At 60.6% G+C, this 56,465-nt stretch carries 51 protein-coding genes and 1 pseudogene (1 of these 52 running past the window's edge); 25 read left to right on the top strand and 27 right to left on the bottom strand.

Annotated features, from left to right (window positions below; translation table 11 throughout):
• Positions 1-1,396, top strand: the 3' portion of a protein-coding gene (locus tag ACZZ0B_RS22885; protein WP_463546299.1) for a hypothetical protein. The gene continues 593 nt to the left of window position 1, outside the view; 1,396 of the gene's 1,989 nt are visible here — the last part of the coding sequence; its start codon lies beyond the left edge, outside the window; it ends in the stop codon at positions 1,394-1,396.
• Here the strand turns inward: ACZZ0B_RS22885 and ACZZ0B_RS22880 are convergent.
• Both ACZZ0B_RS22880 and ACZZ0B_RS22875 read right to left on the bottom strand, forming a co-directional pair.
• Entirely contained in the window at positions 1,393-4,128 is a 2,736-nt protein-coding gene (locus ACZZ0B_RS22880) for a PAS domain-containing sensor histidine kinase (protein WP_463546298.1), read from the bottom strand. The two genes, ACZZ0B_RS22885 and ACZZ0B_RS22880, sit on opposite strands and share 4 nt — an antisense overlap.
• Positions 4,125-4,565 carry a TadE/TadG family type IV pilus assembly protein gene (locus ACZZ0B_RS22875; protein ID WP_008078239.1) on the bottom strand — a complete coding sequence of 147 codons (441 nt, stop codon included), beginning with the start codon at positions 4,563-4,565 and terminating at the stop codon, positions 4,125-4,127. The genes ACZZ0B_RS22880 and ACZZ0B_RS22875 overlap by 4 nt, the downstream gene beginning before the upstream one ends.
• 75 nt (positions 4,566-4,640) lie before the next feature.
• On the opposite strand from ACZZ0B_RS22875, the gene ACZZ0B_RS22870 reads away from it, so the two are divergent.
• On the top strand, positions 4,641-5,111 hold the full coding sequence (locus ACZZ0B_RS22870; protein ID WP_440094984.1) for an A24 family peptidase: 471 nt from the start codon (positions 4,641-4,643) through the stop codon (positions 5,109-5,111).
• 125 nt (positions 5,112-5,236) lie between these two features.
• The gene (locus tag ACZZ0B_RS22865; protein ID WP_463546297.1) at positions 5,237-6,013 is read left to right on the top strand and encodes a response regulator transcription factor; all 777 of its coding nucleotides are present in this window, start codon (positions 5,237-5,239) and stop codon (positions 6,011-6,013) included.
• Between the two features lie 36 nt (positions 6,014-6,049).
• On the opposite strand, the gene ACZZ0B_RS22860 is transcribed toward ACZZ0B_RS22865, so the two are convergent.
• Complete coding sequence (locus ACZZ0B_RS22860) at positions 6,050-6,457, bottom strand: response regulator (protein ID WP_008078246.1); 408 nt, start codon at positions 6,455-6,457, stop codon at positions 6,050-6,052.
• Positions 6,458-6,528: 71 nt separating this feature from the next.
• Positions 6,529-6,729 (bottom strand): Flp family type IVb pilin, encoded by a 201-nt coding sequence (locus ACZZ0B_RS22855; protein ID WP_008078249.1) that lies wholly within the window; start codon positions 6,727-6,729, stop codon positions 6,529-6,531.
• Positions 6,730-7,067: 338 nt separating this feature from the next.
• Between ACZZ0B_RS22855 and cpaB the strand changes: the two genes are divergently transcribed.
• The 10 genes and pseudogenes from cpaB (at position 7,068) to ACZZ0B_RS22805 (ending at position 16,174) form a co-directional block, all read left to right on the top strand.
• On the top strand, positions 7,068-8,018 hold the full coding sequence (gene cpaB / locus ACZZ0B_RS22850) for a Flp pilus assembly protein CpaB (protein ID WP_463546296.1): 951 nt from the start codon (positions 7,068-7,070) through the stop codon (positions 8,016-8,018).
• A 21-nt stretch (positions 8,019-8,039) separates the two neighbouring features.
• On the top strand, positions 8,040-9,287 hold the full coding sequence (locus ACZZ0B_RS22845) for a type II and III secretion system protein family protein (RefSeq protein WP_008078253.1): 1,248 nt from the start codon (positions 8,040-8,042) through the stop codon (positions 9,285-9,287).
• Complete coding sequence (locus ACZZ0B_RS22840) at positions 9,284-10,474, top strand: AAA family ATPase (RefSeq protein WP_008078255.1); 1,191 nt, start codon at positions 9,284-9,286, stop codon at positions 10,472-10,474. The genes ACZZ0B_RS22845 and ACZZ0B_RS22840 overlap by 4 nt, the downstream gene beginning before the upstream one ends.
• Positions 10,471-11,742: a CpaF family protein gene (locus ACZZ0B_RS22835; RefSeq protein WP_008078257.1), complete on the top strand. Its 1,272-nt coding sequence runs from the start codon at positions 10,471-10,473 to the stop codon at positions 11,740-11,742. Before ACZZ0B_RS22840 ends, ACZZ0B_RS22835 begins: the two co-directional genes overlap by 4 nt.
• 10 nt (positions 11,743-11,752) lie before the next feature.
• Positions 11,753-12,637, top strand: coding sequence for a type II secretion system F family protein (locus tag ACZZ0B_RS22830; RefSeq protein ID WP_463546295.1), 885 nt, complete (start codon positions 11,753-11,755; stop codon positions 12,635-12,637).
• Positions 12,634-13,524, top strand: a complete 891-nt coding sequence (locus ACZZ0B_RS22825) for a type II secretion system F family protein (RefSeq protein WP_008078262.1) — start codon at positions 12,634-12,636, stop codon at positions 13,522-13,524. Before ACZZ0B_RS22830 ends, ACZZ0B_RS22825 begins: the two co-directional genes overlap by 4 nt.
• A gap of 10 nt (positions 13,525-13,534) precedes the next feature.
• Complete coding sequence (locus tag ACZZ0B_RS22820) at positions 13,535-14,224, top strand: tetratricopeptide repeat protein (RefSeq protein WP_158829585.1); 690 nt, start codon at positions 13,535-13,537, stop codon at positions 14,222-14,224.
• An 11-nt stretch (positions 14,225-14,235) separates the two neighbouring features.
• Entirely contained in the window at positions 14,236-14,514 is a 279-nt protein-coding gene (locus ACZZ0B_RS22815) for a DUF3613 domain-containing protein (RefSeq protein ID WP_463546294.1), read from the top strand.
• A gap of 848 nt (positions 14,515-15,362) precedes the next feature.
• A pseudogene (locus ACZZ0B_RS22810) lies at positions 15,363-15,458 on the top strand (DUF6124 family protein); the annotation flags it as partial.
• A gap of 350 nt (positions 15,459-15,808) precedes the next feature.
• On the top strand, positions 15,809-16,174 hold the full coding sequence (locus tag ACZZ0B_RS22805; RefSeq protein ID WP_463546293.1) for a DUF6124 family protein: 366 nt from the start codon (positions 15,809-15,811) through the stop codon (positions 16,172-16,174).
• A gap of 310 nt (positions 16,175-16,484) precedes the next feature.
• Here ACZZ0B_RS22805 and ACZZ0B_RS22800 read toward each other — a convergent pair whose 3' ends face one another.
• The 4 genes from ACZZ0B_RS22800 to ACZZ0B_RS22785 all read right to left on the bottom strand — a co-directional run bounded on the left by ACZZ0B_RS22800 (position 16,485) and on the right by ACZZ0B_RS22785 (position 22,431).
• Positions 16,485-18,155 carry a ShlB/FhaC/HecB family hemolysin secretion/activation protein gene (locus ACZZ0B_RS22800; protein WP_463546292.1) on the bottom strand — a complete coding sequence of 557 codons (1,671 nt, stop codon included), beginning with the start codon at positions 18,153-18,155 and terminating at the stop codon, positions 16,485-16,487.
• A 133-nt stretch (positions 18,156-18,288) separates the two neighbouring features.
• Entirely contained in the window at positions 18,289-19,851 is a 1,563-nt protein-coding gene (locus tag ACZZ0B_RS22795; protein WP_463546291.1) for a collagen-like triple helix repeat-containing protein, read from the bottom strand.
• Positions 19,852-20,221: 370 nt separating this feature from the next.
• Positions 20,222-21,076, bottom strand: coding sequence for a MaoC family dehydratase (locus ACZZ0B_RS22790; protein WP_463546290.1), 855 nt, complete (start codon positions 21,074-21,076; stop codon positions 20,222-20,224).
• A 2-nt stretch (positions 21,077-21,078) separates the two neighbouring features.
• Complete coding sequence (locus tag ACZZ0B_RS22785) at positions 21,079-22,431, bottom strand: 3-oxoacyl-ACP reductase (RefSeq protein ID WP_008082175.1); 1,353 nt, start codon at positions 22,429-22,431, stop codon at positions 21,079-21,081.
• A 232-nt stretch (positions 22,432-22,663) separates the two neighbouring features.
• Between ACZZ0B_RS22785 and ACZZ0B_RS22780 the strand changes: the two genes are divergently transcribed.
• The 3 genes from ACZZ0B_RS22780 to ACZZ0B_RS22770 all read left to right on the top strand — a co-directional run bounded on the left by ACZZ0B_RS22780 (position 22,664) and on the right by ACZZ0B_RS22770 (position 26,547).
• Entirely contained in the window at positions 22,664-23,941 is a 1,278-nt protein-coding gene (locus tag ACZZ0B_RS22780; RefSeq protein WP_463546289.1) for an acetyl-CoA C-acetyltransferase, read from the top strand.
• Between the two features lie 340 nt (positions 23,942-24,281).
• A complete protein-coding gene (locus tag ACZZ0B_RS22775) occupies positions 24,282-25,178 on the top strand; it encodes a PA4780 family RIO1-like protein kinase (protein WP_158832456.1) in 897 nt (298 codons plus the stop codon).
• Positions 25,179-25,338: 160 nt separating this feature from the next.
• Positions 25,339-26,547, top strand: coding sequence for an MFS transporter (locus ACZZ0B_RS22770; protein WP_463546288.1), 1,209 nt, complete (start codon positions 25,339-25,341; stop codon positions 26,545-26,547).
• Here ACZZ0B_RS22770 and cueR read toward each other — a convergent pair.
• From cueR to ACZZ0B_RS22755, 3 genes are all read right to left on the bottom strand, one after another.
• Positions 26,501-26,914, bottom strand: a complete 414-nt coding sequence (cueR, locus tag ACZZ0B_RS22765) for a Cu(I)-responsive transcriptional regulator (protein WP_095122009.1) — start codon at positions 26,912-26,914, stop codon at positions 26,501-26,503. The two genes, ACZZ0B_RS22770 and cueR, sit on opposite strands and share 47 nt — an antisense overlap.
• Complete coding sequence (cueA, locus tag ACZZ0B_RS22760) at positions 26,911-29,304, bottom strand: copper resistance metal-translocating P1-type ATPase CueA (RefSeq protein WP_463546287.1); 2,394 nt, start codon at positions 29,302-29,304, stop codon at positions 26,911-26,913. Before cueA ends, cueR begins: the two co-directional genes overlap by 4 nt.
• 244 nt (positions 29,305-29,548) lie before the next feature.
• The gene (locus ACZZ0B_RS22755) at positions 29,549-29,932 is read right to left on the bottom strand and encodes a hypothetical protein (protein WP_008082166.1); all 384 of its coding nucleotides are present in this window, start codon (positions 29,930-29,932) and stop codon (positions 29,549-29,551) included.
• Between the two features lie 148 nt (positions 29,933-30,080).
• Here ACZZ0B_RS22755 and ACZZ0B_RS22750 point away from each other — a divergent pair, with 148 nt between their 5' ends.
• Positions 30,081-30,278 (top strand): cation transporter, encoded by a 198-nt coding sequence (locus ACZZ0B_RS22750; RefSeq protein WP_463546286.1) that lies wholly within the window; start codon positions 30,081-30,083, stop codon positions 30,276-30,278.
• Positions 30,279-30,453: 175 nt separating this feature from the next.
• Positions 30,454-31,662: a multidrug effflux MFS transporter gene (locus tag ACZZ0B_RS22745; RefSeq protein WP_463546285.1), complete on the top strand. Its 1,209-nt coding sequence runs from the start codon at positions 30,454-30,456 to the stop codon at positions 31,660-31,662.
• A 6-nt stretch (positions 31,663-31,668) separates the two neighbouring features.
• Here the strand turns inward: ACZZ0B_RS22745 and ACZZ0B_RS22740 are convergent, their stop codons facing one another.
• The 3 genes from ACZZ0B_RS22740 to ACZZ0B_RS22730 form a co-directional block, all read right to left on the bottom strand.
• Positions 31,669-31,842, bottom strand: a complete 174-nt coding sequence (locus ACZZ0B_RS22740) for a hypothetical protein (RefSeq protein ID WP_007914687.1) — start codon at positions 31,840-31,842, stop codon at positions 31,669-31,671.
• A gap of 163 nt (positions 31,843-32,005) precedes the next feature.
• The gene (locus ACZZ0B_RS22735; protein WP_463546284.1) at positions 32,006-33,019 is read right to left on the bottom strand and encodes a zinc-binding alcohol dehydrogenase family protein; all 1,014 of its coding nucleotides are present in this window, start codon (positions 33,017-33,019) and stop codon (positions 32,006-32,008) included.
• Between the two features lie 32 nt (positions 33,020-33,051).
• Entirely contained in the window at positions 33,052-33,345 is a 294-nt protein-coding gene (locus ACZZ0B_RS22730) for a putative quinol monooxygenase (RefSeq protein ID WP_008082158.1), read from the bottom strand.
• Between the two features lie 119 nt (positions 33,346-33,464).
• On the opposite strand from ACZZ0B_RS22730, the gene ACZZ0B_RS22725 reads away from it, so the two are divergent.
• The 3 genes from ACZZ0B_RS22725 to ACZZ0B_RS22715 all read left to right on the top strand — a co-directional run bounded on the left by ACZZ0B_RS22725 (position 33,465) and on the right by ACZZ0B_RS22715 (position 36,927).
• Complete coding sequence (locus tag ACZZ0B_RS22725) at positions 33,465-34,394, top strand: LysR family transcriptional regulator (protein WP_008082157.1); 930 nt, start codon at positions 33,465-33,467, stop codon at positions 34,392-34,394.
• 316 nt (positions 34,395-34,710) lie between these two features.
• Positions 34,711-35,445, top strand: coding sequence for an ArsR/SmtB family transcription factor (locus ACZZ0B_RS22720; protein ID WP_008082156.1), 735 nt, complete (start codon positions 34,711-34,713; stop codon positions 35,443-35,445).
• Between the two features lie 108 nt (positions 35,446-35,553).
• A complete protein-coding gene (locus ACZZ0B_RS22715; protein WP_463546283.1) occupies positions 35,554-36,927 on the top strand; it encodes an MFS transporter in 1,374 nt (457 codons plus the stop codon).
• A 79-nt stretch (positions 36,928-37,006) separates the two neighbouring features.
• Here the strand turns inward: ACZZ0B_RS22715 and ACZZ0B_RS22710 are convergent, their stop codons facing one another.
• The 3 genes from ACZZ0B_RS22710 to ACZZ0B_RS22700 form a co-directional block, all read right to left on the bottom strand.
• Entirely contained in the window at positions 37,007-37,960 is a 954-nt protein-coding gene (locus tag ACZZ0B_RS22710; protein WP_008082147.1) for an adenosine deaminase, read from the bottom strand.
• Between the two features lie 80 nt (positions 37,961-38,040).
• Entirely contained in the window at positions 38,041-39,006 is a 966-nt protein-coding gene (locus ACZZ0B_RS22705) for a 2-oxoglutarate and iron-dependent oxygenase domain-containing protein (protein WP_463546282.1), read from the bottom strand.
• 148 nt (positions 39,007-39,154) lie between these two features.
• Positions 39,155-40,228 (bottom strand): BMP family ABC transporter substrate-binding protein, encoded by a 1,074-nt coding sequence (locus ACZZ0B_RS22700; RefSeq protein WP_463546281.1) that lies wholly within the window; start codon positions 40,226-40,228, stop codon positions 39,155-39,157.
• A 274-nt stretch (positions 40,229-40,502) separates the two neighbouring features.
• Here ACZZ0B_RS22700 and ACZZ0B_RS22695 point away from each other — a divergent pair, with 274 nt between their 5' ends.
• Positions 40,503-41,594 (top strand): calcium:cation antiporter, encoded by a 1,092-nt coding sequence (locus ACZZ0B_RS22695; protein ID WP_053116951.1) that lies wholly within the window; start codon positions 40,503-40,505, stop codon positions 41,592-41,594.
• An 81-nt stretch (positions 41,595-41,675) separates the two neighbouring features.
• Here the strand turns inward: ACZZ0B_RS22695 and ACZZ0B_RS22690 are convergent, their stop codons facing one another.
• From ACZZ0B_RS22690 to ACZZ0B_RS22680, 3 genes are all read right to left on the bottom strand, one after another.
• The gene (locus ACZZ0B_RS22690; RefSeq protein WP_463546280.1) at positions 41,676-43,034 is read right to left on the bottom strand and encodes an 8-oxoguanine deaminase; all 1,359 of its coding nucleotides are present in this window, start codon (positions 43,032-43,034) and stop codon (positions 41,676-41,678) included.
• 331 nt (positions 43,035-43,365) lie between these two features.
• Entirely contained in the window at positions 43,366-44,049 is a 684-nt protein-coding gene (locus ACZZ0B_RS22685; RefSeq protein ID WP_008088664.1) for an SDR family oxidoreductase, read from the bottom strand.
• A gap of 25 nt (positions 44,050-44,074) precedes the next feature.
• Positions 44,075-44,425, bottom strand: a complete 351-nt coding sequence (locus tag ACZZ0B_RS22680; RefSeq protein WP_008088665.1) for a MerR family transcriptional regulator — start codon at positions 44,423-44,425, stop codon at positions 44,075-44,077.
• An 83-nt stretch (positions 44,426-44,508) separates the two neighbouring features.
• On the opposite strand from ACZZ0B_RS22680, the gene ACZZ0B_RS22675 reads away from it, so the two are divergent.
• On the top strand, positions 44,509-44,943 hold the full coding sequence (locus ACZZ0B_RS22675) for a hypothetical protein (protein WP_463546279.1): 435 nt from the start codon (positions 44,509-44,511) through the stop codon (positions 44,941-44,943).
• A gap of 58 nt (positions 44,944-45,001) precedes the next feature.
• On the opposite strand, the gene ACZZ0B_RS22670 is transcribed toward ACZZ0B_RS22675, so the two are convergent.
• The 7 genes from ACZZ0B_RS22670 to ACZZ0B_RS22640 form a co-directional block, all read right to left on the bottom strand.
• The gene (locus tag ACZZ0B_RS22670) at positions 45,002-45,928 is read right to left on the bottom strand and encodes an ABC transporter permease (RefSeq protein WP_008088667.1); all 927 of its coding nucleotides are present in this window, start codon (positions 45,926-45,928) and stop codon (positions 45,002-45,004) included.
• Positions 45,928-47,034, bottom strand: coding sequence for an ABC transporter permease (locus ACZZ0B_RS22665; protein WP_401241485.1), 1,107 nt, complete (start codon positions 47,032-47,034; stop codon positions 45,928-45,930). The genes ACZZ0B_RS22670 and ACZZ0B_RS22665 overlap by 1 nt, the downstream gene beginning before the upstream one ends.
• Before the next feature lie 13 nt (positions 47,035-47,047).
• Entirely contained in the window at positions 47,048-48,595 is a 1,548-nt protein-coding gene (locus tag ACZZ0B_RS22660; protein WP_463546278.1) for an ABC transporter ATP-binding protein, read from the bottom strand.
• 575 nt (positions 48,596-49,170) lie between these two features.
• Positions 49,171-49,752 (bottom strand): IMPACT family protein, encoded by a 582-nt coding sequence (locus ACZZ0B_RS22655; protein ID WP_463546277.1) that lies wholly within the window; start codon positions 49,750-49,752, stop codon positions 49,171-49,173.
• 7 nt (positions 49,753-49,759) lie between these two features.
• The gene (locus ACZZ0B_RS22650; RefSeq protein ID WP_008088675.1) at positions 49,760-50,410 is read right to left on the bottom strand and encodes a TetR/AcrR family transcriptional regulator; all 651 of its coding nucleotides are present in this window, start codon (positions 50,408-50,410) and stop codon (positions 49,760-49,762) included.
• 88 nt (positions 50,411-50,498) lie between these two features.
• A complete protein-coding gene (locus ACZZ0B_RS22645; protein ID WP_463546276.1) occupies positions 50,499-51,887 on the bottom strand; it encodes a uracil-xanthine permease family protein in 1,389 nt (462 codons plus the stop codon).
• 143 nt (positions 51,888-52,030) lie between these two features.
• Positions 52,031-52,951, bottom strand: a complete 921-nt coding sequence (locus ACZZ0B_RS22640) for a LysR family transcriptional regulator (protein WP_053116962.1) — start codon at positions 52,949-52,951, stop codon at positions 52,031-52,033.
• A gap of 138 nt (positions 52,952-53,089) precedes the next feature.
• Here ACZZ0B_RS22640 and aptA point away from each other — a divergent pair, with 138 nt between their 5' ends.
• The gene (gene aptA / locus ACZZ0B_RS22635) at positions 53,090-54,439 is read left to right on the top strand and encodes an omega-aminotransferase AptA (RefSeq protein WP_008088681.1); all 1,350 of its coding nucleotides are present in this window, start codon (positions 53,090-53,092) and stop codon (positions 54,437-54,439) included.
• Positions 54,440-54,584: 145 nt separating this feature from the next.
• A complete protein-coding gene (locus tag ACZZ0B_RS22630) occupies positions 54,585-56,078 on the top strand; it encodes a CoA-acylating methylmalonate-semialdehyde dehydrogenase (protein ID WP_463546275.1) in 1,494 nt (497 codons plus the stop codon).
• The last annotated feature ends 387 nt before the right edge of the window (positions 56,079-56,465 follow it).

Below are 56,465 nucleotides of genomic sequence, written 5' to 3'. Positions count from 1 at the left end.
CCTCAGCGTCGCCGGTTGGCAAGGCCTGGTCGACACCAACATCAGCCTGCTCGGTTACCTCAACCAACTGGCCGTCGATCTGCACGTGGACGCCGGCAACTACACGCAGGTACTGAGTCAGAGCGTGCAGATCAAACAACTGATCGACACCGCCATCACCGTGCTGACCAAGGGCGGCACTACCACCAGCGTCGCGGTCAGTGGGCTAGTCGGATTGAAGGCCATCGTCGGCAACACCTCGGTGGTACTCGGGCAGTTGTTGCAATTGCAGACCGGCGCTACCTCGGCTGCTCTCAATGCCAATCTGCAAGTCTTCCAGTTGCTCGAAGCCGTGGTGCAACTGGCCAACAGTCAGAACGCCCTGACAGCCACTGTGCCGCTGAGCATTCCGGGGCTGGTCAACGGTTCGGTGAAAGTCAAAGTGATCCAGCCACCGCAGTTATCGGCGGTGGGCAATCCGGCGCTGGCCAAGGCCGACCCGATGGGCGCCAACCGTATCTATGTGAAAACCGCGCAGGTACGCACACTGATCTCGCTGAACCTGCCGGTGCTGTCCGGGGTGGCCGGCCTGGCCAATGCCATTGTCAGCACGCCGCTGGTGGGCGGGCTGACCGATACCCTCAACAACCTCTTGCACCTGAACATAGCCGGCACGCTGAACTCGCTGTTCTGCGCATTGGGCGGCACCTGTCAGCGCACTAATCTGCAGATCCTGCCCACCTCCAGCATCGACATCCTGCTGGAGGCCGCCGCTGCCGACAGCCATGTCACCGACTTCAACTGCGTCAGCGACGCCAGCAAAAGCCTGACCACCCAGACCAACTCCTCGCTGGTCAAACTCAAGGTCGGCAAGATCGACGCCACCAACGCCTTTTCCTCCTCGGCGGATGTCACCGTGCAGCCACTGGCGTTGATCGATGTTGGCGTCATCACCTGCACCATTCCGCTGCTCGGGCTGGGCTCGGCGACCTGCGATCAGAGCACGCGCAAACCGTTTTATGGCGGCGGCCTCGGGGTGATGGTCGACACCTCGGTGGCGAGCATGCAGAACGTCCATACCTACAATCAGCCACCGGAAATCAAGCAGCCGCCACTGAACTACAGCTTCGGTACACAAGGCGTGGTCAATAGCCTGAAAAGCACATTGAGCGGGGTTCAGGTGCAAGCGTACAAACCCACCGGTTCAAGTTTGCTGGGCGGTTTGCTCACCACCACGGCGGACGTACTGGCGAGCGTCAACAGCACGCTGGGCGTGGTCATCGACAATCTGCTCAGCCCGGTGCTCGACCCGATTCTCGATGGCTTGCTGGCCAACCTCGGCATTACCCTGAACAAGGTTGACGTCGGCGCCAACCTCAGTTGCAAGCCACCGGGGCAGCCGATGCTGGCGATCTAATCGGCCAGCGCAATTGGCAACTCGATACAGAACCGTGCACCCTCATCGCCGTTGCGCACGCTCAGGCGTCCGCCCATGTTTTCGACAATGCCGTAACTCACCGACAAGCCCAGGCCGGTGCCGACGCCGACCGGTTTGGTGGTGAAAAACGGCTCGAAAATCCGCTCCAGCAAACGCGGGTCAATGCCGCCACCGTTGTCCTCGACCCACAGCCGCACCACGTGCTCGTCGCACTCGGCGTGCAAGGCAATCCACGGCTGGAAGTCGCGGTTGGCTTCGCGCTTGCCGAGCAACGCGTCACGGGCGTTGACCATCAGGTTGATCAGCACTTGTTCCAGTTGATCGACGTAGCCGCGCACCTGAACCTGGAAACCGGCCTCTTTGATCCGCAGCTCAACGCCTTTGCCGCGCAAGCCTTCCGACAGCAGCGACAGCGTGCCTTCGATCGCGTCCAGCGGATTGAACGGATGTTGTTCGATTTCCGAGCGCCGCCCAAACACGCGCATGTGATCGACCACCCGCGCTGCGCGTTGCACTTGCGCGTCGATGCGATTGAGTTTGTCGGTCAGGTAGTCGATCTGCACATCGCCATTGCTCAGGCGCTTGAGCACATTGACGATGGCCATGCGCATCACATTCAGCGGCTGATTGATTTCGTGGGCAAGCCCCGTGGCCATTTCGCCGAGGGTGGCCATTTTTGCGCTCTGCGTCAGTTGCTGCTGCGAGCGCCGCACTTCGGTGTTGTCGCGGCCCACCGCTTGTACTTCGACCAGCGTGCCGTGCTCATCGAACACCCCGCGATCCGACCAGACCCACCACGCATGTTCACGGCCGGGCAGGCGCAGGTTGATTTCAGCCGTGCTCACGGGCAGTTCCGGGGTCAGTTGCGCCAGACGCTGGACGAAGGCTTCGCGCTGTTCATCCGACATCCAGCTGCCCAGGTTGACCCCGGGCAATTGCGCCGGCGTGCATTCCAGGTAGGTCGCCAATGGCCGGTTGCCGAAGGTCAGGGTCAAGTCCGGGCGATAACGACAAATCATCGCGGGTGAGTCTTCCACCAGAATCCGGTAACGCTCTTCGCTGGCCTTGACCTGTTCAGCGGCGAGGGTCGCGTCTGTCACGTCCAGCCACAGGCCGACGGCTTCCACCGGCAGGCCGAGGTCATCGCGCAGCAATTTGGCCTCGTCGAGCAGCCAGTGCACATTGCCCTGGCGATCGAGCACTCGATAGCGCGCACTCACCGAACCTTCGCGCAACAACTGCCGGGTGCGTTCGAAATAACGCGGACGGTCTTCGGGGTGCACATGTTCAACCAGTCGACCGTCTTCACAGTCGGCGAGACTCCAGCCTAAAAGCGCTTGCAGGCTGGCGCTGAAAAAGCTCGGTTGCAGCGCGCCTTCCGCATAGCGCTGTACATAAATCACAGCGGGGGAACTGGCGATCAGATTGTCCAGCCGCGCATGGGCGGCGGCCGCCTGTTGTTGCTGATTCTTGATGTCGCTGATGTCGAGCATGAACCCCATCAGCCGACGTTCGGCGCCGATGCCCAACGACCGTCCTTGCAGGCGATACCACAGCGGCAGCGCTTGATCGGCGGTTTGCCAGCGCACGCACAATTCCAGTGGGGTGCCTTCATCCTGCAAGGCTTGCAGGTGGCTGCGCAGTTCATCGCGGTCGGCGGGGTGGACCTGATTGAACCAGTCCTGAAGCGGTAACGGCGCCGTGGGCAAACCCAGGCTCTGCGCCAGTGTCGGAGCCAGTTGCACCTGATTGCTGGCGCTGAACACTTCCCACCAACCGGTGCCGAGCAACGCTTGCAGGGTTTCCAGGCGTTCCAGCTGTTGCTGATGACGATGCTCGCGCAGCCGTTCCAGTAACGGCGCCGCCACGGCAGCGGCGAGTAGAAGCCAGTCGTGATCGCTGAGGTCGGGCGCCTGTTGCGGCGCGTTATAGTCGGCGCACAACAGCCAGGCAGCCACGCCCTGCGCGTCGCGATAGGGCACGGCAAACCCTTCGCTCGGACCGAAAATGGCGCTCAGGCGCGGCTGTTCGCTGGCCAGAAAGCGCTGCGGTGACGCACCGTTGAGGCTGTCGAGGCCGGTGCCCAGTTGTTGCTGTTCACGCCACAGTTGCGGCGCGTTCAACCCTGCGTAGCGCTGATGAATCTGCCAGCCCAGACCTTGCTCATCGAGCAGCGCCACTGCCAGACAAGGGATGTGCAGATGCTGACTGAGGCGCTGCAATTGTTCGCCCAACACCGTTGGCAGACGCGCGAGGCTGCACAGGCGCAATTGATCGCGAACCTGCGTGGCCAGTAATTGCGCCTGCTCGCGGCTGCGTGCCTGGCGCCGTTCGCCGAGCAAGTCGCCGATGTCGAGCATCTGCAACAGCCAGCCGTCGCCCTGCGCCTGCAGCCAGCCGCGCAAGTGCAGTGGTGGGCCGGCCAGGCTGAAAAAATCCAGATCGAGCAGTTGCCCTTGCCAGTCCGCCGGTTGGCCTTCGACGGCCAGGCCGCTGTGCGGCAACAGGTAATCGAGCAGGTGCGCGGGCTGCGTACGGGTCATGCGCTGCGCAAGTAAATGCCGTATCGGCCCGCCCAAGTGATTGACCTGGCCGTCGCCGTCCAGATACAGCTGCAGGCCGACGCTGGGCAGCAGCGGACTTAGCTGGGGCTGGGTGGTGCCGGTAGGGCGATTGAGCAGGCGGCTGAACAGCTTGTCACCGGAACTCAAAATTGCAGGCTCGACGAGGCGCGCAGGGTCGCGGGCAGGCGCGGCACCGTGCCGACGCCCGGCAGCACCAGAAACGGCAAGGCCTGATTCAATTTGCTCGTGGGGTAATTGATGGTCACCGTCAGCAAACCCCCGGTGAAGGTGATGGTGCTGTCGGTGGCGGCATTGAAGTTCAGAGCGTTGGGCAGCCAGGCCAGTTGCCGGGTCAACTCGGTGCGCGCGTTCGCCGTGATGGCGGTCGAGTAATTGGCCGAGGCAGGGTCCAGCGCCACACTGCGGCGCACCGCTTCAGAGGTGGACTCGTTGAATGACTGCATCAACAACAGCGGCAGGCTGTAACTCACCAAGCCATAAAACACAGCGAAGAAGATGACGAACACCAAGGCGAACTCGATGGCGACAGCGCCTTTTTGCTTGCGGGGGAGGCCGGATTTCATGAGTGCGTCTACCCTGACAATCACTACGTAATATCAGCATAGAATCATTCGGCCAAAACGGACGGTTTTTACCGCATGCACAGCTTTGTCCTGCTGATCTGGCTGACGTTGTGCGCGGCGCAGGATGCCCGGCAGCGCCATATCGCCAATGCGCTGACCCTGGGAGTGGGCGGGTTGGCGGCCATCTATGTTCTGGTCACCGGCCACACCTGGCTGGGCGCCGACGCGGCGCAGGGCGGCTGGGCAGTCATCCTCGCGCTATTGCTGACATTGCCCGGCTATGCGCTGAAGCGTTTCGGCGCCGGCGATGTGAAATTAATGACAGCTTTGGGCCTTGCGACGGACGGTACTCATCTGCTCGGCGTGTTTATCGGCGCGGCACTCGCCAGCGTCGTCTGGCTATTGCTTGCGCCAAAACTCTGGCTGCATATGCGTCAACGGCTTAGCGATCATCTTCGATTTATGGCCCCTGAAAAGTCAAAAAAGCTGCCATTTGCGCCGTTCGTGCTCGTTGGCATGCTCCTGACTTTGCTTTGGATCCATTAGTCGTCCGGTGCCACTACTGCTATGTACATAGTCGGAAAGTGGGTCTACTTTCAAATCAACGGTTGTACAGCTTCGCGCTGTCAGTACAGGAACGGTCAGCCTTTGGCCTGGGCATGGAGTAGCAAGTGAACAAGCTTACGTCTGCTGTAAAAGTTCTGGTGGTCGATGATCAGCCGCTGATTGTCGAAGAACTCTGCGAATTCATCGAGAGCAGCGGTTACCGCTGTGTGCCGTGCGAATCGAGCCAGCAGGCGATCGAACAATTCACTCAAGACCCTGCCATCGGCCTGGTGCTGTGTGACCTGCACATGCCGGACATGGACGGCATTCAACTGGTGCAGGAGTTGCAACGCCTGGCAGGCAAGCAAAGAATCTTCGAAGCCATCATGCTCACCGGGCGTGCCGACAAGCAGGACGTGATCAAAGCGTTGCGTGCCGGCATCGCTGACTACTACCAGAAACCGGTCGACCTCAACGAACTGCTCGAAGGCCTGCGTCGTCAGGAAGCGGTGCTGCAAGAACGGCAGAAAACCCTGCAACTGGGGCATTTGAATCAGAAGCTGCAATACCTCTCCGAGTCGATCGACGACCTCTACCAGGACCTCGACAAAGTCCGCCGTGGCCCGGCGCCAACTAGCGATGAGGCGCCCGTTGAGGGCGAAGGCGTGGAGATCCCGGCGATCTTCAATCAGTTGTCGCCGCGTCAGCTCGATGTCGCGCGGTTGGTGGGCAAAGGCCAGACCAACTACCAGATCGCCTGTGAGCTGGGGATTACCGAGAACACGGTCAAACTCTACGTCTCGCAAGTGCTGCGCTTGACCCACATGCATAACCGCACTCAATTGGCCCTGGCGTTATCGCCCAGCAACTCTGGCATGCGCCAACGAGTGACAGCGCACTAACTCAATTGACCCCGGCCACCGCCGGGGTGCCAACCCTCAACCGCTATGCGCCTTGGCCTTGGGAAACAGGTTGTCCAGGGTTTCCAGCAGGCGCACGTGATAGATCGGCTTGCGAAACAGGTCCAGTACCTGCAGGCGCAACATGTCGCTGACATCTTCCATGTCGGCATGCCCGGACGTCACGATCACCGGCAGATGCTGGCGCGAGGTATGTTCACGCAGGCGCTTGATCAGCGACATGCCGCTTTCCTCCGGCATGCGCAGATCAGTGATCACCAGCGCGATATCGGGGTGGCGGGTGAGATGGTGCAGGGCCAGTTTCACCGACGTCGCGGTATGACAAGTAAAGCCTTCGCCCTCCAGCAACTCCGCCAGCTCCAGCAGTGCGTCCTCTTCATCGTCGACGAGGAGCAACTGCTGGCGAGAAGTGTGTGGAGAGTTCATAGGCAACACCTGCAATGGACTGAGTGCTGACGTTAGAACCCAATGGCCGCATTGACAAGTTATCGGTCCGATCAGGTGAGTGCAGTCTGGATCCGGGTCAGGATCGCGGTGACCTGAGTGCCGATGCCGTTGCCGAAGGCTGCGATCACCAGCGCCACGAGGCCGACCACCAGCGCGTATTCGATGGCGGATGCGCCCTCGGTGTCTTTGGCCAGGCCTTTGAAGAAGGCAACTTGCGATTTGATTTTTTGCGCAATGTGGGAATACGACATGAGGACTCTCCTTGAGCACGCCAGGTGTTGCGCGTTCGCAACATGATTTCCCTGTGCCAGCATCAGCATTGTCGGCATTCCCCGGCCCTACAACTGTAAGAACGAATTAACCAGAAAGTATTAGTTGGCGTAATTACATTAAAAAACCATGTTTGGCGCTTTAGCCTCCTACTTTCGTTGGATATTTCATCGCTGTTAATGGCGTTTTGTTCGCGCTGGACTACCGTCAAATAGCGAAATAGTTACTTGTTCATAGCTGCCTGATTGCGAATTTATCTCGTTGGAAGTTACGGGTCATTGCAAAAGACAGAACGCGCAGCGGGAAAGGGAGAGCCGTCATGAACAGTCGCGTCACTCTGGGCCTGGCCGGATTATTTCTGCTGGGCGCGATCATCGCCGGATATTGGGGGCTGACGTTGAGCCGCCAACCGGCCGTCGAACCTGTTGCCGCACCGGTTGCGGAGACGTCAGTGGTACCCGCCGCCGCACCGGCGCCCCCTGTTGAAGATCCGACACGCCAACCGGTGGTGGTGTTGCTGCGCGACATCGCGCCCTTCGTGAAAATAACCGCGGCGGACGTTGCTGTGGAAAAACTGCGCACCGCTCCTGCCGGCAGCCTCGCCACTGTCGATCAAGTCATCGGCCGTACGCCATGGCGGCCGTTGAGCGCCGGCAGTTGGCTGAGTGAAGAAAGCTTCGAACCGGGCAGCCAACTGGCGCGAATGATTCGCCCCGGTGAGCGTGCACTGGCGGTGGCCGTGGATGAAGTGATCAATGCCGGCGGGCAACTGGCGCCGGGCGATTACGTCGATGTGCTGCTGTTTTTGCGCAAGGACGAAAACAATCCACAGCCGTCAGCGCAGTTGGTGGTGCCGGCGGTGCGCGTGCTTGGCGTTGGCAGCCAGATGGGCCTGACCAATGACGGTCAGCCCACCAGCCCTGCGCGCAGCGACGATGAACGACTCAAGCAGGAACAACAACGAATGGCTGCGCGCAGCGTGATTCTGGCGGTGCCGGAACCGTTGCTCAGCCGCTTGATGCTGGCGTCCGGCAGCGGCGTTTTGCGCCTGGCGGTGCGCAGCGCCGATGAACAGCAACTGGCGAAATACTGGGCCGGTGAAAACGATGTCGCCAGACAGCTCGATACGCCAAGACGCGAGTTGATCGAGTTCAGCCAACTGTCACTCTCGCCGCCGCCCCGACCACTCGCCGTGGCGGGTCAGCCGACGGCGCGCAAACCGACCGTGGAAGTCATCCGCGGTGCCGAAAACGCTCAACCCACTCCCTGATTCGAGCAAGGACGCCTTTACATGCGCATACGCTTCACGCCCCTGTTCAACGGCTTGCTCCGGGCCTCGCTGCTGAGCGTTGCTTCGATCGGCAGCGCCGTCGCCGCTGCCAGCAATTGCGCCGCGCTCGGCCCTTTGCCGGCGGCTCTGGAAGTCGGTGAAGGTCTGCAACAGGCATTGCAATCACCCGTGGCGATCACCCGCGTGGCAGTGGGCGATCCGAAAATTGCCGACGTGCGCGTGACCGGCGATCAAGGCGTGTTGCTCACCGGCGTTGGGCCCGGCGCGACCACGCTGATGATCTGGACGGCCTGTGCCAGCGCGCCGCGTCAGAGCATGGTGTTTGTGCAGGGCAAGGCCAGTGCGGCAATGACGGTCTCGTTGCCGGCGACTGATGACCCGACTCTGCCTTCGCAAGTGCAGACTGATATTCGCTTTGTCGAAGTCAGCCGCACCAAACTCAAAGAGGCCGGCACCTCGATTTACGGCAAGGGCTCGAACAACTTTCTGTTCGGCGCACCGGGCACGGTGCCAGGCAGCGGTGTCAGGCCCGGTTTGGTGCCGAGCGTAGCGCCGAGCATTCCGCTGGCCAACGATGTGTTCAACATTGTCTGGGGCGGTGGCAGCAGCAAATTCCTCGGCATCGTCAATGCGCTGGAAGGCAGTGGTTTCGCCTACACCCTGGCGCGGCCGAGCCTGGTGGCGTTGAGCGGGCAGAGCGCGAGCTTCCTCGCCGGTGGCGAAATTCCGATTCCGGTACCGAGCGCCAACAGCAACAGCTACTCCATCGAGTACAAGGAATTCGGCATTCGCCTGACCCTGACGCCGACCGTCGTTGGCCGCGACCGCATCGCCCTCAAGGTCGCGCCGGAAGTCAGCGAGCTGGACTACAACAATGGCGTGACCATCGGCGGCACCACCGTGCCGGCGTTCACCATCCGCCGCACCGACACCAGCATCTCGCTGGCCGATGGCGAAAGCTTTGTGATCAGCGGTTTGATCAGCACGCAAAACGCTTCGCAGGTGAACAAGTTCCCAGGGCTTGGCGACATCCCGGTGCTCGGCGCGTTTTTCCGCAATTCGTCGATCAATCGCGAAGAGCGCGAACTGCTGATGATCGTCACCCCGCACCTGGTCCAGCCATTGGCAGTCAACGCGCCGTTGCCTTCGCTGCCGGGCGAAAAACTGCGCAACTACGACCCGAACTGGTATCGCCTGTACTTCCTCGAAAACGGCAACTTCGATAAACGCAGCGGGTTATCGCAATGAGCCAGAGCCTCAGTCAGACCTTTCTCGCCATCACCCGCAACGACACCGATCTGGAGTGGTTGCAGGGCGCGTTGGCGCCGCTTGGCCAAGTGGTCAGCGCCGGTGGCGGCAGCCTTGACGAGTTGCTCGCACTGGTCGACGTGACCTTCGCCAGCCTGGTGTTCGTCGGGCTGGATCGCGATCATCTGGTGGCGCAGAGCGCGTTGATCGAAGGCGTACTTGAAGCCAAACCGATGCTCGCCATCGTCGCCCTTGGCGACGGCATGGACAATCAGTTGGTGCTCAACGCGATGCGTGCCGGTGCGCGGGATTTCGTCGCTTACGGCTCGCGCTCCAGTGAAGTCGCCGGGCTGGTACGGCGCTTGAGCAAACGTCTGCCAGCCGTCACGCCGAATACCCAACTCGGTGGTCTGACCGTGCTTTATGGCGTGCAAAGCAACGCTGACGGCGCACTGTTGGCCAACCACATGGCGCTGGTGGTGCAGAAGAGCGGACAGCAGACGTTGCTGCTCGATCTGGGCTTGCCGCGCGGCGACAGCCTGGCCCTGCTCGGGCTGGAAAGCTCGTTTCATTTCGGCGACGCGCTGCGCCACTTGCGCCGGCTCGATGCAACGCTGATCGACAGCGCCTTCACCAGCGCCGAGGCAGGCTTGCGCATCCTTGCTTACGCCGGTTCCGACGAGCCGCTGGAGCGCACCAGCGCCGCCGAGTTGTACATGTTGCTCAGCGCCTTGCGCCAACATTTCCAGCACATTGTCGTCAACCTCACCGGCCAGCCCGACAGCGAAGCGCTGCGCACGTTTGTCAGCCATTGCGACAAGCTGCTGTGGTACACCGATCAGAACGTCCTCGACTGTCGGCGCAATCTCGCGGTGCTCAATCTGTGGCGCGAGAAAGGCATGAAACTCGACCATGGCCGGCTGCTGATCGACCGCTATTTGCGCAACGTTGCGCCGGATTCCGAGACCCTCGGCAAGACCTTCGGCCTGGAAGTGATTGCCGTGCTGGCCTACAGTCCGGAAGTCCGTCTCAACGCGAAAAACCAGGGCGTAACCCTGTTCGAACTGGCCCCGCGCGAAGCCATCAGCCAAAGCCTGCGCACCCTCGGCGAACGTCTGGCAAAACGCTCTGAGGGCTTGGCCAAACCCAAGGCCAACTGGTTCAACCGCCTGCGAGGCACTTCATGAACGGCGAGCAACTGTTCGGCGGCCCGCAGCGCTCTGCGAGCGGCAACACCGACCACGATGGCCTGAAACTGGTGCTGCACCGCTACATCATCGACGCCATCGAAGAGTCGGGGAAAAACCTGCTGGAAGGCTCGCGGCAGGTGCTCTCGCAGTTCGTCATCGACAAAGTCGCCGAATACATCGCGCGCCTGCACCTGGCGATTTCCCGTTATGAAATGGAGCGTCTGGCTGAAGAAATCGTCGACGAGCTGACCGGTTTCGGCCCGCTCGAAGTGCTGCTGCGCGACAGCGCCGTGACCGAGATTCTGGTCAACGGCCCGCACCGGGTGTTCATCGAACGTGACGGCGTATTGCACTTGAGCGACCTGCGCTTTATCGATGCGCACCATGTCGAGCGGGTCATGCAGCGCATTCTTGCGCCACTCGGGCGACGTCTCGACGAATCGTCGCCGATGGTCGATGCGCGCCTGCCGGATGGCAGCCGGGTCAATGCGATCATCCCGCCGATTGCCCTCGACGGGCCTTGCCTGTCGATTCGCAAGTTTCGCAAGGACATGCTCAAAAGCACCGATCTGATGGCGATGCAAACCATCGATCAGGCGATCTACGATTTCATCGAAGAGGCGGTGGGCAAGCGCTGCAACATCCTTATCAGCGGCGGTACCGGCACCGGCAAGACCACGCTGCTGAACATTCTCAGCCAATTGATCAATCCGCACGAGCGTCTGGTAACCATCGAAGACGTCGCCGAATTGCAGCTCGGCCACCCACATGTCGTGCGCCTGGAAACCCGTCCGCCGAATGCCGAAGGTCACGGCGAAGTGAAGGCCAGCGATCTGATCCGCAACGCCCTGCGCATGCGCCCCGACCGGATCATCCTCGGCGAGATTCGCGGCGTCGAAGTGGTCGATGTGCTGACCGCCATGAACACCGGCCACGACGGTTCGATGAGTACCGTCCACGCCAACAACGCGCAAGACGCCTTGCTGCGTCTGGAAACCCTGGTCGGCCTGACCGGCCGCACCATCGCCGAACGCACTTTGCGGCAGATGATCTGTGCTGCCCTTGATGTGGTGATTCAACTGACGCGCATGCCTGATGGGCGGCGCTGCGTCAGCGAAGTGGTCGAGGTGGTCGGCGTGCGTGACGACGTCTATGTGACCAATACGCTGTTCCGCCTCGACCGGCGCACCGGCTTCGGTTTCCTGCGCGAAGCGGTCAACCCGGCGGGCGACAAGCTGCGTCGCGAATCTACGCTTGCGCACTGAGGGCCACGGCATGCTCAAACCGTTGCTGCTGTACCTGCTCAGTCTGGCTTTGCTCGGGCAATCCATGCGTTTGTTCTATAAAGCATGGCGTATGAGCGGCGTCACTCGGGTGATGGAACGATTGAATGAGGGACAGCCGCAGGACCCCTTGCCGAGACCCGGTTGGGCGGGGCTCGAACGGGCATTCTTGCGCGCAGGCCTGGGACGTCCGACCGAGCGTCTTGGTGCATGGATTTTGCTCTGGATGTTCGCCGTCGTGCTCAGTCTGGCGCTCGCCGGATGGATTGGCGTACTGGTGATGCTGGTGCTGCCGCCAGTGGCCGTGCGGTTGTACGTCAACTGGCGTTACCAACGGCGCTTGCGGCGGATGATCGAACAACTGCCGCAATTGCTCGACTACACCGTGCGCAGTCTGAAGTCCGGACGGACCTTGGCCGACGCGGTGCTGGGCGGCATCGAGACCAGCGAAGATCCGCTGAAAAACGCCATGGGCCGGGTGCAGCGCAATGTGCAGTTGGGCGTGAGCCTGCCGGATGCGGTGTCGGACTTGGCGGAGCTGTACGAGCGTGATGAATTCCGTTTGTTCGCCCTCGGCCTCAAGGTCAATCACCGTTACGGCGGCAACGCCAGCGAGCTGCTGGAAAACCTCATCAAGATGATCCGCGAGCGCGATCAGGCTTCGCGCCAGTTGCGTGCCATGACCGGTGAAACCCGCCTCACCGCGTGGGTACTCGGCTTGCTGCCGATTGTCATGGCCGGTTATTTCCTGATGGCCAATCCGATTTATCTGGTCGCCATGTGGCATGACCCGTCCGGGCAGCGAATGCTGGCCACGGCGTTCGGCATGCAGGTGATCGGCAGTCTGTTGCTCTGGCGGATGTTGCGCAGCCTATGACCACACCCTTGATGATCAGCGCGTTGTTTCTTCTCGGCGCCGCCGCGTTACTCCTCACCAGCCTGCTGGAACAGCGCCGGCGTGCGCGGCAGATCAGTCGTCGGCTGGAGGGTGATCTGCTTCGCGAAAACCGTTTCGGCAACCTGCTGCAAGTGCTTGGCGACAGCAAGGTCGGTCAACGCAGCGTCAAACTCGATAACGAAACCCAGTCGCTGCTCAATCGGCTCGGCTGGCGCAGTGCGCGTCAGCGTTCGTTGTTCGCGGCCTGCCAGATTGGCTCGCCGCTGTTGCTGCTGGCGCTGACGGTGTTGCTGCAATCGGTGTTTTTCCCGGCGGTGGAAAAACAGTGGATCGCGCCGTTGTTTGCGCTTGGTGTTGGCTATCTGTTGCCCAAGCGTTTGCTGGTGATTGCCGTGGCGCGTCGGCAAAAACAACTGGCCAGCGAGATCGGCACGTTCATTCCGCTGCTGCGCATCCTCTTCGAATCCGGCATGGCCGTGGAGCAGGCGTTGCGCGTTCTCAGCCATGAAGGTCAGGCCTTGTTGCCGGTGCTGACGTATGAATTGCGCCTGGTGCTGAGCCGTGTCGACTCCGGCCTGGAGTTGGGTGAAGAGCTGAACAAAGCCACGCAGTTGCTGGCGGTGGATGAGTTCACCGACACCTGCGTGATTCTCCAGCAGTTGCTGTATCAGGGCGGCGGGGCGATGAAGTCGCTGCTGGCGCTCAAGCAACTGCTTGATGACCGGCGCCTGACGCGTCTGCAGGAATACATCTCCAAAATGTCCGCAAAAATGTCCGTCGTGATGATGCTGTTTCTCTTCCCGGCGTTATTGATTGTTCTGGCCGGCCCGGGCTTCACCGCCCTGGCGAAAGCGCTGGGAGCCTAGAGGGATCGTGATGAAAGCAATGATTGCAGGTGCGTGTTTTTTGCTGCTCGGCGGTTGTGCCAACACCGGACAAACGCCGTGGGATGCGCTGACCAATTCGGCCAGTTGTGGCAAGTTGAGTTCCGATCAGCAACTGTCGCTGAACCTCGCCGATGACATGGCCAACGATGGCAAGCTGCACGCCAGCCTTGCGAATCTGCAAAGCCTGCCGGACAACATCGCCGACGTGCGTCTGCGCAAGGCCAAGGTCTATCGTTTGCTCGGGCGCAGCGAGGCTGAGCCTTTGTATCGCAGCCTGCTCGGTTCGTGTCTGGCGGCCGAAGCCGAGCACGGTCTGGGGCAACTCGCTGCGGCCAAATCCGATTACGGTCAGGCGCAGGCGCATTTGCAACGCGCCGCGCGGCTGGCACCTACCGACGAGAAAATTCGCAATGACCTTGGCGTGGTTTACCTCAATCAACTGCGTATCGAAGATGCGCGTTTCGAGTTTTTGACCGCCATGGAGCTCAAGCAGAGCGATCAGTTGGCGGCGCTGAATCTGGTGACGTTGCTGCTGTATCAGGATGACTGGAACCGTGCTGCCGAACTGGTCAGCCGGCTTGGTTTGAGTCCTGCGCAATTTAGCGAAGCGCAAGGTCGCGCGGAAAAGCTCAAGCTGCCGAACCGATCCACTGTCGCCGTCACGGCGATGCTCAAGTAAGGAGCGCGATGATGAAAGCCATCCTTGTCTGTCTGGGCCTGCTGACCTTGCCGCTGACCAGTCACGCCATCGACGCCGGCCCCGCCTCGGCCCAGCAACAGGAAACCGAGGGCTGGTTGCAATTGCAGGCGCGCAATAAGGTTGCCTCGCCGAAACCGCAAACGGTGACTTCGACCGAGCGCGAGTTGGCCATGCAGCGGTGGTTGAAAAGTTATCAACATGAGATTCCGCAGTTTTTCGATCAGGAGCAGGGGGGTAAGGTCGACAGCGGTTCCGGCAGCGGCGGTTGACCTATGTAGGAGCTGCCGAAGGCTGCGATCTTTGCTCTTTTTGGAGGGGAACCGAGTACATATCCGTTGCTGCGGTAACGGCCGCTCTGGGTTCCGCCCTTACGGCGGGTCACCTTTTCCAAACGCCGAAAAGGTAACCCAAAAGGCTTGCTCCTACGTACGGCCCGCTCGCTAAAGCTCGGGGTTCCTTCGCTCCGGGATCGATCCGGGGAGCATCGCCTACGGTTTGCTTCGCTGCACCTCCTCTCGATGTGTTTGGCTGCGCCAAACGGTCGCTGCGCTCCCACCCCCGAATCAATCCCTCCACTCAGCCTTCCGACGTCGCCCGTGGATCAAGATCAAGATCAAGAGCAGCAGCCGAGCTAACGCTCATCCTGTTGAGTGGTGAAAAGCAAAAGCGATGCGCGTTCTGCCCTCGCTTTTTGTAGGAGCTGAGCTTGCTCGCGAAGGCGGCCTACCGCCCAACCCATTGCTTGCAGCCAGCATGCAATCCCTGTGGGAGCTGGCTTGCCAGCGATGGCGGCCTGACGGACGACCATTTTCTGCCTGGATGAACCCAGTCCAACTGTAGGAGTGAGCCTGCTCGCGATGGCGCCTACCGGCCAACCGATTGCTTGCAGCCAGCATGCAATCCCTGTGGGAGATCAAGATCAAGAGCAGCAGCCGAGCTAACGCTCATCCTGTTGAGTGGTGAAAAGCAAAAGCGATGCGCGTTCTGCTCTCGCTTTTTGTAGGAGCTGAGTTTGCTCGCGAAGGCGGCCTACCGCCCAACCCATTCCTTGCAGCCAGCATGCAATCCCTGTGGGAGCTGGCTTGCCAGCGATGGCGGCCTGACACCCAACCAATCTCCACTGATGTACACGGCGCTGGCGATTCAGCAAATCGTCATGCTGGCCGAACTGGCGGTGAGCCGAGCACTCGACCGGGTTGACCCACAATCCTGAACCACCCCTGTAGGAGCTGCCGCAGGCTGCGATCTTTTGATCTGGCTTTTTAAAAAACAACGTCAAAAGATCGCAGCCTGCGGCAGCTCCTACATTGGTCGCGGTCATTGTGGGAGCCGGGCTCGCCCGCAAAGGTCCCGCCGGCCACCGAATCATGTGGGTGTTTAAAGTTATTCCAAAATTGACGAACCTTCCCACAAGCTTTTCAGGTTGTCCGTCAGACGTGCGCTCTCTAGTCTTGGGTCGTCGCTGCCATTGCAGCGGCCAAGTGTGGAAACCTGAAATTCAAGTAGGCGAAAGCCTGGCGTTCATTAGGACGTGAAGGCTCCAATAAAACTCTGGAGCTGAGCATGCATAACGATAACTCCGATTCAAAACTCGACACTGCTGCTATGCCACGCGAAGACGCCATCCGCACCGACGATCAAGTCAAAAACCGCGAAGCCATAAAACGCGCCCTCGACTTCTACCTGTGCCCCACCCCTTCAAAACCTTACCAGCCGAGCACGATGTTCCTCGTGCAGCCAAACATCGACACCGAAAGCCTGCTCGCCCACGCCTGTGAATCGCTGGCGTCGGCCAACGTCATGGCCAGTGATTTTGCCGACCAGCTCAGCCGCCCGCAGCGCAACACGGCGCTGGCGATCCAGCAAATCGTCATGCTCGCCGAACTGGCAGTGAGCCGGGCACTCGATCGGATTGACCCGCAATCCTGAACCACCCCTGTAGGAGCTGCCGCAGGCTGCGATCTGTTGATCTGGCTTTTTAAAAAACAACGTCAAAAGATCGCAGCCTGCGGCAGCTCCTACATTGGTCGCGGTCTTTGGGGGCTCCGGGCTCGCCCACGCTTGTGAGTCCTTGGCCAGTGATTTTGCCGACCAGCTCAGCCGCCCGCTCGATCAGGTTGACCCACAATCCTGAACCACCCCTGTAGGAGCTGCCGCAGGCTGCGATCTTTTGATCTGGCTTTGTAAAAAAACAACATCAAAAGATCGCAGCCTTCGGCAGCTCCTACAGGGGAGGGTTTTAGAGTTGGTAGCTGAAGCTGATGCTGTAACGCGGCCGGCGGTTGAAGGTGTCGAGCGCTTCGTCGGACATGGCTTTCGCCGCTTCCAGGGCGATGTTGTAGTACTTGGCATCGCCAAAGCGCAGGCCGATCGCTGCCGATGACAGGCTGTTGGCTTGTACCGGCAGTTCATTGAACCAGCTGCGCGAGCGGTCCAGCACAACATACGGCTGCAGAATCCTCACCCAGTTACCGTCGCGGTTGAAGCTGTAGTTGACCTCATACGCCACGCCCCAACCCTTGTCGCCGGACGCCTGATCATCCGGGTAACCGCGACCGAAATTCTGCCCGCCGAATACTGCGCGCTCGCTGTCGGGCAAGCTGTCGTCGCTCCAGTACAGCGCCGCCGACAACACGCCCTGCCAGTTGTCGAAGAACTTGTCGCTCTGCACCCCGGACAGGCGCACGCGGAAGAAGTCCAGATCGATGGCGCTGTTGTTGGTTTTTGCGCCCATGCTGTCCAGGCCCTGATACACGCCGCCACTCAAAATCCGCAGTTGCCGGGCGTCGGCTTTGCGCCAGTCGCTTTCGAAGGCGAGGGCGCGGATGTCGGTGCGCTCTTCGACGCTCAGCGGGTAGCCGATGACGTTGTAGCGGGTCTTGTCGTTGACCGCATACAGCCGCGAACCGGCGGTGAGCAGTTCGTTGGAGGCGGCAATCAATGGCAGGGTGAAGCCGATCGAATAGCGGTCGTTCTCGCGATGTGGTTTGAGCTCCAGGCCATTGTTGAGCAGCACGTTGGTGCCGGGGTCGGCGCGATAACGTGAAGCCGACAACGCCAGTTGCGCGCCTTCGTCGTTGAGGAACTGGTTGTAGTCCAGACGGTAGTAATGTTCTTTGTCGTCGCCCGGCGGAAACAGTCCGCTGAGGGACAACTGCTCGCCCATCGACGTCTGCGAATTGCTGCTGACACCCAGCAGCGCCTGCGTGCCGTTGCGGTTGTCTTCGGTGGTGCTCAGGGTACTGGTGAACGGCTTGCGGCTGGCTTCGGCCACCAGGGTCGTCGCGCCGTCGGTGGTGCCCGGTGGTGGCACTTGGGCCTGAACGGTCACCCCGGGGATGCGCGTCATCAGCGTGGTGTAGCGCTCGAACGTCTTGCGCGTCAGCGGCCGCTCGGCCTGCATTTTCGCCGCCAGTTTGTCGAGCAGGCCTTTGACCCGGCCGATGTCACCCTGGATCTGGATATCGCGGACATAGCCTTCCACCAGCACCACGCGAGCTACGCCGTCATCAAAATTCTGCTGTGGCAGAAATGCGTAGGAGAGCAGGTAGCCGTCCTGCTGATAACGCCGGGTGATGTTGCGCGTGGCTTCGATCAGGTCGGCGAGGCTGGTTTCGTGGCCAATCAGCGGTTTGTAATTGTCGGCCAGTTCGTTCAGTGGGTAGATCGTGCCGCCTTCGATTTGCACGGTCTTGAGGCTGATTTTGGTGCTCATCATCAACGGCTGCGCCGCAGTCGCACCGGCATCCGGTACTTGCACCGGGGCGGCGCTGGGGCGATAGGCGTCGGCCGGCAAGTTGGGCACGGGCAGGTTGCGGATGGTTTCGTTGCTGTTGAGGAAGCTGGGCAGGGTGTCGGCGAGGGCAGCGGAACTGAGGCTGAGGAACAGCAGGGACGCCATAACGCGCATAGGACACTCCATGGTCAGGTCGCAGCTCGGGGCTGTTTTTTCCTAAGAAAAAAGCGGAAGACTCGTGGGAATCTTCCGCCCTCAACCAAGCGTAGGCGCTGTAGGTGAGGCCGTCGAATCGGCCAGGTGCAATTTAGCGTTTGTTGCCACCAAGGGCGCCGGTTAGACCACCGAGCACACCGCCCAGACCACCACCGGTGGTGCCCCCGCTGGCACCGCCGTTGACCAGCCCGCCGACCGCGGTGACGGTGCTGCCGACGTTGGTTACCAGCCCACCGACGGCGGTAGTAACCGGATTGTTGGTGGCGGCAATCGCGCCACCGAGGTTGCCCACCGCACCGCCAACCTGGCTGGTGAGACCGGCGACTGGCGAGCCGATACCGGTGGCGGCGCCCAATTGTTGGGTCACGTTGGTGACGCCGCTGGTAACCGGGTTCAGCGCTGTGCCCAAAGTGGCGCCCACGGTGGCCAGTGGTGAAGTCGTAGCGGTGATCGGTGAGCCCGAGCCGCCCAGCACAGTGTTCAGCGAAGCGACGGTATTACCCAGACCGACAGCGCTGACGCCGCCGGCGCTGACCACGCCGTTGGTGTTGCCGGCATTCAGGCCTGCGCCGACGTTGACCACTGCACCACCGACAGTTTGCAGCAGACCGGTGCCGCCGAGGCCACCACCGAGGCCTCCGCCAACTCCGCCGCCAGAGCCGGAACCAGTGCCGTTGGATACCAGACCTCCAGCCTTGCCGACCGCAGTGCCGGCATTGCTCAGCGCTCCGCCGAGGGTGTTGGTCAGGGCATTGCCGTTGCCAGCGTCAGTCACTTTGTCACCCACGCCGTTGACGGTATCGCCGACTTTCTGAATCACACCTTTGAGCGGATCGCCCAGACCGGTTGCGCTGCCGAGTTTGTCGGTGGTGCTCTCCACCATGGCGATCACTGGCACCAGGCTGCCGCCAAGTTTGTTGGTCAGTTGGCTGGTCGGGCCATTGGTCAGGGTGGTGTCGAGGGTATTGCCAAGCATGGTGACTTTTTCGCCGACGCCGTCGAGCAGCGGCGCCACTTTGGTGACCACGCCACCGACCACGGGAACACTGCCGGTCGCCGTCGCCAGTTTGCCGCTGAGATCGGACACGCCGTTGCCGACATCGGTGACCACTCCGCCAACCGATGCAACCGTAGTGGTCAGGCCTTTAGGATCGGTCGCCAGTTTGCCGATGCCGTTGGCCACGCCGTCACCCAGGGTGGTGACCACGTTGCCAGCAGTGTTGGCGGCGCTTTGCACCACGCCACCGACCACCGGAACGGTGCTCAGGGAGTCGCCGATCTGGCCAACGCCATCGCCGACGCCGGCAACCGTGGTGCCGACATCCTGCACCAGCGTGGTGGTCACCAGCGGTGTCGGGGTTGGATTGGTTGGGTTGGTCGGATCGGTAGGATCCGTCGGGTTGGTTGGATTGGTCGGATCAGTTGGGTTGGTGCCGCCAGTGCCGCCAGTACCACCGGTTCCGCCGGTGCCTGCGGTATCACCGGTGCCGCCAGTACCACCGGTTCCACCTGTGCCAGCAGTATCGCTGGACGGCGCAGAACTGCCGGAGCTGCTGTGATGGCCGCCACCGCCGCTGCTGCAACCGGTAAGGCCGAGGGAGAGAATCAATGCCAGCGCGATTGCTGATTTGCACCACACGTCTTGAGTTTTCATGATTGAGATTCCTTGCACCTGTCGCAACGTTCGTTGCCTTCGATGGCCTGCCGATCTGTCGCCGGCAATGCCTCGCCCGTTGCTGCAATCTCAGCCGATGGTGCGAATCCCACCATTCTCAAGTTGGTATTAACGCCTTTATATATAAGGCGCAGTGCAACGCCTAAGGACTAATACCCAAGGTATAAACGCGCAAAAAAAAGCCTTGAAAATCAAGGCTGGGTGTTTTCCATCGGCCGGGGCAGGGTGCGGAAAAACTTAAGTGATATACACACAATTAACAGGTCAGCCGCGTCACTCTTCCGATGGCTTAGGTAAAACCTGTGGCGAGGGAACAAGCTCCCTCGCCACAAAGTGCTAAGTGGTGGGATCAGGCAATCGGCTGCCATTGGCCGACCATGTGTTCCAGATCCTTCGCGCCGATCAGTCGCAATTCACCGCTGGACCCCGGCGCACTCGCCAGTAAAGTCACCTCACTCGGCAGCCGCACCGGTTTGCGAAAGTGCACCGTTATCTCGACGTTGGCCTTGGGCAAATGATCGGCCAGCGCGGCGAGTGTTCGAGCCTTGTTCCACAAGCCATGGGCAATCGCCGTCGGAAAGCCAAACAGTTTGGCGCTCGCCGCACTGAGGTGGATCGGGTTGTAGTCGCCGGAAACCTTGGCGTACTGCCGTCCGATGTCCGCCGGGGCTTTCCAGTGCGCCACTTCCACCAGCGACTGCGCAAGTTCCCAGGCCTGCTCGACGGCCTCGCCCTCAAGCTTGACGCCGCGACAAAGCATCTGGCTTTCGGCCTCCCACAACGGCCCGAGTTGATCGTCCAGCGTGGTCAGCAGATCAAACGTCGCGCCTTTGGGGTGCGGTTGCAGGTTATGCACGCGCACGCTGACCTGCGCTCGACTGATCGCGCCCATTGGCCGCAACACGCGAATGCGGTTGCTCAGGTGAATCAGCCCCAGCAGCGGAAAGGGAAAGTCCTTCGCGGTGAGTAATTGCATTTGCAGGGCGAAGGCGAGGATGTGTGGATACGTCGGCGGCAGCAGGCCATCGTCGGCAAAGCCACAGACTTTGCGATAGTCCGCCAAGCGCTTGCCGTCGACGTCGACCCAACAGCGCAAGCCGCTGTCGGGCAGTTGCGTGCCGGTTATTTTGCGTCGTGTCGCGGCCCGCGCGTACAGCCCGGGCAGACTCGGTTCACGGTCCAGCGTGTGCCATTCGATGCTCATGCTTACGCCCCCAGAACACTTTGCCCACAGACCCGCAACGCCTGCCCGGTGAACGCGCCGGTGCCCGGTTGCGCCAGCCATGCGACAGCCTCGGCAACGTCTTGCGGCAAGCCACCCTGGCCCAGCGAACTCATGCGGCGTCCGGCTTCGCGCAGGCCGAAGGGGATGTGTGCGGTCATCTGCGTTTCGATGAAACCCGGCGCCACGGCGTTGATGCTGATGCCGCGTGGCAGCAGTGTCGGCGCCCACGCCTGGGCCAGGCCGATCAAGCCAGCCTTGCTCGCAGCGTAATTGGTTTGCCCACGGTTACCGGCGATGCCACTGATCGAGGCGAGCAGGATCACCCGCGCGTTGTCGCGCAACGTGCCGCTGTCGAGCAGGGCTTTGGTCAACACTTGCGGGGCGTTGAGGTTGACGGCCAGCACTGCATCCCAGAATTCCGGGGTCATGTTAGCCAAAGTCTTGTCGCGGGTGATCCCGGCGTTGTGCACCAGAATGTCGAGGCCGTCGGGCAACTGTTCGATCAGTTGGGCGCCCGCGTCTTCGGCGCAGATGTCGAGGGTGATGCTGCGTCCGCCAAGCCGTGCGGCGAGGGCATCGAGATCGGTTTTCGCCGGCGGCACGTCGAGCAGGATCACCTCGGCGCCGTCGCGGGCCAGGGTTTCGGCGATGGACGCGCCGATGCCCCGCGCTGCGCCGGTGACCAGTGCCTTGCGCCCGGCCAGTGGCCGCGTCCAGTCGGTCACCGGCGTCGCGCAGGCGGTCAGGCGAAGCACCTGTCCGGAGACGAACGCACTTTTCGGCGAGAGGAAGAAGCGCAGCGGGCCTTCGAGTTGATCCTCGGCACCGTCACCGACGTAGATCAATTGCAGTGTGCCGCCGCTGCGCAATTCCTTGGCCAGCGACCGCGAGAAGCCTTCCAGCGCTCGTTGTGCGCTGGACGCAAACGGATCGTCGAGGGTTTCTGGAGCGCGGCCGAGAATCACCAGATGCGCGCTGTGCTCAAGGTTTTTCATCAACGGCTGAAAGAATTCACGCAACTGTTTGAGCTGGTCGGTGTGCTGCAACTCGCTGGCGTCGAACACCACGGCCTTGAGTTTCGGACCGTGGCCGGGAATCCATTCGGTGGCGCTCGCGGGCTGCTCGCCATAGCGGTAGATACTTTCGGTCAAACGGTTGGCGAAGGCACTGACGCGTTCGGCCAGCGGCCCCCCGCCAATCAGCAGCGCGCCTTCCACCGGCCGCAGGCGTCCGGCCTGCCAGCGCTCCAGTCGCACCGGCGACGGCAGGCCCAGTGCCCCGACCAGGCGATGGCCGATGGACGAGTTGGCGAAGTCGATATAGCGGTCAGACATGGAACGCTCTCCAGAAGTTGGGGTTCAAAGTGTGGACTACCGACGGCAATCAATCGTTCGATCCACGCAATAAGGCCTACGCTAGAACAGCAGAGTAGACCACCGTCCCTGTGGGAGCGGGCTTGCCCGCGATGGCGGAGTTTCAGCCACTGAAGATATTGGAGGTTCTGGCCCCATCGCTGGCAAGCCAGCTCCCACAGGGTTCTATGTGAAATTTGAAAAGGAGTCATTCATGAGTCAGCTGCGCCGCGTCGCGATCATTGGCGGTAACCGTATCCCTTTCGCCCGCTCCAACGGCCCGTACGCTACGGCCAGCAATCAGGTGATGCTCACCGCCGCCCTTGAAGGCCTGATCGAACGCTACAACTTGCACGGCCAGCGCATCGGCGAAGTGGTGGCAGGCGCGGTGCTGAAATTGTCACGGGATATGAACCTGACCCGTGAATGCGTGCTCGGCTCGCGCCTGTCGCCGGCCACCCCGGCCTATGACATTCAACAGGCTTGCGGCACGGGGCTTGAAGCGGCCCTGCTGGTGGCCAACAAAATCGCCCTCGGGCAGATCGATTGCGGCATTGCCGGCGGCGTCGACACCACCTCGGACGCGCCGATCAGCGTCAGTGAAGGCCTGCGCAAAATCCTCCTGCAAGCCAACCGCGCGAAGACCACCGGCGACAAACTGAAAACCTTCCTGCAACTGCGCCCGAAACACCTGATCCCGGAATTCCCGCGCAACGGCGAGCCGCGCACCGGCCTGTCGATGGGCCAGCATTGCGAGCTGATGGCGCAAACCTGGAACATCCCGCGTGAAGAGCAGGATCAACTGGCCCTCGACAGTCATCACAAACTGGCCGCGTCCTACAGCGAAGGCTGGCACAACGACCTGATGACTCCGTTCCTCGGCCTGACCCGCGACAACAATCTGCGCCCTGACCTGACCCTGGAAAAGCTCGCTTCGCTCAAGCCAGCGTTCGAAAAAAGCGCCAAGGGCACGCTCACGGCGGGCAACTCCACGCCGCTCACCGATGGTGCTTCAGTGGTGCTGCTCGGCAGTGAGGAATGGGCCAGGGAACGCGGTTTGCCGATCCTTGCGTATCTGCGCGATGGCGAGGCGGCGGCGGTGGATTTCGTCAACGGCGCCGAGGGCCTGCTGATGGCCCCGGTGTACGCGGTGCCGCGCTTGTTGGCCCGCAACGGGCTGACCTTGCAGGATTTCGATTACTACGAGATTCATGAGGCGTTCGCCGCGCAGGTGCTGTGTACGTTGAAAGCCTGGGAAGATCCTGAATACTGCAGAGCCCGCTTGGGCCTGGAGGCGCCGCTGGGTTCGATCGACCGCAGCCGCCTCAACGTCAAAGGCAGTTCGCTGGCGGCAGGGCACCCATTCGCCGCTACGGGGGGACGTATCGTCGCCAACCTGGCCAAACTGCTCGATGCAGCAGGCAAGGGCCGAGGCCTGATTTCGATCTGCGCGGCAGGCGGCCAAGGCGTCACCGCCATTATCGAAAGATGAATCGGACCTGTGGGAGCGGGCTTGCCCGCGATGAGGCCATCAGATTCGATCTCTGTATTGACGCTGCCACAGCCATCGCTGGCAAGCCAGCTCCCACAGGTTTGTAGGTCTGTGCCTGAGGACGCGTACCGGCGGATGTCAGATTCTGTCGCAAATGCCCTCGACGGCCGATAACAACAATCAAGGCCGGCTCGGCTATGATTCGCAACGGTCGATTTTTTCGGCACAGTGTGTGCATTCACAGGTTCACAGGTCGGCAACCCTTCCCCGAGATGCGAGGATTGCCGTATAACGAGTGACATTCGCGTGTTTGGTAATAAAGGACCCACAATAAAAGCTGATGAAGACTCCAAAACGCATTGAACCGCTGATCGAAGACGGTCTGGTTGACGAGGTGCTGCGACCACTCATGAGTGGTAAAGAAGCAGCTGTTTATGTGGTGCGCTGCGGCAACGAGTTACGTTGCGCCAAGGTCTACAAGGAGGCAAACAAACGTAGTTTCCGCCAGGCAGCCGAGTATCAGGAAGGCCGCAAGGTGCGTAACAGCCGTCAGGCGCGCGCGATGGCCAAGGGCTCGAAATTCGGTCGCAAAGAGACCGAAGACGCCTGGCAGAACGCCGAAGTGGCGGCGCTGTTCCGTCTGGCTGGCGCCGGTGTGCGCGTGCCCAAGCCGTTCGACTTCCTCGAAGGCGTGCTGCTGATGGAACTGGTGGCCGACGAATACGGCGATGCAGCGCCGCGTCTCAACGACGTGGTACTGGAGCCGGATCAGGCCCGTGAATATCACGCGTTCCTGATTTCGCAGATCGTGCTGATGTTGTGTACCGGTCTGGTGCACGGTGACCTCTCGGAGTTCAACGTGCTGCTGACACCGACCGGCCCGGTGATCATCGACCTGCCACAAGCGGTCGACGCTGCCGGCAACAACCACGCGTTCAGCATGCTTGAGCGTGACGTTGGCAACATGGCTTCGTATTTCGGTCGCTTTGCGCCGGAGTTGAAGAAGACCAAGTACGCGAAAGAAATGTGGGCGCTGTACGAAGCCGGCACCTTGCACCCGAACAGTGTGCTGACCGGCGAGTTCGACGAGCCGGAAGAGCTGGCGGATGTCGGCGGCGTTATCCGCGAGATCGAAGCGGCGCGACTCGACGAAGAGCGCAAGCAGGCGATCCGTGCGGCGGACGACGAGCCAAAAGGCAAGTCCGAGGAACCGCCTCCACCCCCGTGGATGCAGTAACCGCATAAACAAAAACCCGGCCTCGGCCGGGTTTTTTGTCTTCAGAACACCACTAATCCCTTGTAGGAGCTGCCGAAGGCTGCGATCTTTTGATCCTGGCGATCGATCAGAAACACGATCAAAAGATCGCAGCCTGCGGCAGCTCCTACAAGGATCGTATGTGAGTACCTTACGCAACACACACCTGATTATTACGGCCCGGTTGATCTCCGATTTCGGCGCATTCCTCAACATGGTCGCGCTGGCGACTTACGTCTATTTGCTCAGCAACAGCGCCATGAGCGTCGGCATTTTCCTCGCCAGTCGCGTCGGCGGGGGGATTGTTGCCAGCCTGATCGGTACGCGGTTCTACCGCCGCTGGAATGGCCGGCTGCCGTTGATTGCGTTCGATCTGTTGCGCGCCTGCCTGCTCGGTTTGCTGCTGATCACCCCGGTCAGTCAACAAGGGCTGTTGCTGCCGGTGATTGCCTTCGGCCTGGGTTTTGGCAACTCGATGTTCGCCATTGGCCTGAACAGCCAGTTACCGAGTTTGATCCCCGCCGATCAATTGCTTAAGGCCAACGCCTGGATCACCTCGGCCTCTTCGGCGGCAATGGTCGGTGGCAGTCTGGTCTCGGGTTTGCTGGTCGCAGCGTTTGGTTTTGAAACGGTGTTTGCACTGAATGCGCTGACCTATGTGTTGGCGGCGCTGTTGATTGTGCCGCTGCGCTTCGATGCTCCGACCGTCCATGAAGAATCTGCACGCGGCGAATGGTCAGTCCTCAAGCAAGGCCTGCGCGCGACGCCAGTGGTTGCCGCCATGCTCGCGGTAACGATGGCCGACACCTTGGGCAGCGCGGCGCACAACGTCGGTTTCCCGATCCTCTCTAAACTGCTCACACCTGATTCGGCGAGTACCACGCTGGGCCTGATGCTCGCCGTGTGGGCCAGCGGCAAACTGCTCGGCGCGCGCATCGCCAGCCGCCTGAAAGGCTCGGGCAACATCAACCTTGAACGGCGGTTTTTCTTCGGCGTGGCGCTGATGTCCTGCGGCTTTATCCTGATGTTCCAGCAACACAGCCTCTACGGATTGCTGTTGTTCTCGCTGCCGGCGGGGTTGGGTGACGGCTTTTCCGAAGTCGGCCTGATGTCGCGCCTGCAACGTGAGCCGGAGCATTTGCGCTTGCCGATTTTCAGCTTTTTAACCCTGCTGCAAATGACCGGGTTTGGTATCGGCATGCTGATCGCTGCGCCGTTTTACGCGTGGTGGACGCCGGGTGCCGTGGTCCTGTTGTTCCACGGCATTCCGCTGTGCACCTTGCTCACGGTGAAAATGCTCGCCTTCAAGCGCGAGCGGGTTGCGCGCAGCAGCCCGACGCCAGTTCCTTGAGGATCGGGCAGTCCGGGCGATGGTCGCCGTTGCAGTGTTCGACCAGGTCTTGCAGGGTGTCGCGCAACTCGCCGAGTTCGCGAATCTTCTGGTTCAACTCGTCGATGTGCTGACGCGCCAGCGCCTTCACATCGGCGCTGGCGCGTTGGCGATCCTGCCAGAGGGTCAGCAGTTTGCCGACCTCTTCCAGAGAAAAGCCGAGGTCACGCGAACGCTTGATGAAGGCCAGGGTGTGCAGGTCATCGTCGCCATAGACGCGATAGCCGCTGTCGGTGCGATGGGCCGCTTTGAGCAAACCGATCGACTCGTAATAGCGGATCATTTTCGCGCTCAGGCCACTGTGTTTGGCCGCTTGACCGATGTTCATCGGTGCTCCTCCAGATCCTTGGGTTTCCAGGTTTTCAACAGTAGCGCATTGCTCACCACGCTGACGCTCGACAGCGCCATCGCCGCCCCTGCCAGCACCGGATTGAGGAAGCCGAACGCCGCCAGCGGAATGCCGATCAGGTTATAGACGAAGGCCCAGAACAGGTTCTGACGGATCTTCGCGTAGGTCTTGCGGCTGATCTCCAGCGCCGCCGGAACCAGCCGTGGATCGCCGCGCATCAGGGTGATACCCGCTGCGTGCATGGCGACATCGGTGCCGCCGCCCATGGCGATGCCGATGTCGGCAGCGGCGAGGGCCGGGGCGTCGTTGATGCCGTCACCCACCATCGCGACCACGCCGGTTTTTTTCAGCTCGGCGACGGTGGCGGCTTTGTCAGCCGGGAGGACTTCGGCGTGGACATTGCGGATGCCCAAGGCTTCAGCGACCACGCGAGCGCTGCCACGGTTGTCGCCGGTCAGCAAATGGCTGTGGATATCTCGCGCGGCGAGTTGTTGCACCGCTTGCAGGGCGCCGGGTTTCAAGGTGTCACCGAAGGCGAACAAACCGAGCACTTTCGCGTGAGGACTTTGCTCGATCAACCACGACAATGTGCGGCCTTCGGCTTCCCAGGCTTGAGCGGACTCGCTCAGGTTGCCGGCGCTCAAACCACTTTCTTCGAGCATCCGCCGATTGCCCAGTGCCAGACGTCGGCCATCGAGATTGCCAGCGATGCCGCGACCGGTCAGCGACTGGCTGTCGCTGACATCGGGCACCTGCAGATTGCGTTCTGCCGCCGCATCCAGCACGGCTTTGGCCAGTGGGTGCTCGCTACCGCGTTGCAGCGCGCCAGCCAGCGTCAGCAGGGTATTTTCGTCGCCATCGACCGCACTGAGGTGGGCGATGCGCGGCGTGCCGGAGGTCAGCGTGCCGGTCTTGTCGAACACCACGCTGCTGACTTCATGGGCACGTTCCAGGGCTTCGGCGTCCTTGATCAGAATGCCGTGGCGCGCGGCGACGCCGGTGCCGGCCATGATCGCCGTCGGGGTGGCGAGGCCGAGCGCGCAAGGGCAAGCGATAACCAGAACCGCAACCGCATTGATCAGTGCGGTTTCCAGCGGCGCGCCGTACAGCCACCAGCCAATCAACGTGGCCAGCGCCAGTACCAAGACCGTCGGCACGAAAATCTGACTGACCTTATCCACCAGTTTCTGGATCGGTGCTTTCGCTGCCTGGGCGTCCTCGACCAGACGAATGATCCGCGCCAATACGGTTTCGGCGCCGAGCGCCTGAGTGCGTACCAGCAGGCGACCTTCACCGTTGATCGCGCCGCCGGTGACTTTGTCGCCCGGTTGTTTCGGCACCGGCAGACTCTCGCCGCTGATCAGCGCTTCGTCGGCGTGGCTCTGACCTTCGATGACTTCGCCATCGACCGGGAAGCGTTCACCGGGTTTGACCAGCACCAGATCGTCGAGACGCAGGGCGCTGATGGCGACGTCCTGTTCGCGGCCGTCGATCACTTGAATCGCCCGTTCCGGCCGCAAGGCTTCGAGGGCGCGGATGGCGCTGGCCGTCTGGCGTTTGGCGCGGCTCTCAAGGTATTTGCCGAGCAGTACCAAGGCAATGACCACCGCCGACGCTTCGAAATACAGATGCGGCATGCGCCCGGCGGCGGTGGCCCATTCATAAAGGCTCAAGCCATAACCGGCGCTGGTGCCGAGGGCGACGAGCAAATCCATGTTGCCGGCACCGGCCCGTACGGCTTTCCACGCAGCCACGTAAAACCGTGCACCGAAGATAAATTGCACCGGCGTGGCGAGGACGAATTGCGCCCAGGCCGGCAGCATCCAGTGAATGCCGAACGGTTGCAGCAACATCGGCGCCACCAGCGGCAAGGCCAGGGCGATCGCGCAGATCAGCGCCCAGCGTTCGTGCTTCAGCTTCTGCTGTTGGTTATCGGTTTGCGGGTGTTCGGCTTGCCAGACGCTGGCGGAGTAACCGGCCTTGCTGACGGCGTCGAGCAGCGTCTGTGAGTCGACGTGACCCAGCAATTCGAGGTGCGCACGTTCGTTGGCCAAGTTGACGCTGACGCTTTTCACGCCGGGGACTTTGTTCAGGGCCCGCTCGACGCGACCGACGCAGGAAGCGCAGGTCATGCCTTCGATGTTCAGTTCGATAGTTTGCTGCGGGACGCTGTAACCGGCGCGTTCGACCGCTTCCATCAAGGCCGCAAGGCTGTCGCCGGGCGCCTGCACTCGGGCCTGCTCAGTGGCGAGATTGACGCTGACGGCACTGGCGCCGCTGACTTTGCTCAAGGCGCGCTCGACGCGCCCGGCGCAACTGGCGCAGGTCATGCCGGCAATCGGCAGATCGAACGTGATGGAATCGGACATCGGTCGTACTCCCTGTAGTAGATGCCTACAAGGATCAACCTTGCCATGCGGGCAAGGTCAAGCGCCAATCTTCTACCTTCAATGCGCAGACATTTTCAGGTGAAATTCATTGTGGCGAGGGGATTTATCCCCGTCCGGCTGCGCAGCAGTCGCTATCGGTCTAGCTGAAAAGAACAGGGCCGCTTCGCAGCCCAACGGGGATAAATCCCCTCGCCACAAAGGCCTGCGCACAATCTGGATTTTCTTAGTATTCGAGATCGGCGCGTTTCAGGTAGACGCCTTCGGAATTCATCGCCAACCGATACTTCAACACGTCACCGGCATGCAATTTGATCTCCTGCGAACCCGGCGCGAGCATGCCCGGATTGCAACCGGCGACCTGGCCCGGCAGCAACTTCAAACGCAGCGACACCGTGCCCGGCGGCAGGTTGAAGGAAATGCTTTGCTCCTGCAGCAGTCGCGCCGAGAGCTGATCCTGGATGTACACGCCGATCTCGCAGGAGGTCGACACTTCCAGGCGCTCGCGGGAAATGATCAGCACCGCGTAATCCTCGCCGGCGGCTTGCGCTTGGGGGAGGGCGGCAAAAAGGCTGAGGAAGCCAAACAGGCTGAAAACTGACCAGCGCATGGCTGAATCTCCTGAATTCGAGTCATTGATGCACGCAGCTTGGCCGAGCGCGGCGCCGATTGCCAGCCCGGCAGTTTATTCAAGAACTTGACCTTGCCATCGTGGCAAGCTCGACACTGCCGGCAACCTCACTCAAAGGAGTCATTCCATGCAAGTGTTCAACGTTCAAGGCATGTCCTGCGGTCACTGCGTCAAAGCCATCACCAACGCGGTGCAGGCCAAGGATCCGGCAGCCAGCGTGCGGGTCGATCTGGCGGCGAAAGAGGTTGGCGTTGAAAGTGCGCTGAGTGCCGAGCAGGTGATTGAGGTTATCAGCGACGAGGGCTACGCCGTCAAACTCGCCTAGAAGCAAAAGATCGCAGCCTTCGGCAGCTCCTACAGGAGACGCATTCATGTAGGAGCTGCCGAAGGCTGCGATCTTTTGATCCTGCTTTTTTAATTGTTAGCGAGCTATCGGAATGTTCAAGGCGTCCAGCCGCAGCTAGACTGTCGGGCTGCCGACTTGCCTACCTGGATGCCTGATGAACTTCCGTACCATTCTGATTCTCGGTGCCTTGACCGCCTTCGGGCCCTTGGCCATCGACTTCTATTTGCCTGCATTTCCCGCGATGGCGCTGGCCTTCGGCACGGATGAGAAACACGTGCAGATGACCCTGGCGGCGTATTTTGCCGGCCTGTCGATTGGTCAACTGGCGTATGGCCCGGTGGCGGATCGCTTTGGACGGCGGATTCCGCTGCTGGTCGGTCTCGCACTGTTCACCCTGGCATCCCTGGCCTGCGCCTATGCACCGAACCTGGAATGGCTGATTGGTGCGCGCTTCGTGCAGGCGCTGGGTGGCTGTGCCGGCATGGTGATTTCCCGGGCAGTGGTCAGCGACAAGTGCGATGCAGTGGGCTCGGCGAAAGTCTTCTCGCAACTGATGCTGGTGATGGGCCTGGCACCGATTCTGGCGCCGATGCTCGGTGGTTTGCTGGTCAACACCACCGGCTGGCAGTCGATCTTCCTGGTGCTCACCGGGTTCAGCGCTTTGGCCGGCCTCGCGGTAGCGCTCGGTCTGCCGGAAAGCATGCCGGCACACATGCCGCGTCAGCCGTTGTCCGGTGCATTGCGTCAGTACGGACGCCTGCTCAAGGATCGCGTCTATCTCGGCCATGCCCTGACCGGCGGCATCGCCATCGCCGGGATGTTTGCCTATATCGCCGGCTCACCGTTCATCTTTATCAAGCTGTATGGCGTGCCGGCTGAGCACTTCGGCTGGCTGTTCGGCACCAACGCGGCGGGCTTCATTTTGGTGGCACAAGTCAATGCGCGGCTGCTGGCCAAGCGCGGTCCGGCGTTTCTGCTGTCGCGGGCGGTGTGGGTTTATCTGGCGGCGGGGCTGACCTTGCTGGCGGTCAGCGCGTTGCACACCGCATCCCTGTGGCCGCTGCTGATTCCTTTGTTTATCTGCGTGTCCAGCCTGGGTTGCATCAGCCCGAATGCGGCAGCCTGCGCGATGAACGGCCAAGGCGCGCGCGCAGGCAGCGCCTCGGCGTTGCTCGGCTGCATGCAATTCAGTGTCGCCGCCGGGGCTTCGGCGCTGGTCGGCGTGTTGCACGACGGCACCGCCGTGCCGATGGCCATCGTCATCAGCGTTTGCGGTTTGCTGGTGGTGTGCGTCGCGTTGCTCACCCGGCGCCTGCAAAATGCCCGGGCGCTGGCGCAAGCGCAGGCCGAGGCCGAGGCCTAGAAAACCTCAGCCGGCAGCGCGCTGTTGGCTGCGGTCGGGAATCTGATGGGGCGCGCAAAGTCGCGCTTCAAGGGTGCGAGTGAAGGCCAGTGCTTCGGCTTCACTGCGGAATGTCACGGCGTGTTGGTCCAGTCGAACCTGCCATTGAGACTTTGCCACTTCTTTTATCAGGATCTTCATTGCTGACCTCCCTTGCGTAAAAGATGTATCGCAGAGGCTTCGATTGTAGTCCTGAATACGATCGCAATTGTGACAAGGGTCAGCCATCTGACTGACGGCAAAAGGGGGCGCGCAGCCCCCGCCAGCCACTGTAGGAGCTGCCGAAGGCTGCGATCTTTTGACTTTAGAAACTTTCTAAAACAATTTTCCCCTTGGCCTTACCGCTTTCCAGCAACTCATGCGCCCGACGCAGATTGGCCGCATTGATCATACCGAAGTGCTCACCCACCGTGGTCTTCAACGTCCCGGCATCAATCAGCTCAGCCACACGATTGAGCAGCTTGTGCTGCTCGATCATGTCCGGCGTCTCAAACAGCGAGCGCGTGTACATAAACTCCCAGTGCAGCGACAGGCTCTTGCGCTTGAGCTTGATGATATCGAGCGACTTCGGATCGTCGATCAACGCCAGTTTGCCCTGCGGCGCCAGCGCCTCGACCAGTTGATCCAGATGCTGCTCGGTCTGGGTCAGGCTGGCGACGTGAGTGACGTTGTCGATCCCGGCGCGTTTCAGCTCTTCGCTCAGCGGTTGGCTGTGGTCAATCACCAAGTCGGCGCCCAACGCTTTGACCCAATCGCGGGTCTGCTCGCGGGAAGCGGTGCCAATCACCTTCAGCCCGGTCAACTGCTTGGCCAATTGCGTGAGAATCGAACCCACACCCCCGGCCGCGCCAACGATCAACAGGCTCTGGCCTTCATCGCTCTTGCCCTCGCGGATTTGCAGGCGCTCGAACAACAACTCCCACGCGGTAATTGCGGTCAGCGGCAGCGCAGCAGCTTCAGCAAAACCGAGGGATTTCGGCATATGGCCGACGATGCGCTCATCAACCGTGTGCAGCTCGCTGTTGCCGCCAGCGCGGGCAATGGAGCCGGCGTAGAAGACTTTGTCACCGGCCTTGAACAGCGTCACTTCACTGCCGACGGCTTTGACCACACCGGCGACATCCCAGCCCAGCACTTTCGCCGCGCCGTTTTCCGGCGCCACGTTCTGCCGCACTTTGGTGTCGACCGGGTTGACCGAGATGGCTTTGACTTCCACCAGCAGGTCGCGCGGGCCAGCGACCGGTTCTGGCAGTTCGATGTCTTGCAGGGCGTTGTCGTCGGTGATTGGCAGAGATGCGTAATAGGCAATGGCTTTCATGAGTGGCTCCGTACAGGTAATGGAAGAAGGAATCAGGCAATCGCGCCGAGGCGCTTGAGCTCGAAGTGTTCGATGGTCTGGCCGGCAGTGGCCTGGAAGTGCAGGAAGTGCGCGCTGGCGTTGTGCGCCTGGAGAATTTCTTCACTGGCCCAGTGTTCGATCACATAGAAAATCTGCGGGTCGGCGAGATCGCGGTGCAGGTCGTACTGGCTGCAACCGTCTTCGGCGCGGCTCGGTGCAACCAGTGCGCGCAGGCCCTGTTCGAGAAGATCCTGTTGGCCGGGTTTGGCGATCAGGGTGGCGATGGCGGTGAATGGCTGGGACATGCTCGGCTCCAGAGACGCGGGATGAATTCGATGGGCAGATGATTGGCTATTTCTCTGCAAGATAAAACCGGCTAAAAGAGCAGTCTCTTTCAATATTTTTTTGATAATCGAGGCTGGGAATGCTGCGTTTCGATGACTTGCAGTTGTTTGTCCGGGCGGCGGATCTGGGCAGTCTGTCGGCGGCAGCGCGGGTGATGGACATGTCCGCCGCCGTGGCCAGCGCGGCGTTGAAGCGCATCGAGCAGCAACTCGGCGCGCGTTTGCTGGCGCGTTCGACGCGTAGTTTGCGCCTGACCGCCGAGGGCGAAGGTTTTCTCGAATATGCCCGGGCAGCGCTGAGTAACCTTGATGAAGGCCGGCGTCTGCTGGCCAGCGGGCAGGATCAGGTCAGTGGGGTCTTGCAGTTGTCGGCGCCGTCGGACTTCGGTCGCAATTTGTTATTGCCATGGCTCGATGAATTTCAGCGCGAGCACCCGAAACTGACCGTGCGGCTGTTACTCGGTGACCGCATCGCCGACCTGTTTCGCCAGCCGGTGGACATCGCCTTGCGTTATGGCGAGCCTGAAGATTCCAGCCTGGTCGCATTACCCATCGCCCCGCATAACCGTCGCGTGCTGTGCGCCTCCCCGGCGTACCTGGCCCGTCACGGTGAACCGCGCCAACTCGAACAACTGGCTCAACACAATTGCCTGCTGTACATGCTCGGCAGCCGCGTGCATGACCATTGGAGTTTCCATGACGGCAAGCGCGAAGTCGGCCTGACCGTCAGCGGCGACCGCTTCAGTGACGATGCCGACGTGGTGCGTCTCTGGGCGGTGGCCGGGGCCGGGATCGCCTACAAGTCCTGGCTCGACGTGGGCGCCGATGTCCTCGCCGGTCGCCTGAAAGTGCTGCTGCCTGAACTGTTGTGTGAGCGCGCACCGCTGAATTTGTTGTGCGCCCATCGCGCTCAATTGAGTAAGCCGGTGAACCTTTTGAGGGAAATGCTCGCCAGCCGATGCGCTGAATTGAGTAGTCAATTTCCCGCTTTCTCGAAAGTTGATCATTAGTCGCAGGTAAATAGAGAAATTTCACTCAGCAACAATCACCACCTGCGCAGGCCCCGGCGCGGGACGCGGCAGGTAACACGCTTATACTAGCGACCGCCTCATGCCCGCACTGACACCCGGGCCTGCAGACCTTTGTGCCCAGTCGCCCGGGTTTGATTGACGGGCGCGCAACTGCCGCGATCGAGCGCCGCAGCAGGTTGCGTCAGTGGCCTGCGTGGCCCCGGTTCATGGCGTATTTCGCGTCTTGGCCGACGACTCATTACTGGTCAAGATGTCCGCGAGCAGTAGACGATACGATTCAACAGGGAGTGAATATATGGAACATGCACCTTGCATCAGCCAGATCGCCACGTTGCTGGCTGACCCCAAGCGCAGCGCGATGATGTGGGCGTTGATGGACGGCTCGGCCCGGCAAACCGAGGAACTGGCGTTGCTGGCGGGGCTGTCGCCGTCATCCGCCAGCGCTCACCTGACGCGGCTGGCCACGGGGGGCCTGTTGAAAGTCGAAATGCGCGGTCGCAAGCGGTTTTTCCGGCTCTCGGCTCCCGAGGTCGGGGCCGCGATAGAGGCGTTGGCGAGCGCTACCATCGCCAGTGCACCGCGCGACATCCCCGCCGTGTTCAAGCGCTCCACACCCATTGCCAGGGCGCCGGCAGCACCGTCGTCATTGTTGCGCGCACGTTTCTGCGATGACCATTTGGGCGGCACGCTGGCCGCCGATCTGTACCAGCGCCTGCTCGATGCTGGCTGGATCGAACAGATCGAGCAACGGGTCGTGGTCACGCTCAAGGGCTCGACGCAACTGGCCAAGCGTGGTGTGTTTATCCAGGCGCTGGCCCACCGCAATGTGCAAGTGGCTTGCGCCTGTCCGGACTGGAGCGAAAGACGCCCGCACATGGGCGGCACGCTCGGTGCGGCGTTGTTGCAGTTGTTCATGCAATCCGGTTGGCTGACCTTGCCTCACGATTCCCGTGCGCTGCAATTGACCGCCACCGGGCAGCGCGAAATCCATCGATTCGCCAAGGAGACCGAGCTGGAAATGGCGTTGTAGAGCAATCGTCGCGTCGCCCACGACTGCGAACAGGTCGCATCCAGCACGAGCGCCTGAACGCTATCGCGCACACTCGATCCGGGGACTTTTCGGATGGGGAGAGGCGGCATGGAAACTCGAAGCTTCAGTGCGGCAGAGCGGCTGGAACGCCTGCCGATCAGCGGTTATCACCGGATCATTTTCATCATCATTGCCTTGGCATTTTTCTTCGATTCGATGGACCTGGCGATGATGACGTTCCTGCTCGGCTCGATTAAGGCCGAGTTCGGTCTGAGCAGCGCGCAGGCCGGGCTGCTCGCCAGTTCGAGTTTTTTCGGCATGGTGCTGGGCGCGTCGCTGTCCGGCATGCTCGCCGACCGCTTCGGGCGTAAACCGGTGTTTCAGTGGAGCATCGTGTTGTGGGGCGTGGCCAGTTACCTGTGCTCGACGGCGCAAACGGTCGAGGCACTGACGCTGTTCCGCATCCTGTTGGGGATCGGCATGGGCATGGAGTTCCCCATTGCACAGTCGATGCTCTCCGAGCTGATTCCGGCGCAGCGGCGCGGGCGCTACATCGCGTTGATGGACGGCTTCTGGCCGTTGGGGTTTGTCGCGGCGGGCGTGCTCTCGTACTTCCTGCTGCCGCTGATTGGCTGGCGCGACATCTTTTTGGTGTTGGCGATACCGGCGGTGTTTGTGTTGGCGATCCGTTTTTTCATTCCCGAGTCGCCGCGCTGGCTGGAACAGGCTGGGCATGATGAAGCGGCGGACAAGGTGTTGAACGGCATCGAAGCGCGGGTGCGATCCTCGCTGGGTGGTGTGGCGCTGCCAGAACCGATTCGCTTGCCGCGCACCGTGACGCCGCCGGGCAACTTCTTTTCGGCGCTCAAGCAGATCTGGTCGCCGCAATATCGCCAGCGCACGACGATGATCTGGAGCCTGTGGTTTTTCGCCCTGCTGGGGTTTTATGGGCTGACGTCGTGGCTGAGTGCGCTGCTGCAACAGTCGGGTTTTGCCGTGACGCAGTCGGTGTATTACACGGTGCTGATTTCGCTGGGCGGGATTCCCGGATTTTTGATGGCGGCGTGGCTGGTCGAGCGCTGGGGGCGTAAACCGGTGTGCATCGTCACCTTGCTCGGCGGCGGGGTGATGGCGTTTCTGTATGGGCAGAGCGCGGTGTTCGGCGGCAACGTGGCGCTGCTGATCAGCACCGGGTTGTTGATGCAGTTCTTTCTGTTTGGTATGTGGGCGGTGCTTTACACCTACACGCCGGAGTTGTATCCGACTTCGGCGCGCGCGACGGGCTCGGGGTTCGCCTCGGCGATTGGCCGCGTGGGCTCGCTGCTCGGGCCGTTGGTGACCGGGTTGGTGTTCCCGATTACCGGGCAGGGCGGGGTGTTTGCGCTGGGCGCGGCGTGCTTCGCGATTGCGGCGGGGGTGGTGTGGTTGTTCGGGATGGAGACGCGGGGTAAAACCCTGGAGGAACTGACCGAGGTCGTCTGAAAAGATCGCAGCCTGCGGCAGCTCCTACAGGGTTATGTGTACACCTGTAGGAGCTGCCGAAGGCTGCGATCTTTTGCTTTTAGGGTTTTACCAGGCGCGCATCGAGGCTGTTTTGCGCCAGGCGCTTGGCCTGATCCTGAGTCATGCCCAAATGCTCATGCAGCGCATAGAAGTTCTCGGTCACGTAACCACCGAAATACGCCGGGTCATCGGAGTTCACCGTGACCTTCACGCCACGCTCGAGCATGTCGAGAATGTTGTGCTGCGACATGTGATCGAACACGCAGAGTTTGGTGTTCGACAACGGGCACACAGTCAGCGGGATCTGCTCGTCGATGATCCGCTGCATCAGGCGCTCGTCTTCGATGGCGCGTACGCCATGATCGATACGCTGGATTTTCAGCAGGTCGATGGCTTCCCAGATGTACTCCGGCGGGCCTTCTTCGCCGGCGTGGGCAACGGTCAGGAAGCCTTCGTGACGGGCACGATCGAACACGCGCTGAAACTTGCTTGGCGGGTGGCCCATCTCGGAACTGTCGAGGCCGACCGCGACAAACGCATCACGGAACGGCAGCGCCTGATCGAGGGTTTTCTCCGCTTCTTCTTCGCTCAAGTGGCGCAGGAAGCTGAGGATCAAACCGCTGGTGATACCCAGTTGCTGCTCGCCATCCTTCAATGCCGCGGCGATGCCATTGAGCACCACTTCAAACGGGATGCCCCGGTCGGTATGAGTCTGCGGGTCGAAGAACGGTTCGGTGTGAATCACGTTCTGTGCTTTGCAGCGCAGCAGGTACGCCCAGGTCAGGTCGTAGAAATCCTGCGAGGTGCGCAGTACATCAGCGCCCTGGTAATACAGGTCGAGGAATTCCTGCAGGTTGTTGAAGGCGTAAGCCTTGCGCAGGGTTTCCACGTCATTCCACGGCAGGGCGATCTTGTTGCGTTCGGCCAGGGCGAACAGCAGCTCGGGCTCCAGCGAGCCTTCCAGGTGCAGGTGCAGTTCAGCCTTGGGCAAGGCGTTGAGCCAGTCGTACATATTCTTTTCTCATCAGGTGCAATGGCGGCATTCTACAGATGCTCGCCGAAACAATTGGCAAAACCTGACCAAGCGATCCATCAAACGGCTTCCTGCTCACGGCGATAAGCGTAGGTATCGGCGAAGCGCGACAGCAGGAATTCGGCGCAAGTGGTCGTCGGATATTTCGCTGGATGCTGTGCGTCCTGACAACCGGGCAGGCATTCGATGCGCGTGTCCGGGTGCGGCTCGGCGAAGAACGGCATCGAATAGCGATCCACGCCCAGCGGGCTGATCACCCGGTGCGGGGTCGAGCGATAACGGTCGTTGCTCCAGCGCGCCATCATGTCGCCGAGATTGACCACGAAAGTGCCGTCGATCGGTGGCGCGTCGATCCATTCGCCTTTGACGTTTTTCACCTGCAGGCCGCCGGCGCTGTCCTGATAGAGCAGGGTGATGCAGCCGTAATCGGTGTGCGCGCCGGCGCCTTGCTGCTCGGCGGAGCTGGCGGTGTGGCGCGGGGGGTAATGGATCATGCGCAGCACGCTGACCGGATCAACGAAGCGGCTGTCGAAGAAATCGCGTTCGATGTCGAGGGCGAGGGTCATTGCGCGCAGCAGGGTTTGTGCGAGGGCTTGCATGTCGAGGTAGTGCTGCTCCATCAGCGCTTCCCAGCCCGGTTGTGCCGGATGGCGGTTGGGGCCGCGCAGCGGTTTTTCCGCGAGTACTTCGGGATGCTCGGCCGGCAGGTGCAGGCCCATGTCGAAGGTCTCTTTGAGGTCGCTGGGTTTACTCGGGTCGAGTTGCTCGGTGGTGATGGCGCCGTAACCGCGATGGTGGCGGGTCTGGGTGATGTCGATCTTGAGTTTTTCTGCGGCGGGCAGGGCGAAGAAGCGTTGGGTGTGATCGAGCACGGCGGCGATGCGCTGCGCTGAAATCGGATGACCCTTTATGTAGAAAAACCCCCATTCGCGGCAGGCCAGGTCGATCTGCTCGGCCACCGCAGGCCAGGCGTTTTCGTCGTCGGAATAGAGCGGGCTGATGTCGATGATCGGAAGCTGATCCATACACAATCCTTGAAAAGTACGGGAGATCGTTCCCACGCTCCGCGTGGGAATGCCTCAATGGACGCTCTGCGTCCGCTTTTGGCAGGGACGCGGAGCGTCCCGGGCGGCATTCCCACGCAGAGCGTGGGAACGATCTGGGTCAGGTGGGTTACTTCGGCATCTCGGCCTTCATGCCTTCAACGTAGTAGTTCATCGACGCCAGCTCCGCATTGGTCGCACTCACGCCCGCCGGGATTTTCTCGACGCCGGCCTGATCCTTGATCGGCCCGGTAAACGGCTGCAACGCACCGCTCTTGATGTCGGCAATGATCTGCTCGGCCTCGGCTTTCACCGGTGCCGGCACCAGATCGCTGATCGGCAGTTCAACCGTGCCTTCCTTCAACCCGCCCCAGTAATCCTGAGATTTCCAAGTGTGATCGATCACGCTCTGCGTGGCCTGAATATAGTGCGGCGCCCAGTCGTTGACGATCGAGGTCAGCACTGCTTTCGGGCCGAAGTGCGCCATGTCCGAGGCATAACCCACCGCGTACACGCCACGACGTTCTGCGGCCTGAATCGGCGCCGGGCTGTCGGTGTGCTGGAACACCACGTCGACGCCCTGATCGATCAACGCGTTGGCCGCATCCGCTTCCTTGCCCGGATCGAACCAGGAGTTGACCCACACCACTTTGATCTCGGTGCCCGGGTTGTATTTGTTCAAGGCCAACTGAATCGAGTTGATGTCGCGGATCACCTCGGGGATCGGGAACGAGGCGACGTAGCCGATTTTCTTGGTCTTGGTCATTTTGGCCGCGAGGAAGCCGCCGACGTAGCGACCTTCGTAGGTGCGCGCCAGATAGGTGCCGAGGTTCTTGTCCTGTTTGTAGCCGGTGGCGTGTTCGAAGGTCACCTTGGGAAACTGCTTGGCGACTTTCAGCGTCGGGTTCATGTAGCCGAAAGAGGTGGTGAAGATCAGGTCGTAATTGTCCTTGGCCATGTTGCGGATCACCCGCTCGGCGTCGGCGCCTTCAGCGACGTTCTCGACGTAGTTGGTGGTGATCTGATTGCCGAACTTCTCGGCGAGTGCCTTGCGCCCCTGCTCATGCTGATACGTCCAGCCGTGGTCACCGATCGGGCCGATGTAGACGAAACCGACCTTGAGCGGATCGGCAGCGCTGGCGCTCAGACTGATCCCCAGACCGAGGGCGGCGCACAGCAGTTTGTGCAGCGGACGTATTTGCATGAATTCGAACTCCATTTTGTTGTGTGTGGTCAGGGCCAATGCAAATTGCTGACCAACAGGACAACAAACAAAAAAGATCGCAGCCTTCGGCAGCTCCTGCATGGGAATGCGCAACCTGTAGGAGCTGCCGAAGGCTGCGATCTTTTCAGCGCCAGAACCAACGCAGTGCAAGTTCGCGAGTTCACGCCATTGCTTGGTGCGCTAAGGTGTAACGAAACGTTAGCGTCGCCCCGCAGTCAGTAGCTCATTCGCACTCTTCGGCAAAAGGCCCGTTATGCTCACCATCCTCAAGCAAGAAAGTTTTCTGCTACTGGCCGTCATCGCCGCGTGCGTCGCCTATCCGTTGGAACACTGGATGCTGCACAGCGGCCAGATCGTCGCGCTGACTGCCGGCCTGATACTGATCGCTTTCATCGTCGCCGCCTCGATGCGCGTCGCCCATCACGCCGAATTGCTCGCGGAAAAGGTCGGCGACCCTTACGGCACGATGATCCTCACACTCGCGGCCGTGCTGGTCGAAGTGGTGATTCTGGCAATCATGATGAGCAACGAAGCGTCGCCCACGCTGGTGCGCGACACGATCTATTCGGCGGTGATGCTCGACATCAACGGCATCCTCGGCCTCGCCGCGCTGATGGGCGGGATCAAGCACGGCGAACAGTCCTACAACGACGATTCCGCGCGCAGCTACAGCGTGATGATCCTCACCGCCATGGGCGTGTCAATGGTGGTGCCGGAGTTTATTCCCGAGGCCAACTGGAAGATTTATTCAGCGTTCACCATCGGTGCGATGGTGGTGCTTTACGCGCTGTTTCTGCGCATGCAGGTCGGCCCGCACAGTTACTTTTTCAGCTACAGCTACCCGGACAAACGCCGCAAGAAAGAACCACAGGACGCGCAGGTGAAAGCACCGAGCATCGGCCTGTCGATCGGCATTCTGGTGTTTGGCATTGTGGTGATCGGCGCACTGGCCGAAGTGATGTCGAAGACCCTCGATCTGGGCCTGGAAGGCACGGGCGCGCCGCCGGTGATCACGGCGATTCTGGTGGCGGCCATTTCAGCCGCGCCGGAGATTTTGACCGCGTTGCGTGCAGCGTTGGCCAACCGCATGCAGTCGGTGGTGAACATTGCGATGGGCGCGTCGCTGTCGACGGTGATTCTGACGGTGCCGGTGATGGAAGCGATGGCGCTGTATACCGGCCAGCCGTTTCAGATGGCGATGACGCCAGTGCAGACGGTGATGATTTTCCTGACGTTGATCGTCAGCGCGATCAACCTCAATGACGGCGAAACCAATGCCATCGAAGGCATGACGCACTTTGTGCTGTTTGCGACGTTCATCATGCTGTCCCTGCTCGGCCTCTAGCGCCGGATGATCGTTCCCACGCTCCGCGTGGGAATGCCGCCATGGACGCTCTGCGTGGGAACGATCATATGGGGAGGGGGATCAGGTGCCGGCGATCAGTTGGCGTGCCGCCTGGCTGTGATCGGCGATCAGGCCTTTGAGGTCAAGGCCTTCAACCTGGCCATCGACCACGCGCCACTTGCCGCCAATCATCACCCGATCCGCACGATCCGCGCCGCACAACAGCAGCGCCGAAATCGGATCATGGCTGCCGGAGAAACGCAGCTCATCGAGCTTGAACAACGCCAGATCCGCCTGCTTGCCCACAGCAATCTCACCAATGTCGGTACGGCCCAACAAGCTCGCCGAGCCCTTGGTTGCCCAACCCAGCACGCGTTCCGGAGTGATCTTCTCGGCGCCATAACGCAGACGCTGGATGTACAGCGCCTGACGCGCTTCGAGAATCATGTTCGACGCATCGTTAGACGCCGAACCATCGACGCCCAGACCAAACAGTGCACCGGCGTCAGTCAGATCAATACTCGGGCAGATGCCGGAAGCCAGACGCATGTTCGAACTCGGGCAATGGCAAATCCCGGTGCCAGCCTGACCCAGGCGAGCGATTTCGTCCGGATTGAAATGGATGCCGTGGGCCAGCCAGGTGCGCGGGCCGAGCCAGCCGACGCTGTCGAGATAATCGACAGTGCGCAGGCCGAAACGCTGCAGGCAGAAATCTTCTTCATCGAGGGTTTCGGCCAAGTGCGTGTGCAGGCGCACGTCGAGTTTGTTCGCCAGTTCAGCACTGGCCGACATGATTTCCGGGGTCACCGAGAACGGCGAGCACGGCGCCAGCGCGATCTGGATCTGCGCGCCGTCGCCACGCTCGTGGTACTCGTGAATCAGGCGCTGACTGTCGTCGAGAATCACCTGACCTTCCTGCACGGTCTGCTGCGGCGGCAGGCCACCGTCCTTCTCGCCGAGGCTCATCGAACCACGAGTGAGCATGGCGCGCATGCCCAGTTCACGCACGGTTTCGACTTGCACGTCGATGGCGTTTTCCAGGCCGTCCGGGAACAGATAGTGGTGGTCGGCAGCGGTGGTGCAGCCCGACAGCAGCAGCTCGGCCAACGCGACTTTGGTGGCGAGGGCGAGTTTCTCAGGTGTCAGACGCGCCCACACCGGGTACAGGGTTTTCAGCCACGGGAACAACGGCTGATTGACCACTGGGGCCCAGGCGCGGGTGAGGGTTTGATAGAAATGGTGATGGGTGTTGATCAGGCCCGGCAGGATCACATGCTCGCGGGCATCGAACACTTCATTGCACGGCGCCGACGGCTGTCGGCCGGCAGCCAGCACTTCGACGATGACACCGTCTTGCACGACTAGACCGCCACGGGCATCGAGCTCGTTGGAGGTGAAAATGGCGAGGGGATTTTTTAACCAGGTACGGGTCGCGGGCATGTTGCCGGCTCCTCTGAAAATGGGTTCAGGGTTGCCAGCTCAGTGATGCCCTGTCTGCTGATCCAGGGTCGCCGCGGGGACGAGGTGCGCAGTGTCAAACAAAACGCTGCATCGGGCAAGCCCAACCCGACAGGACAACATCACCAAAATACACAACCCAATGGCGATGTAATCCGACAACGCCCATTCCAACAAAATACGCAACCCTGTAGGAGCTGCCGAAGGCTGCGATCTTTTGATCTTTTTTTTTTACAATCAAAAGATCGCAGCCTTCGGCAGCTCCTACAGTTAGCCAGTCATGCAGATCTTCAGGGGATTCCGATTTCGCTGCTTACCAGGGAATCGTTTCACCCTTGTAATTGATGAAGTGATGCCCGCCCTTGCCGGTGTACGCATTCACCTGATCGATCAGCCCACGAGTGCTGGTTTCCACATCCAGATCCGCGCCTTCGCCACCCATGTCTGTCTTCACCCAACCCGGATGCAGCGACAACACGGTCATCTTCTGCTCGCCCAATTGCGTGATAAAACTGTTGGTCATCGAATTCAGCGCAGCCTTGCTGGCCTTGTACAGCGCCAGTTCCGGGGCGTCCGGCACGGTCACGCTGCCCAGCCCGGAACTCATGAACGCCAGCACACCGCTGCCGTCACGAATCTGCCCGACAAAACGCTGGGCCAGATTGATCGGCGCCACGGCGTTGGTGAAAAACAGCTGACCGACTTCGGCCAATGTCGCGCCGCCCGGGGTCTGATCGGCCGGGCCTTTGACCCCGGCGTTGACGAACAGCAGATCAAAGGTTTCGCCCTTGAGTTGCTGACTCAATGCGATCACCGCTTGCTGATCGTCCATGTCGAGCTTCTCGATCCGCACCTTGCCTAATGCTTGAAGCGCATCGGCATTGGCAGGATTGCGCACGGTGGCGGTGACTTGCCAGCCGTCGGCCAGCAGGGTTTTCACCAGACCGAGGCCAAGGCCCCGGGAGGCGCCGATGATCAGTGCGTTTTTTGCAGACATGAGGGGCTTCCTTGATGAATGAGGATCATGGATTCAATGGACAGGCCTGACCGAGCCGAAGTTGCAGCTCTTGCCGCAGTACGTCGAGTTCGCTCATGCGGGTTTCGATCAGTTGCAGTTTGTCGCGCAGCAACTGCGCCACGGCGTTGTCCGGATCGGGGGCGTTCCATAACGCCGCGACACTGTCGCCGATCTCGCCGAGGGTAAATCCCAGACGCTGCGCCGTTTTGATATAGAGCACCAGTTGCACCATCTCCGGTGGATAGTCGCGGTAACCGTTGGCGCTACGCTGCGCCGCAATCAACCCGCGTTGCTCATAGAAACGCAGGGTGTCACGGCTGACGGCGCTGGCCAGGGCTAATTCACCGATGCGCATGGCGACTCTCAAAAGGGCTATTGACCCTGGAGCATACTCCAGGCTTTAACGTACTTGCTCCCTGAATTTCTGGAGCAAGGACGATGTGGACTTCAACGCAATATCGCAACGTGGTGCGCGGCAGTGCCTGGTATGACTTGATCGTTACTGTGGCTTTTGCCACGCCGTGGAGTTTTGCGCTTGTGCACGGGTTGTTGAGTGCGCTGGATTTGCCCGGCGAATTGCCGGTGTTTCAGCCAGTGCATATGTTGATGGCGAATCTGTTGGGGTCGGTGGTGTGCGTGTGGGCGGTGCTGCGGATTCGTGATCCGCAGGCGCTTTATGGACGGTATGACGCGGTGGCGCGGTTTTTGTTTGCGGCTTGGCAGGGGTATGCCTTGCTGCACGGCGCCAGTTCGATTCTGCTGGTTTTCCTGGTCTTTGAACTGGCGTGGGGCATTGCTCAGGTGTTGCCTGTCAGGGCCTCATCGCTGGCAAGCCAGCTCCCACAGTGTCTGTGCCGTGCACAAAATTTGTGATCACCACTGAACCTGTGGGAGCTGGCTTGCCAGCGATAGGGCCATTGAAATCACCGCACTAATGCCCTGCCTGCCAAGGCTGCCCCAGCGAAACCGGTGCATACAACCGCGTACGCACCGCATCCCGCGACAACAACACCAACACCAAAATCGTCGCCACGTACGGCAGCATCGCCAGCAAACTCGACGGAATCGCCAGCCCCAACCCCTGCGCTACCAAATGCAGGATGCTGGCGAGGCCAAACAGATAAGCCCCCAGCAACAACCGCCACACTCGCCAACTGGCAAACACCACCAGCGCCAACGCAATCCAGCCACGCCCGGCGGTCATGTTTTCCGCCCACATCGGCGTGTACGCCAGCGACAAATAAGCCCCGGCCAACCCGGCCATTGCCCCGCCAAACAGCACCGCCAAGGTACGCACGGTCAACACCGGCAAGCCCATCGCACTGGCCGCATCCGGGTTCTCACCCACGGCTTGAATGATCAACCCGACACGACTTTTGATGATCACCCACGCCACCAGCGCAAACAGCGCGAACGACAGATACACCAGCAGATCCTGCGCAAACAGCATCCGCCCGATCAGCGGGATTTCACTCAGATAAGGAATCGCCAACGGCTCAAAACCGGCCAGCGGTTTACCCACCCAAGCCGCGCCGACAAACGTCGAAAGCCCGACACCAAAAATCGTCAGGGCCAACCCGGTCGCCACTTGATTGGCATTGAATACCAGCGCCACCAGCGCAAACAGTGACGACAACAACATCCCGGCCAACATCGCCAACAACACGCCAAGCCACAGGTTGCCGCTGTTCAGCGCGACGATAAAACCGATCACCGCGCCAAACAGCATCATCCCTTCCTGCCCGAGGTTGAGCACGCCGCTCTTCTCGCAGATCAGTTCACCCAGCGCCACCAGCAACAACGGCGTGCCGCAACGCACCATGGCGTAGAAAATATTGCTCAACAGGTCGATATCCATCACAGCGCTCCGGCGGTTACAGCGGTGGTCGAAGTGCGCTTCACCCAACGCAAATTCAGGCGTGGCCGATAGAGGATCAGCACGTCACAGGCGAGCAGGAAAAACAGCATCATTCCCTGGAACAACTGGGTGATCGCCTGCGGCAGATTCATCGTCATTTGTGCGCTCTCGCCACCGATGTACAGCAGCGCCATCAACAGACTGGAGAACAGAATCCCGATCGGATTGAGGCGCCCAAGAAACGCCACGGTAATCGCCGCATAGCCGTAACCCGGCGACACCTGCGGCACCAATTGGCCAATCGGCCCGGTGACTTCACAGACACCAGCGAGCCCAGCCAAGCCGCCGCTGATCAACAGCGCGAGCCAGATCAAACGCTTCTCGCGAAAGCCGACAAACCCCGCTGCACGCTTGTCCAGCCCAAGCACTTTGATCTGGAAACCGACAAAGCTTTTCTGCAACAACACCCACACCGCGACCAGTGCGAGCAGGGCGAAATACACCCCGGCGTGCACGCGGCCATCCTCCATCAACAACGGCAAACGGCTGGCGTCGCCGAACATCGCCGACTCGGGAAAGTTGAATCCGGCCGGATCCTTCAGCGGCCCATGCACACAGAACAGCAGCAGGTTCAGCGCGATGTAATTGAGCATGATGCTGGTGAGGATTTCGTTGGCGTTGAAGCGTGTGCGCAACCACGCGGTCAGTCCGGCCCACGCCGCGCCGGCGAGGGTGCCGGTGAGCAGAATCAACACCAGCGCCCAACGGCTTTGCATGTCGATGATGTTCACCGCCAACGCACTGCCGGCGAGGGCACCGAGGAGCAATTGACCTTCGGCGCCGATGTTCCAGATCCGCGCCTGATAGGCCACCGCCAGGCCCAGTGCGCAGAGCAGAATCGGCAGCGCCTTGACCAGCAATTCGGAGACACCATACAAATCGCTGACCGGCGCGATCAGCAGCGTATGCAAGGTTTGCAGCGGGTCGTGGCCGAGGGCGATAAACAGCAGCGAGCCGCAACCGAGCGTCAGCGCCGCCGCCAGTAACGGCGAGCACCACAGCATCAGGCGCGATTGCTGGCCACGGGGTTCGAGGGAAAGCAGCATGTGGAAAACTCCGTTAAACCGTGGCGGCAGAAGGTGGGTTGTCGAACTGGCCGGCCATCCAGCCGCCGACGTCGCTGAGTTGCGTATCGGTGGTGTTATGCAGCGCCGACAGGCGTCCGCCACACAAGGCGCCGAGGCGGTCGCTGATCTGGAACAGTTCGTCGAGGTCTTCAGAAATCACCAGAATCGCCGCGCCGGCATCGCGCAACGCGATCAACGCACGGTGGATGGTCGCGGCGGCGCCGACGTCGACGCCCCAGGTCGGGTGCGCGGCGATCAGCAGTTTCGGTTGCTGAAGGATTTCCCGGCCGAGGATGAATTTCTGCAAGTTGCCGCCGGAGAGGCTGCGCGCAGCGGTTTGCGTGTCCGGGGTTTTCACGCCGAAGCGCTGAATGATTTGCTGGGCGAGGGCTTCGACTTTGCCGCGTTCGATCAAACCGTGGCTGACCAAGCCTTGTTGGAACGCGGTGAGCAGAGCGTTATCGGCCAGACTCAATTCCGGCACCGCACCATGGCCGAGGCGCTCGGCGGGGACGAACGCCAGGCCCAATTTGCGTCGCGCGTCCGGGCGTAAATCGGCGACGTTTTGCTCGGCGAATCGAATGGTTGCAGCTTGCGCCCGAGGCAAGGTTTGTTCGCCACTGAGCAAGGCGAGCAACTCATCCTGGCCATTACCGGCAACCCCGGCGATACCGACGATTTCACCGCTGCGCACCTGCACATCAATGTCAGTCAGCGAGCAGCCGAACGGATCGGGGTTGTGCCAGCTCAAGCCCTTCACCTGCAAAAACGCCGCGCCACCGCTGACTTTCGGATAGTCGCCAATCAACGCCGCCGCTTCGCCAACCATCAACTGCGCCAATTGCTGATCGGAACATTCGGCTGGTACGCAATGCCCGGCCACGCGCCCGCCGCGCAGAACCGTCGCGCTATGACACAGCGCGCGTACTTCGCCGAGCTTGTGGCTGATAAACAGAATGCTGCAGCCTTCGGCGGCGAGACGGCGCAAGGTGATGAACAACTCGTCGGCCTCCTGCGGGGTCAGCACCGAGGTCGGTTCGTCGAGAATCAGCAGACGAATGTCCTGCATCAGGCAACGGATAATTTCCACCCGTTGCCGCTCGCCGATCGACAGGCTGTGGACAAGTCGCTCCGGCTCCAGCGCCATGCCATAACGGCGCGACACTTCGCGAATTTTCGGTTCCAGTTGTTTCGGCGTGCCAGCCTTGGCGCCCATCGCCAGCGCGATGTTCTGCGCGACGCTGAGGGTTTCGAACAGCGAGAAGTGCTGGAACACCATACCGATGCCCAACTGCCGGGCCTGCGCCGGATTGCGGATGTTGATGCGCTGGCCCTGCCAAAGCATTTCCCCGGCATCGGCCTGGGTGACGCCGTAGATAATTTTCATCAAGGTACTTTTGCCCGCACCGTTTTCCCCGAGCAGGGCGTGAATTTCTCCGGGCGCGATGCTCAGGTCGATGGCATCGTTGGCCAGACAACCGGGATAACGTTTGCTGATGTGGCGCAGCTGCAGGCGCGCAGGAGTAGAAGCAATTGGCATGACAGGCTCGACTTGCTTGAAGTTGTGCCTGTGGATAAAGCAATTTCCTGGCCATTGAGTCAGGAACCCGAGCGGGCTGCGGGTGCGGGCGCTCGGCGCAGAGCATTGCGGTGAAAATCGGCGGGATTCGCAGCACCATTACAGCGCAAAGCCGTTGATCGGGCTCCAGTTTTGCCCGTTGGCAACTGATCAAAAAACGAGCAAACCCGTGGGGGCTAGGCAGAACCTGCGACTGCGACGGTCATGAACGGGTTATCCACAGGTTGCTCCACAGTTATTGTGCGCAAGCCGAAACGTCGGGCATAAGCACTGTGGTGCTTTCTTCTAATGGTGATAAACGCGGCTAACTGATTGTTTCTGCTTGAAAATTACATTTCGTCGGGCAAATTGAACGAAAAGTGAACAAACCGCGCAAAGCCACGTGACAGAAGGGTTACAGCGTTATGTGCTCAGGTTATCCACAGTCGGGTGCACAGCAGATGTGGGCAAGTTTGCGAAATATGAAATTTCGCATCCGCCCCAAAACATCGCAGCCCTGTAGGCGCTGCGGCACGCTGCGATCTTTTGACCTTGCTTCACCGCTGCAACAAAATCCGCCCACGACTCAAATCCGCCAACTGTCCCTGTAACACCGCAATCTGCGCCTCACCCACCGCCAACTTCAACTCAACGCCATTCGCCGTAAAATTCTCCTCAACAACCAACCCAGCCAAATCCGCCACCCGCAACTTCACCAACGCCAACTCGGCAAACCCACAAGCACAACTCAACGCCACCCGACTGACCAACTCAACCTTCGCCGCCGTCTGCAAACATTTGTTCGCACCACCGCCATACGCCCGGGCCAAACCGCCGGTCCCCAGTTGAATGCCGCCGTACCAACGAATCACCAGCACCGCGACCTGATCGCAATCCTGCGCTTCAATCGCCGCCAGAATCGGTCGCCCCGCAGTACCGCCCGGTTCGCCATCGTCATTGCTGCGATATTGATCGCCGAGTTTCCACGCCCAGCAATTGTGCGAAGCGTTCAAATCGCTGTGCTGTTCAAAGAACGCCTGCGCATCAGCAGGGCTGCCGATCGGCGTGGCGAAGGTGATAAAGCGGCTTTTGCGAATCTCTTCGCGGTACTCGCAAAAACCGCTGAGGGTGAAAGGCATAAACGTCTTATAGAGAAGGAGTGAGGCCGCAGCCTTTGAGAATGATGCGGATCAGGTTGTTGCCGGCGTCTTCCATGTCCTGCTTGGTCAACTTGCTGCGACCGCTGACGCGACAGATCTGCGTGGCGAAGTCGGCGTAATGCTGAGTGCTGCCCCACAACAGAAAGATCAGGTGCACCGGATCAACCGCGTCCATTTTGCCGGCATCGATCCACGCCTGAAACACTGCCGCGCGGCCAGTGAACCAGGCGCGGTAATCCTGATTGAAATATTCGGTCAGGCATTCGCCGCCGCTGATCACTTCCATCGCAAAGATTCGCGAGGCTTGCGGCTGTCGTCGGGAGAATTCCATTTTCGCGCGAATATAACGAGTCAACGCTTCGGCCGGGTCGTCTTCGGCCGTGAGCGTATTGAAGGTGCTGTCCCACAGCTCGATGATGTTGCTCAGCACCGCCACGTACAAACCGAGTTTGTTGGTGAAGTAGTAATGCAGGTTCGCCTTGGGCAGCCCGGCATTCTGCGCGATGGTGTTCATGCTGGTGCCTTTGTACCCGTGACGGGCGAACTCGTCTTCGGCGGCTTTGAGAATGGTCTCTTCGTTTTTCTGACGAATGCGGCTGGCGGGTTTGCCGCCGTGGGCTGGGACTTCAAAGGTCATAGGCACTTCCGGGTTTGTCTGTGGGTGCAACCAGTTGCGTTGATAGCGCATCCACAGAGACCCGACAAGTCCTGAAATGATAAAACCGTTACGCCTGTTCGATCTTGTTCAGCGGCGCGTGCGCTTCGGCGACCTGGGTTTTTGACTCCGGCAGCAAAAGGCACAGGATGATCGCCGTCAAACCGCCGCTGGTGATCGCCGAGTCGAACAGGTTTTGCACCAGTTTCGGCAGCAGGTGCAACAGGTTCGGTTGTGCGGCGATACCCAGACCAACGCCGAACGAAGTGGCGATGATCAACATGCTGCGCCGATCCAGCGACGACTGCGCGAGGATGCGCACCCCGGCCGCAGCCACCGCGCCGAACATCACCAGAGTCGCGCCGCCCAATACAGGTTTCGGGATCTGTTGCAGCACCGCGCCGATCATCGGAAACAAGCCGAGACAAAACAGGATCGCGCCGATGTACAGCCCGACGTAGCGGCTGGCGACGCCGGTCAACTGGATAACGCCGTTATTCTGCGCGAACGTGGTGTTGGGGAAAGCGCTAAAGGTCGCGGCGATCATGCAGCTGACGCCATCGCCGAGTACGCCACCGCGCAGGCGGCTTATATAAGAAGGGCCACTGATTGGCTGGCGGGCGAGCATGCAATTGGCAGTGAGGTCGCCGACGGTTTCGATGGTGCTGATCAGATAAATCAGCGCGATCGGCAGGAAAGCCGTCCAGTCGAAGCTGAATCCGAACTTGAACGGGGTAGGAAAACTCACCAGTGGCAAGTCAGGCAACGGCTGCGGCACCAGTTTCCCACTGAACCACGCGGCCAGACTGCCGAGCACCAAACCAATGATGATCGCCGACAAGCGCACCCACGGCGTATTGGAGCGGTTGAGCAGAATGATCGTCAGCAGCACGAACACGCCCAACGCCAGATTGCCCGGCGCACCAAAGTCCGGCGCGTTGAAGCCACCGCCCAGGTCAGTGATGCCGACTTTGATCAGACTGATGCCGATCAGGGTGATAACGATCCCGGTCACCAGCGGCGTTACGACTCGACGCAATTGCCCGATGAAACGGCTGAGGACGATCTGCACGATCGCGCCGAAGAAACACACACCGAAGATCATCGCCAGAATGTCTTCCGGGCTGCCGCCACGTTGCTTGACCAGAAAACCCGCCGACAGCACCGCACCGAGAAAGGCGAAACTGGTGCCTTGCAGACAGATCATCCCGGCGCCAATCCCGAACGGCCGCCGCGCCTGAATAAAGGTGCCGACGCCCGACACCATCAACGCCATGCTGATCAAGTACGGCAAATACGCGGTCAGCCCGAGCGCCGAACCAATCACCAGCGGCGGAGTGATGATGCCGACGAAACTGGCGAGCACGTGTTGCAGCGCGGCAAGGGTGGCGGCGAGTGGTTTGGGGCGGTCGTTGAGGCCGTAGATCAAGTCGCTGGACGGTGCGGAATCTGGCTGCATGGCTGAAGGCTTCTTATCAAAGGAACGAAGTAATTCCCCCTCTGCAAAAACCTGTCCACTTGCTCAACTTATTTTCTCTGTAGGAGCTGCCGAAGGCTGCGATCCCTTGATCTTGCTGTACTTCACCAACATCGCAATCCCGATCAACGCGTCGCCGCCAGACTCTCCAAAAAGCTCTCCAGCACCAAATGAGGGCGCCGCCCCTTGCGCGTGACCGATGCCAAACTCAAATCGTAAAACCGCGTCCCTGCTTTCAAAGCACGCAAACGCCCCTGCTGCACCCAAAGGCTGGCGTAATGATCCGGCAGATAACCAATGTATCGCCCGGTCAAAATCAAAAACGCCATGCCCTCTCGGTCAGAAGCACTGGCCGTGCAATTGAGCGCCTGATAATGCGCCTGGATATCCGCCGGCAAACGAAACGTCGGCGCAATCGCGTCCTGACTATTCAGGCGCTCGTCATCCAGTTGCTTGTCATCGACATAAAACAACGGATGCCCCACCGCGCAATAAAGCAGCGAACGCTCGCTGTACAGCGGCTGATATTCCAGTCCCGACAACGCACTGGCCTGCGGCACCACGCCGACATGCAGGCGCCCATCGAGCACACCTTGCTCGACTTCGTTCGGCGCAATCATGCGAATCTGGATCTGCACATCCGGCCCGCGTTCCTTCAACTGCGCGAGGGCGTGGGTGATGCGCATGTGGGGCAGGGTGACGAGGTTATCGGTCAGGCCGATGATCAATTCGCCGCGCAAATGCTGGTGCAGGCCGTTGACCTCGGTGCGGAAACTTTCCAGCGCACTTAATAGCTGCAACGCCGACTGATAAACCTCGCGACCTTCCTCGGTCAGCGAAAACCCCGCACGACCACGTTGGCACAGTCGCAGACCGAGGCGCTGCTCCAGATCGCTCATTTGTTGGCTGATCGCCGAGCGACCGATGCCGAGCACAGTCTCCGCCGCCGAGAAGCCACCGCACTCCACCACGCTGCGAAAAATCCGCAGCAGGCGAATATCAAAATCACTGACCTGGGCTAGCGGATCGGGGCGGCGACTGCTCATCTTATTGTTCTCATTGTTTAGCAAAGTTCTAACTGAAGGTTAGAAGAGTTGGATTTCACCGACTTTATCGCCGTGGCAATTTAGCTGCAACAACGCTTTTTATCTCCCTGACGCTTATGCCCTGCGAGGTTTTGCCCGATGAACATGCCTGAAAACGCTCAGTCGCCACTGGCCAGCCAACTCAAGCTGGACGCGCACTGGATGCCGTACACCGCCAACCGCAACTTCCAGCGCGATCCGCGTTTGATCGTTGGCGCCGAAGGCAGCTGGCTGATCGATGACAAGGGCCGCCGGGTATACGACTCGCTGTCCGGTCTGTGGACATGCGGCGCCGGCCACACCCGCAAGGAAATTCAGGAAGCAGTCTCCAAGCAGTTGGGCACCCTCGATTACTCGCCGGGCTTCCAGTACGGTCACCCGCTGTCGTTCCAACTGGCCGAGAAAATCACCGAGCTGACCCCGGGCAATCTGAATCACGTGTTCTTCACTGACTCGGGCTCCGAGTGCGCCGACACCGCGGTGAAAATGGTGCGTGCCTACTGGCGCCTGAAAGGTCAGGCGACCAAAACCAAAATGATCGGCCGTGCTCGTGGTTACCACGGTGTGAACATCGCCGGCACCAGCCTCGGCGGCGTCAACGGCAACCGCAAGCTGTTCGGTCAGGCGATGATGGACGTCGATCACTTGCCGCACACTTTGCTGGCAAGCAACGCGTTCTCCCGTGGCATGCCGGAGCAGGGCGGCATCGCTTTGGCCGATGAACTGCTGAAGCTGATCGAACTGCACGACGCTTCGAACATCGCTGCGGTATTCGTTGAGCCAATGGCCGGTTCCGCTGGCGTACTGGTGCCGCCACAGGGTTACCTGAAACGTCTGCGCGAGATCTGCGATCAGCACAACATCCTGTTGGTGTTCGACGAAGTGATCACCGGTTTCGGTCGTACTGGCAACATGTTCGGCGCCGACACCTTTGGCGTGACCCCGGACCTGATGTGCATCGCCAAGCAAGTCACCAACGGCGCGATCCCGATGGGCGCGGTGATTGCCAGCTCCGAGATCTATCAGACGTTCATGAATCAGCCGACCCCGGAGTACGCCGTGGAATTCCCGCACGGCTACACCTACTCGGCGCACCCGGTGGCTTGCGCCGCCGGCCTGGCTGCACTCGATTTGCTGCAAAAAGAGAACCTAGTGCAGAGCGTCGCCGAAGTCGCGCCGCACTTCGAAAACGCGCTGCATGGTTTGAAAGGCTCCAAGCACGTGATCGACATTCGTAACTTCGGCCTGGCCGGTGCGATCCAGATCGCTGGGCGTGACGGCGACGCCATCGTGCGTCCGTTCGAAGCGGGCATGGCGCTGTGGAAAGCCGGGTTCTACGTACGCTTCGGCGGCGACACCCTGCAGTTCGGCCCGACTTTCAACAGCAAGCCGCAAGACCTCGATCGTCTGTTCGACGCGGTCGGCGAAGTGCTGAACAAGCTCGACTGATTTCACGCAGAACCTGTGGGAGCCGAGCTTGCTCGCGAAGGCGTTCTGAAGAGCGCCAAAGACATCCGGCTCCCCCACAAAGCTACCTATATATAGAAGGCGCCCTTCAATGGGCGCCCGCTGAACAAAAATTCAGGAGTTTTCGATGAGCGTTATCCCGCATTTGATCAATGGCGAACTGGTGACCGAGAACGGTCGCGCGGTTGATGTGTTCAACCCGTCCACCGGTCAGGCTATCCACAAGCTGCCACTGGCCACCCGCGAAACCATCCAGAAAGCCATCGATGCTGCCAAAGCTGCGTTCCCGGCCTGGCGCAACACGCCGCCGGCCAAACGTGCCCAGGTGATGTTCCGCTTCAAGCAACTGCTCGAGCAGAACGAAGCGCGCATCTCGCAACTGATCAGCGAAGAACACGGCAAGACCCTCGAAGACGCCGCCGGTGAACTGAAACGCGGCATCGAGAACGTCGAGTTCGCCTGCGCCGCCCCGGAAATCCTCAAGGGAGAGTACAGCCGCAACGTTGGCCCGAACATCGACGCATGGTCGGACTTCCAGCCGCTGGGCATCGTAGCCGGTATCACCCCGTTCAACTTCCCGGCCATGGTGCCGCTGTGGATGTACCCGCTGGCGATCGTCTGCGGCAACTGCTTCATCCTCAAGCCGTCCGAGCGTGACCCAAGCTCGACATTGCTGATCGCTCAGCTGCTGCTGGAAGCCGGCCTGCCGAAAGGTGTGATGAGCGTGGTCCACGGTGACAAGACTGCGGTGGACGCGTTGATCGAAGCGCCGGAAGTCAAAGCGCTGAGCTTCGTTGGTTCGACGCCAATTGCTGAATACATTTATGCAGAAGGCACCAAACGCGGCAAACGCGTTCAGGCACTGGGCGGCGCGAAGAACCACGCGGTGCTGATGCCGGATGCCGATCTGGATAACGCGGTCAGCGCACTGATGGGCGCGGCGTACGGTTCGTGCGGCGAACGCTGCATGGCGATTTCTGTTGCCGTGTGTGTTGGCGACCAGGTGGCCGATGCGCTGGTAGCGAAACTGGTTCCACAGATTCAGGCGCTGAAAATCGGTGCCGGCACTTCTTGCGGTCTGGACATGGGCCCACTGGTCACCGGTCAGGCGCGCGACAAAGTCAGCGGCTACGTTGATGACGGCGTGGCAGCGGGCGCGAGCCTGGTGGTCGACGGTCGTGGTTTCAGCGTGGCCGGTCATGAGGAAGGCTTCTTCCTCGGTGGCTGCCTGTTCGACAACGTCACCCCGGAGATGCGCATCTATAAAGAAGAGATCTTCGGCCCGGTACTGTGCATCGTTCGCGTGAACAGCCTGGAAGAGGCCATGCAACTGATCAACGATCACGAGTACGGCAACGGCACCTGCATCTTCACCCGTGACGGTGAAGCGGCGCGTCTGTTCTGCGACGAAATCGAAGTCGGCATGGTTGGCGTCAACGTACCGCTGCCGGTGCCGGTGGCTTATCACAGCTTCGGCGGCTGGAAGCGTTCGCTGTTCGGCGACCTGCATGCCTATGGTCCGGATGGTGTGCGCTTCTATACCCGTCGCAAGGCAATCACCCAGCGCTGGCCACAGCGTGCTAGCCATGAAGCCTCGCAGTTCGCGTTCCCTAGCTTGTAAGCAGAAGGGCAGTGCAGCGAAGGCCGACCCCTTGGGGTCGGCCTTCGCGTTTTCGGGCTTTTTTGACCGATGTGACAGATTTGTGAAAATAGGTGTTGACGGCAGATTTCAGATGTCTATAATTCGCCCCACTTCCGGCGCAGTCGAAACGGAAACTCCTTGAGATTCAATGAGTTATGTAGGTTTCGGCAGCAGGTGCTTCAGTTCATCGAAGCCAGAAAGAAGTTGAAAAAGAGGTGTTGACAGCAGCGTGTAACGCTGTAGAATTCGCCTCCCGCTGATGAGGGATCTGAAGCGCAAGTGGTTGAAGTTGTTGAAGAATTCTTCGAAAACTTCTGAAAATAATCACTTGACAGCAAATGAGGCTGCTGTAGAATGCGCGCCTCG

The sequence above is a fragment of the Pseudomonas sp. AC247 genome, from assembly GCF_979258015.1.
The sequence above is the reverse complement of the archived record's forward strand: the minus strand, read 5'-3'. Positions and strand labels throughout refer to the sequence as shown.

Bases quoted from the DNA above. Each gene is read 5' to 3' on its own strand.
- ACZZ0B_RS22875 (WP_008078239.1), bottom strand. From the start codon at position 4,565: ATGAAATCCGGCCTCCCCCGCAAGCAAAAAGGCGCTGTCGCCATCGAG.
- ACZZ0B_RS22870 (WP_440094984.1), top strand. From the start codon at position 4,641: ATGCACAGCTTTGTCCTGCTGATCTGGCTGACGTTGTGCGCGGCGCAG.
- ACZZ0B_RS22860 (WP_008078246.1), bottom strand. From the start codon at position 6,457: ATGAACTCTCCACACACTTCTCGCCAGCAGTTGCTCCTCGTCGACGAT.
- ACZZ0B_RS22855 (WP_008078249.1), bottom strand. From the start codon at position 6,729: ATGTCGTATTCCCACATTGCGCAAAAAATCAAATCGCAAGTTGCCTTC.
- cpaB (WP_463546296.1), top strand. From the start codon at position 7,068: ATGAACAGTCGCGTCACTCTGGGCCTGGCCGGATTATTTCTGCTGGGC.
- ACZZ0B_RS22845 (WP_008078253.1), top strand. From the start codon at position 8,040: ATGCGCATACGCTTCACGCCCCTGTTCAACGGCTTGCTCCGGGCCTCG.
- ACZZ0B_RS22840 (WP_008078255.1), top strand. From the start codon at position 9,284: ATGAGCCAGAGCCTCAGTCAGACCTTTCTCGCCATCACCCGCAACGAC.
- ACZZ0B_RS22835 (WP_008078257.1), top strand. From the start codon at position 10,471: ATGAACGGCGAGCAACTGTTCGGCGGCCCGCAGCGCTCTGCGAGCGGC.
- ACZZ0B_RS22830 (WP_463546295.1), top strand. From the start codon at position 11,753: ATGCTCAAACCGTTGCTGCTGTACCTGCTCAGTCTGGCTTTGCTCGGG.
- ACZZ0B_RS22825 (WP_008078262.1), top strand. From the start codon at position 12,634: ATGACCACACCCTTGATGATCAGCGCGTTGTTTCTTCTCGGCGCCGCC.
- ACZZ0B_RS22820 (WP_158829585.1), top strand. From the start codon at position 13,535: ATGAAAGCAATGATTGCAGGTGCGTGTTTTTTGCTGCTCGGCGGTTGT.
- ACZZ0B_RS22815 (WP_463546294.1), top strand. From the start codon at position 14,236: ATGAAAGCCATCCTTGTCTGTCTGGGCCTGCTGACCTTGCCGCTGACC.
- ACZZ0B_RS22805 (WP_463546293.1), top strand. From the start codon at position 15,809: ATGCATAACGATAACTCCGATTCAAAACTCGACACTGCTGCTATGCCA.
- ACZZ0B_RS22800 (WP_463546292.1), bottom strand. From the start codon at position 18,155: ATGCGCGTTATGGCGTCCCTGCTGTTCCTCAGCCTCAGTTCCGCTGCC.
- ACZZ0B_RS22795 (WP_463546291.1), bottom strand. From the start codon at position 19,851: ATGAAAACTCAAGACGTGTGGTGCAAATCAGCAATCGCGCTGGCATTG.
- ACZZ0B_RS22790 (WP_463546290.1), bottom strand. From the start codon at position 21,076: ATGAGCATCGAATGGCACACGCTGGACCGTGAACCGAGTCTGCCCGGG.
- ACZZ0B_RS22785 (WP_008082175.1), bottom strand. From the start codon at position 22,431: ATGTCTGACCGCTATATCGACTTCGCCAACTCGTCCATCGGCCATCGC.
- ACZZ0B_RS22780 (WP_463546289.1), top strand. From the start codon at position 22,664: ATGAGTCAGCTGCGCCGCGTCGCGATCATTGGCGGTAACCGTATCCCT.
- ACZZ0B_RS22775 (WP_158832456.1), top strand. From the start codon at position 24,282: ATGAAGACTCCAAAACGCATTGAACCGCTGATCGAAGACGGTCTGGTT.
- cueR (WP_095122009.1), bottom strand. From the start codon at position 26,914: ATGAACATCGGTCAAGCGGCCAAACACAGTGGCCTGAGCGCGAAAATG.
- cueA (WP_463546287.1), bottom strand. From the start codon at position 29,304: ATGTCCGATTCCATCACGTTCGATCTGCCGATTGCCGGCATGACCTGC.
- ACZZ0B_RS22755 (WP_008082166.1), bottom strand. From the start codon at position 29,932: ATGCGCTGGTCAGTTTTCAGCCTGTTTGGCTTCCTCAGCCTTTTTGCC.
- ACZZ0B_RS22750 (WP_463546286.1), top strand. From the start codon at position 30,081: ATGCAAGTGTTCAACGTTCAAGGCATGTCCTGCGGTCACTGCGTCAAA.
- ACZZ0B_RS22745 (WP_463546285.1), top strand. From the start codon at position 30,454: ATGAACTTCCGTACCATTCTGATTCTCGGTGCCTTGACCGCCTTCGGG.
- ACZZ0B_RS22740 (WP_007914687.1), bottom strand. From the start codon at position 31,842: ATGAAGATCCTGATAAAAGAAGTGGCAAAGTCTCAATGGCAGGTTCGA.
- ACZZ0B_RS22735 (WP_463546284.1), bottom strand. From the start codon at position 33,019: ATGAAAGCCATTGCCTATTACGCATCTCTGCCAATCACCGACGACAAC.
- ACZZ0B_RS22730 (WP_008082158.1), bottom strand. From the start codon at position 33,345: ATGTCCCAGCCATTCACCGCCATCGCCACCCTGATCGCCAAACCCGGC.
- ACZZ0B_RS22725 (WP_008082157.1), top strand. From the start codon at position 33,465: ATGCTGCGTTTCGATGACTTGCAGTTGTTTGTCCGGGCGGCGGATCTG.
- ACZZ0B_RS22720 (WP_008082156.1), top strand. From the start codon at position 34,711: ATGGAACATGCACCTTGCATCAGCCAGATCGCCACGTTGCTGGCTGAC.
- ACZZ0B_RS22715 (WP_463546283.1), top strand. From the start codon at position 35,554: ATGGAAACTCGAAGCTTCAGTGCGGCAGAGCGGCTGGAACGCCTGCCG.
- ACZZ0B_RS22710 (WP_008082147.1), bottom strand. From the start codon at position 37,960: ATGTACGACTGGCTCAACGCCTTGCCCAAGGCTGAACTGCACCTGCAC.
- ACZZ0B_RS22705 (WP_463546282.1), bottom strand. From the start codon at position 39,006: ATGGATCAGCTTCCGATCATCGACATCAGCCCGCTCTATTCCGACGAC.
- ACZZ0B_RS22700 (WP_463546281.1), bottom strand. From the start codon at position 40,228: ATGCAAATACGTCCGCTGCACAAACTGCTGTGCGCCGCCCTCGGTCTG.
- ACZZ0B_RS22695 (WP_053116951.1), top strand. From the start codon at position 40,503: ATGCTCACCATCCTCAAGCAAGAAAGTTTTCTGCTACTGGCCGTCATC.
- ACZZ0B_RS22690 (WP_463546280.1), bottom strand. From the start codon at position 43,034: ATGCCCGCGACCCGTACCTGGTTAAAAAATCCCCTCGCCATTTTCACC.
- ACZZ0B_RS22685 (WP_008088664.1), bottom strand. From the start codon at position 44,049: ATGTCTGCAAAAAACGCACTGATCATCGGCGCCTCCCGGGGCCTTGGC.
- ACZZ0B_RS22680 (WP_008088665.1), bottom strand. From the start codon at position 44,425: ATGCGCATCGGTGAATTAGCCCTGGCCAGCGCCGTCAGCCGTGACACC.
- ACZZ0B_RS22675 (WP_463546279.1), top strand. From the start codon at position 44,509: ATGTGGACTTCAACGCAATATCGCAACGTGGTGCGCGGCAGTGCCTGG.
- ACZZ0B_RS22670 (WP_008088667.1), bottom strand. From the start codon at position 45,928: ATGGATATCGACCTGTTGAGCAATATTTTCTACGCCATGGTGCGTTGC.
- ACZZ0B_RS22665 (WP_401241485.1), bottom strand. From the start codon at position 47,034: ATGCTGCTTTCCCTCGAACCCCGTGGCCAGCAATCGCGCCTGATGCTG.
- ACZZ0B_RS22660 (WP_463546278.1), bottom strand. From the start codon at position 48,595: ATGCCAATTGCTTCTACTCCTGCGCGCCTGCAGCTGCGCCACATCAGC.
- ACZZ0B_RS22655 (WP_463546277.1), bottom strand. From the start codon at position 49,752: ATGCCTTTCACCCTCAGCGGTTTTTGCGAGTACCGCGAAGAGATTCGC.
- ACZZ0B_RS22650 (WP_008088675.1), bottom strand. From the start codon at position 50,410: ATGACCTTTGAAGTCCCAGCCCACGGCGGCAAACCCGCCAGCCGCATT.
- ACZZ0B_RS22645 (WP_463546276.1), bottom strand. From the start codon at position 51,887: ATGCAGCCAGATTCCGCACCGTCCAGCGACTTGATCTACGGCCTCAAC.
- ACZZ0B_RS22640 (WP_053116962.1), bottom strand. From the start codon at position 52,951: ATGAGCAGTCGCCGCCCCGATCCGCTAGCCCAGGTCAGTGATTTTGAT.
- aptA (WP_008088681.1), top strand. From the start codon at position 53,090: ATGAACATGCCTGAAAACGCTCAGTCGCCACTGGCCAGCCAACTCAAG.
- ACZZ0B_RS22630 (WP_463546275.1), top strand. From the start codon at position 54,585: ATGAGCGTTATCCCGCATTTGATCAATGGCGAACTGGTGACCGAGAAC.